Source organism: Citrobacter sp. CK181 (genome assembly GCF_030333595.1).
Classification (GTDB): domain Bacteria; phylum Pseudomonadota; class Gammaproteobacteria; order Enterobacterales; family Enterobacteriaceae; genus Citrobacter_B; species Citrobacter_B koseri.
In genome coordinates, this window is record NZ_JAOWFN010000013.1 from 401,090 (window position 1) to 458,760 (window position 57,671).

The following is a 57,671-nucleotide window of genomic DNA, read 5'->3' on the forward strand; positions in this document are numbered from 1 at the left end:
CGTTGCGCAAAAGCAGCTGCGCGATCTCCGCGACGGTACTTCCGGTAGTGACGACATCATCCACAATGACCATATGGAGTCCCTGTACCGGCAATTCAAGGCGAAACGCATTTTTCAGGTTATGTTTGCGCAATCGGGCGCTGAGATGGTGCTGAGTGGCGGTGGCGCGAAGGCGCGTGACGCTTCGGCTGTCCCAGCCGCAGCCCAGCCAGCGCGCCAGGGGGCGACACAGCAGATCGCTTTGGTTAAATCCCCTGCGCCAGTGACGGCGCTGCCAGAGCGGCACGCTGACTAAGCGATCCGGTAGCGGAAGCGTCGATGCGCGGTGCGCGTGTAAAACTTCCAGCAACAGCAGGCGTGAAAGGGCGGCGGCGACGTCGCTGCGGCGAGAGAATTTTAGCTGGTGGATAAGTAAACTCAGCGGCGGTACGTAGTCGCTGACCGTCACCAGACGCTGCCACGGCGGGGGTTTTTGCAGACAACGCCCGCAGGGAATGGCGGCGTGCGCAGCGGGTAATCCACACTGCGGGCACAGACTGACGCGGCGACGCGCCGCTCTCGTGCAAACCGAACAAATCCCCCAGTGACTCAACGCCAGCGGCATTCGGCATAGCCAGCATAATCCCGGTACTGTTAGCATATGTTCATCCTTGTTAGCCAAAAGAGAACAGTAACTGATGAATGACATCTGGTGGCAGACTGAAGGTCAGGGAAATTGCCATCTTGTGCTGCTGCACGGATGGGGACTGAATGCGGAAGTGTGGAATTGCATTCGTGAGGAACTCAGCGCGCATTTCACGCTGCATCTTGTCGATTTACCCGGATTTGGCCGCAGCCAGGGTTTTGGCGCGATGTCGCTGGAGCAGATGGCGGAGCATGTGCTGAAACAGGCGCCTGATAAAGCCGTCTGGCTTGGCTGGAGTCTGGGAGGGCTGGTGGCGAGCCAGGTGGCGTTAACCCATCCTGAACGCGTTCAGGCGCTGGTGACTGTCGCGTCATCGCCCTATTTCAGCGCTCGCGAAGCGTGGCCGGGTATTAAGCCGGATATCCTGGCGGGATTTCAACAGCAGCTCAGCGAAGATTTCCAGCGTACGGTGGAACGTTTTCTGGCGCTGCAAACGTTAGGCACCGAAACCGCGCGTCAGGATGCCCGCACGCTGAAAAGTGCCGTGCTGGCGTTGCCGATGCCGGAGGTTGCGGTACTGAACGGTGGGCTGGAGATATTGAAAACGGCCGACCTGCGAGAGCCGCTTAAATCGCTGACCATGCCGTTCCTGCGTCTGTATGGTTATCTGGATGGTCTGGTGCCGCGCAAAGTCGTGCCGATGCTGGATGCCGCATGGCCGGAGAGTGAGTCGCAGGTGTTTGCAAAGGCCGCCCATGCGCCGTTTATTTCGCATCCCGGCGAATTTTGTCAGGCGTTGATGGCGTTAAAGCAGAAGATATAATTATTGTCTATGCAGTGCCGGATAGCGGCGTAAACGCCTTATCCGGCCTACAGGTTAGCTACCGTTCGCCATCCGGCAGAACGTTAACGCAACGTCCACCACTCCCGGAGACAGGCTTTTCCTTCCGGGCAGCTTTTGCAGCTACCGGACAGGCAGCCGTCGGGATCTTCCTGAATCCGCACGGCCCTGCCCATATTCTCCAGCTGATTCAGCATCGCGTCGATCATCGGCTGCGGCGTATGCAGCGTGCGGCTAATCTGCATTGCCTCCATACGCCCCTGCAAAGCCAGTAAATCACGAACCTGAATAAGTGACGCCATTGTTCTCAACCTTAGTGACAGTTGCCGGCAGGGCTTGCGCAGCAGGCGCTGGCCGTTTTACGCGTTGCCAGCAGTTCGATATCCACCCGGCTGCGGGCGCGTCGTAACAGCCCCAGCACCACGATGTTAAACAGGATGACCGCCAGAATGCAGACCAGGCTATAGGTCGGATGCTGGCTAAAGCTTGCAACCTGATAGAACAGGGTAGACAGCGAGTAGGCGATATTCAGCCCCCACAGAATCGAGAAGCTCATCCAGCCGCGGCTGGATTCACGCGCGATAGCCCCCATCACCGAGATGCACGGTACATACAGCAGAACGAAAATCAGATAGCTGTATGCGGCAGCGGCGCTGCCAAACTTCGCGTCCATCACGCCCATCGCCCCGGTCGCCATTTCACCGTCGCCTTTGCTGGCTTCGATTGGGTTAGCCAGTACGCTAAGGCTGAAGGTGTCTTTCAGGCTTTGCCAGGTTTCATCGACCGCGCCCAGCAGCTCGTCGCCGAGATGGAAGTCAGCCGGATTAAACTCTTCTTCCTGAATATTTTCAGCGGTATAGAGGGTGTTCAGCGTCCCTACCACCACCTCTTTCGCCATTGCGCCGGTGAACAGGCCAACGGTCGCCTGCCAGTTATCTTCATGAACGCCAATCGGTTTAAAGACAGGCGTAATCACGCGGCTGATGGACGCGAGCGCAGAGTCGTTGATGTTATCGACGATTTTTCCGCTCAGGGAGAAGCTGTTAAACGCGCTGAGGAAAATACTGACGATGATGATGACCTTACCGGCACGCAGCACAAAGCCTTTCAGGCGTTGCCAGGTCTGGATCACCAGGCTTTTGATGTGCGGCACATGGTAGACCGGCAGTTCCATCACGAACGGAGAGGCTTCGCCGCGCATAATCGTGTGTTTAAGCATCAGGCCGGTCAGTACCGCCATCACGATACCCAGCACATACAGCGAGAAAACCGCCAGCGCGCCGTTTTGCCCAAAGAACGCGGCGGCAAACACGGCGAAAATCGCCAGACGTGCGCCGCAGGACATAAACGGCGCCATCATAATGGTCATCAGACGTTCACGCGGCGCGTCCAGGGTACGGGCGCCCATCACGGACGGGACGTTACAGCCAAAGCCGACAATCAGCGGCACGAACGATTTACCCGGCAACCCCAGCGCCTGCATCAGACGGTCCATAACGAACGCCGCGCGCGCCATGTAGCCGGAGTCCTCCAGGAAAGAGAGGAACAGGTACATCATGCCGATCTGCGGCACCAGCGGCAGAACGGTATTGATACCGCCGCCCAGCCCCTGCGCGAGGAAAATGGTGAGCCAGTCCGGGAAGTGCAGCGTGTAGCCGATCCACTGGATGCCGTGAATAAAGAGCGCCACGGAACCCACGTCGAACAGCGGTTGCAGCGCGCCGCCAATGTTAATGGCCAGCAGGAACATCAGGTACATGACGAACAGGAAAATCGGCAACCCGAGGAAACGGTTCAGGATGACCTTATCTACCGCTGCGGTGAAACGGCTGGGTTCCGCCGTCAGGGTGTTGCTGACCACGTCGCAAATCGCGGCGATGCACTGATAACGCGCATCGGCGATGTGCAGCGCCGGGTCATCCATCTCTTTGCTCAGGCGAGTGAGCGACGCCTCAAGGTTTTGCGAGGCATTACCGGCGTAAACGCGGCTGTAGATATCGCCTTCCAGCATCTGCAAGCCTAGCCAGCGGCGCTGTTGCGCCGGCATATCCGCCGCCATGACGTCGGCCAGCGATTCGGCCTCGCGCAGCAACGGCTGAGCATAATGTACCAGCTCAACGTTTTCGTTTTCTTTATAGCGATCGATAGCCAGTTTCAGGGCTTCAATCCCACGGCCGCGTGTGGAAACCAATGGCACAACCGGGCAACCAAGGCGTGCGGACAGCGCGTCGATATCAATGCGAACCTGCTGTTTCTCCGCGATGTCGAGCATGTTGAGCGCCACAATGCAGGGAATGCCCAGCTCAAGCAGTTGCAGCGTCAGGTAGAGGTTGCGCTCAAGGTTAGAGGCATCCACCACGTTGATCAGCAGGTCTGCGTCGCCGCTCAGAATGTAATGGCAGGCGATTTGTTCATCGAGGGAGGTTTGTGACGAAATGGTGGTCAGTGAATAGGTGCCGGGTAAATCGACCAGCGTGACCTGATGGTCGGTTGTTGCGAACTGACCTTCTTTGCGTTCAACGGTAACACCCGCCCAGTTCCCCACACGCTGACGCGCGCCGGTGAGCTGGTTAAATAATGTTGTCTTGCCGGAATTTGGATTACCAATTAAACCAATGGTTAATTTTTTCATTTTTATAGACTCACCGAATTAACAGGAAACCGCTTCCACTTCTAATAACGCCAGATCTTTCTTACGTAATACCAGGCTCACGCGGCGAGTTTCGATATGAATAGGATCGCCTAATGGGGCGACGCGCACTACGTTAAATGAAGAACCTGGCAACATGCCGAGTGAAAGCAGTTTCTGACGATATGCCGGGCTGATTTCATGGGAAAAGCCGGTAATTTTCCACGCCGTGTCTGGAATGAATTGCATAGGGGGCCTACTTGTTTCTCGCTAACTGGACGTATACCTCATGCGCGCTCAGAAGGCGGCATAAGACCAGATGATTAGCCAACGAAAGAAAGATTAAATAATCAACAAGACAATGATAATGAGAATGGTTTTTATCATCAATGATTAAAATGTGACGGAATGTAGAAATGGATAATAAATTGAGTCAGTTTTGACATGGCTCAACATTTATTCGTCTTAAAAAGAACGTGTTGATTTAAACATTATTCAGCGTTGCTAATGTTTAATTAAGGTTTCATCTGTTAATGAATTGATAATTACCAGTACTGGCAACAGGCGGGTAATGAATTAAGCAATTTAATTCGTAAGATTTAATTGTTAATTTCAAATATGACGGCCGGATGGCGGTATAGATACCTCATCCGGCCTACAAGCATAAGGCTTGATTAGCGTTTTTTACCCATTGCGGCCGCCAGCGCGTCCATCATGGCGCTGTTGCCCGCAGGCTGCGCGTCACGACCACGCGGCTTCGCCGCTTTTGCCGCCGGGCGGTTGCCCTGGGCGCGATCGTTGCCGCCGCCGCGACGGGCGTTGGTTTCACCCGGCTGCTCGTCCAGACGCATGGTCAGCGCGATGCGCTTACGTTGCAGGTCAACCTCCAGCACTTTCACCTTCACGATGTCGCCCGCTTTCACCACGGTGTGTGGATCTTCGACGAACTTATTCGACAGGGAAGAGATGTGCACCAGACCGTCCTGATGTACGCCGATATCCACAAACGCGCCAAAGTTGGTGACGTTGGTTACGGCGCCTTCCAGAATCATGCCCGGTTGCAGATCGTTCATGGTTTCTACGCCATCAGCAAACTGCGCGGTTTTGAACTCTGGACGCGGGTCGCGGCCCGGTTTTTCCAGCTCTTTGATGATGTCGGTAACGGTTGGCACGCCGAATTTGTCGTCGGTGAAATCCACCGCTTTCAAATTGCGTAGCTCGCTGCTGTTGCCCATCAGCGCTTTCAGCGCCTGTTGGGTGGCGGCAAGAATACGCTCGACCACCGGGTAGGCTTCCGGGTGAACGGTAGAGGCATCCAGCGGGTTATCGCCGTGGTTGATGCGCAGGAAGCCCGCGCACTGTTCAAAGGCTTTCGGCCCCAGACGGCTCACTTTCAGCAACTGCTGGCGGTTCTGGAACTGACCGTTTTCATCACGCCAGGCGACGATATTCTGCGCCATCATGCGCGTTAAGCCTGCCACGCGGGTCAGCAACGGTACGGACGCGGTATTGAGATCGACGCCGACGGCGTTTACGCAGTCTTCCACAACGGCATCCAGCTTACGGGCAAGCTGGGTCTGGCTGACGTCGTGCTGATACTGGCCGACGCCGATGGATTTCGGATCGATTTTCACCAGCTCCGCCAGCGGGTCTTGCAGACGACGGGCGATAGAGACCGCGCCGCGCAGCGAAACGTCCAGATCCGGGAACTCCAGCGCCGCCAGCTCGGAAGCGGAATACACCGATGCTCCGGCTTCGCTGACGATCACTTTCTGCGCCGTCACTTTCGGGAACTGTTTCTGCACGTCGAGGAAGAAGCGCTCGGTTTCGCGCGATGCCGTGCCGTTACCAATCGCCACCAGCTCAACGTTGTGTTTTTCGCACAGCGCGGCAACCGCCACCGCAGCTTTAGCCGCCTGACCGGTATGTGGATAAATAGTGTCGGTGGCGACCAGTTTACCGGTGCCGTCCACTACGGCGACCTTCACGCCGGTACGCAGACCCGGATCGAGACCCATAGTCGCACGCAGGCCAGCAGGCGCCGCCATCAGCAGATCGTGGAGGTTGCGGGCAAAGACGTTAATGGCTTCATCTTCCGCGCGTTCACGCACGGTGCCCATCAGTTCGGTTTCGAGATGCATCAGGACTTTGATACGCCATGTCCAGCTCACCACGCCTTTGCGCCAGCTATCCGCCGGGGCGTTGTTCAGACGCAGGCCGAGGTGATCCTGGATGATCTGCTCGCAGTGGCTCTCTTTGGGCGGCTCATCGAATTGCGGGTCGGCATTCAGCGACAGTTGCAGCACGCCTTCGTTGCGGCCACGGAACATCGCCAGCGCACGGTGTGAAGGGACGGTGGCGATCGGTTCGTGATGATCGAAATAATCACGGAATTTCGCCCCTTCCTCCTCTTTGCCGCTCACGACGGTCGCGACCAGATGGGCGTTCTTCCACAGATAATCGCGCACTTTCGCCAGCAGCGCCGCGTCTTCGGCAAAACGCTCCATCAGGATATAACGCGCGCCATCAAGGGCTGCTTTGGCATCCGCCACGCCGTTGTCAGCGTCGATGTAGTTTGCCGCTTCCGTTTCCGGGGTGTGGGAGGGATCTGACCACAGCAGGTCAGCCAGCGGTTCAAGTCCGGCTTCGATGGCGATTTGCCCGCGTGTGCGACGCTTGGGTTTGTAGGGCAGGTAGAGGTCTTCGAGTTCGGTCTTACTTAACGTGCCGTTGATGGCGTTAGCCAGCTCATCGGTCAGCTTGCCTTGCTCGGAAATGGACTTGAGAATGGCCTGACGTCTGTCTTCCAGTTCACGCAGATATCCCAGACGGGTCTCCAGATTACGCAACTGCGTGTCATCCAGCCCGCCGGTGATCTCCTTACGATAACGTGCGATAAACGGCACGGTGTTCCCTTCGTCAAGCAGGCGAACGGCAGCGTCTACCTGTTCGGCGCGTGCCTGAATTTCACCCGCGATAATGCGGCAGAAAGAATCATTCATCATGGATTTAGTTTCATCTGAGTAAAAAATCAGGGGATAGTTATACGGATTGACTGGCAAAATTGCCAGTCATCAGCGGGGGCTTCGGATTGTTCCGGCGCTATTTTACGTATTCGATCTCATTAACGTACCAGCTGGCCTCGCCGGCGGGTGTGTGTACTACCGCGAGATCGCCCACTTCTTTTTTCAGCAACGCCCGCGCCATAGGCGAGTCGATGGAGATGTAATCCTTACGACCGAAAATTTCATCGTAGCCGACGATGCGAAAGCGGCGGATATCGCCCTCATCGTTTTCGATCTCCACCCACGCGCCGAAGAACACTTTGCCTTCCTGCTGCGGGGAATAATCGACGATTTTCAGGTTTTCCATGCATTTGGTCAGATAACGAACACGACGGTCGATCTCACGCAGGCGCTTTTTATTATACTGATAGTCGGCATTTTCGCTGCGGTCCCCAAGACTCGCAGCCCAGGTCACTTTTTTGGTGACTTCCGGGCGCTCTTCCCGCCAGAGATAATTCAGCTCGTGTTTGAGTTTTTCGTACCCTTCCCGGGTAATCAGGGGCGTTTTCATCTCGTTGATTTACCTTTGACTATTTGGCGATGCGCACAATACGTATTACGTGATCGCCGCAGCAGAATAAATAATGTGTCGCAAGATTAATTGTATACTTAAGCTGCTGTTAAATATGCTTTGTAACAATTTAGCCTGGAATTTATACCAGAATTCGCTGGTGACGAACGTAAGCTTTTTTAAGAATACACACATTCAATTGTTGCGAACCTTTGGGAGTAAAACAATGCAAGAGAATTATAAGATTCTGGTGGTGGATGACGATATGCGCCTGCGCGCGCTACTGGAACGTTATCTGACCGAGCAGGGCTTCCAGGTTCGAAGCGTGGCAAACGCCGAGCAAATGGATCGTCTGCTGACCCGTGAGTCCTTCCATCTTATGGTACTGGACCTCATGCTGCCTGGCGAAGATGGCCTGTCAATTTGCCGCCGTCTGCGCAGCCAGAGCAACCCTATGCCGATCATCATGGTGACGGCGAAGGGCGAAGAAGTGGACCGCATTGTGGGTCTGGAGATCGGTGCTGACGACTACATTCCGAAGCCGTTCAACCCGCGTGAACTGCTGGCGCGTATTCGCGCTGTGCTGCGCCGTCAGGCGAACGAACTGCCGGGCGCGCCTTCGCAGGAAGAAGCGGTAATCGCTTTCGGTAAGTTCAAGCTGAACCTCGGCACCCGCGAAATGTTCCGCGAAGACGAACCGATGCCGCTCACCAGCGGTGAATTTGCGGTACTGAAAGCGCTGGTCAGCCACCCGCGCGAACCGCTCTCCCGCGATAAGCTGATGAACCTGGCGCGCGGTCGTGAATACTCTGCGATGGAACGCTCCATCGACGTGCAGATCTCCCGTCTACGCCGCATGGTGGAAGAAGATCCGGCGCATCCGCGTTACATTCAGACCGTCTGGGGCCTGGGCTACGTCTTTGTACCGGACGGTTCTAAAGCATGAGGCGAATGCGCTTCTCACCGCGAAGTTCATTTGCCCGCACGCTACTGCTCATCGTCACCTTGCTGTTCGTCAGCCTGGTGACGACTTATCTGGTGGTGCTGAACTTTGCGATTCTGCCGAGCCTCCAGCAGTTTAATAAGGTTCTGGCCTACGAAGTTCGTATGCTGATGACCGATAAGCTGCAACTGGAGGACGGCACGCAACTGGTGGTGCCGCCTGCGTTCCGCCGGGAAATCTATCGTGAGCTGGGGATTTCTCTCTATTCCAACGAGGCTGCCGAAGAGGCCGGGCTGCGTTGGGCGCAACACTATGAATTCTTAAGCCATCAGATGGCGCAGCAGCTGGGCGGCCCGACGGAAGTGCGCGTTGAGGTCAACAAAAGCTCGCCGGTGGTCTGGCTGAAAACCTGGCTGTCGCCCAATATCTGGGTGCGCGTGCCGCTGACGGAAATCCATCAGGGCGATTTCTCCCCGCTGTTCCGCTATACGCTGGCGATTATGCTGCTGGCGATAGGCGGCGCATGGTTGTTTATTCGTATCCAGAACCGACCGCTGGTTGATCTTGAACATGCCGCGTTGCAGGTGGGGAAAGGCATGATTCCACCGCCGCTGCGCGAGTATGGCGCGTCGGAGGTGCGCTCTGTGACCCGCGCCTTCAACCATATGGCGGCGGGTGTAAAGCAACTGGCTGATGACCGTACCTTGCTGATGGCGGGGGTGAGCCACGATTTGCGCACACCGTTGACGCGTATCCGCCTGGCTACCGAAATGATGGGTGAAGAGGACGGCTATCTTGCGGAGTCCATTAATAAGGACATCGAAGAGTGCAACGCCATTATCGAACAATTCATCGATTACCTGCGTACCGGTCAGGAAATGCCGATGGAGATGGCCGATCTGAATGCCGTGTTGGGTGAGGTTATTGCGGCGGAAAGCGGCTACGAGCGGGAAATTGATACCGCGCTGCAACCGGGCAGTATTCAGGTGAAAATGCATCCGTTGTCGATTAAACGCGCGATCGCCAATATGGTGGTCAACGCCGCCCGTTATGGCAATGGCTGGATCAAGGTTAGCAGCGGTACGGAACCGCATCGCGCCTGGTTCCAGGTTGAAGACGATGGGCCGGGCATTAAGCCGGAACAGCGTAAGCACCTGTTCCAGCCGTTTGTGCGCGGCGACAGCGCGCGCAGCACCAGCGGCACCGGGTTGGGTCTGGCGATTGTGCAGCGTATTGTGGATAACCATAACGGTATGCTGGAGATTGGCTCCAGCGAGCGCGGTGGGCTTTCTATTCGCGCCTGGCTGCCGATTCCGGTCGCTCGCGTACCGGGTTCGACGAAAGACGCATAAGAAAAGGGAGGCGAAATGCCTCCCTTTTCGTTTTTCAGCGCCCGGTGGCGCTACGCTTACCGGGCCTACAACAGCGTATGCTCCGTAGGCCGGATAAGGCGCAGCCGCCATCCGGCGTGTTTTTTTACAGCTTCGGCCCGGCGCTGACCAGCGCTTCACCGGCTGGGGTATCGGTGTATTTCTCGAAATTCTCGACAAACAGTTTCGCCAGCGCGGTGGCTTTTTCCTGCCACTGTTCCGGTGACGCGTAGGTGTTACGCGGGTCAAGAATACGTGTCTCTACGCCCGGCAGCTCGGTCGGGATCGCCAGGTCAAACATCGGCAGATTAAAGGTTTCCGCATTATCCAGAGAGCCGTTCAGGATGGCGTCGATAATCGCGCGCGTATCTTTGATGGAGATACGTTTGCCCGTGCCGTTCCAGCCGGTGTTTACCAGATACGCCTGTGCGCCGGATGCCTGCATGCGTTTGACCAGCACTTCAGCGTACTGCGTCGGGTGCAGCGACAGGAACGCCGCGCCGAAGCAGGCAGAGAAGGTTGGCGTCGGTTCGGTAACGCCGCGCTCAGTACCGGCCAGTTTAGCGGTAAAGCCAGACAGGAAGTGGTACTGCGTCTGGTCAGCCGTCAGGCGAGAAACCGGCGGCAGCACGCCGAAAGCGTCGGCAGTCAGGAAGATGACTTTGGTTGCATGACCCGCTTTTGATACCGGCTTAACGATGTTATCGATATGATAAATCGGGTAGGAGACGCGGGTGTTCTCGGTTTTGGAACCATCGTCGAAATCAATGGCGCCATCTTCGCGAACGGTGACGTTTTCCAGCAGCGCATCGCGACGGATAGCGTTGTAGATTTCCGGTTCGGCTTCTTTAGACAGCTTGATGGTTTTCGCGTAGCAGCCGCCTTCAAAGTTAAACACGCCGTCGTCATCCCAGCCGTGTTCGTCATCGCCGATCAGACGGCGTTTCGGGTCGGTGGAGAGGGTGGTTTTCCCGGTGCCGGAAAGCCCGAAGAAGACCGCGACGTCGCCTTTCTCGCCCACGTTGGCGGAGCAGTGCATGGAAGCAATGCCTTTCAGCGGCAGCAGGTAGTTCATGACGGAGAACATCCCTTTTTTCATTTCGCCGCCGTACCAGGTGCCGCCAATTAACTGAATGCGTTCAGTCAGGTTGAAGGCCACGAAGTTTTCAGAGTTCAGCCCCTGTTCCTTCCACTGCGGGTTGGTGCATTTCGCGCCGTTCATCACGATAAAGTCTGGTTTGAAATCCACCAGTTCTTCGTCCGTAGGACGGATGAACATGTTTTTGACAAAATGCGCCTGCCAGGCGACTTCCGTGATGAAGCGAACGGAGAGACGGGTATCCGCGTTAGCGCCGCAGAAGGCGTCAACGATGAACAGGCGTTTGCCGGAGAGTTGCTGAGTTACCAGCCCTTTCAGGTGCTGCCAGGTTTCCTGGGACAGCGGTTTGTTGTCGTTCTTGCCTTTGCCTTTGTCGGACCACCAGAGCGTGTCACGCGTGGTGTCGTCACGGACAATGTATTTATCCTTCGGCGAACGTCCGGTAAAGATACCAGTATCAACGGCAACGGCGCCCAGATTCGTTAATACGCCGCGCTCGTAACCTTCCAGAGTAGGATCGAGTTCCTCCTGGTACAGCAGGTCGTAGCTGGGGTTGTAAACGATATCCTGAACGTCATTGATACCATAAGCCTTGAGATCTTGCGGGGTTAAGCTGTTAACGCGCATGTCACTACTCCTTAGCCAATATGTATTACCTGAAATTGTAGGGTTTTTTAGGGTTTGTTAACCGCGACGAGGCTCATAGATTTACGTATCTGGACAAAATCACGATTGACCGAAAACGCTGTGACTCCTGTCACGAAGCGGCGCTTATTATGGCAGAGAACCCTTTTTTGTTGTGGAAAATGTTCTTAAAACGTTAAAAATGAGTGTATTCTGCGGGAATGTTGTGAGTGTAATCGCATTCATGTAAGAAATTTACGAAACCCTTACATATAAAATATCGATTCACCACGAAGGAAAAAATGAACAAAAAGTGCGGAATTTTGCGGGGCAGGCCGGATGACGACGCGGATGCGTCTTATCCGACCTGTAAATGAGTAAGCCTGATGAGCGATTCGCCATCAGGCTTTTTACTAGTGATTAATGCACCTGCGGGTCGGCAGGGGAGGCGTTGTTGCGGATTTCCGCAATGTCCATCGCGTTGAACAGATAGTGGCTGCCGCAGTAATCGCAGTGCATATCGATCTCGCCTTCTTCCGCCAGGATGCTGTCCACTTCTTCATCCGGCAGCGTTTTCAGCGCGCCCGCACAGCGTTCACGAGAACAGGTACACTTGAACTCAACGTCCTGCGGGTCGTAGAGCGTGACTTCTTCTTCATGGTACAAACGCCACAACACATCGTTAGCCGGAAGGGTCAGCAACTCTTCGGTTTTGATGGTTCCGGTCAGCGTCGCCAGGTGATCGAAGTCGTCCGCCTGCGCGTTCTGCGCGGGCATTACCTGTAGCAGCATTCCGCCCGCCGCCGGTTTGCCTTCCACCTCGCCAGTGCGGATGAACAGGCGTGTCGGCAACTGTTCGGAACGCAGGAAGTAATCTTCCAGGCACGCCGCCAGCGTGTCGCCTTCCAGACCGACCACGCCCTGATAACGCTCGCCTTCTTCCGGCGTAATGGTGATCACCAGATAGCCGTTGCCCACCAGCGTTTTCAGATCCGCGTTTTCCGGCACTTCGCCCTGTACGCGAGCGACGCCGCGCATCTGCTGGTTGTTATTGCCGTTGATCACCGCCAGGCTCAGCGGGCCGTCGCCCTGTAACTGCACGGTAATGTCACCGGCAAATTTCAGCGTGGCGGTCAGCAGGCTGGTGGCGACCAGCAGCTCGGCCAGCACGGTTTTGACCGGCTGCGGATAGGCGTGGTTTTCGAGGATCTGTTGCAGGGTTTCCGATACGGTCACCAGTTCGCCGCGCACGGCAAAGTTTTCAAACAGATAACGATGTAATTGGTCATGTTGCGGCATAATCATCTCTCTTGCGGGTGACAGTCACTCACTGTCGCCGTGTTTAAATCGTAACAGGTCGCGGCGCTCTTTTTTATCCGGTCGCCTGTCCGGGTGCGGCATGGTTAATGCGTTAAGTTTGCGTGCCTGCGCCATTTTTTCGCGTTTTTCCACGCTCTCCGCTGTTTCTTCATACAGCGTAACGGCTTCGCTTGCTGGACGGCGCTGCTCGGTAATGCCTTTAATGATTACCGTCCGCTCGTCGTTGCCCTGGCGCAGGGTCAGCGTCGCATTCAGCTCGACAATCTTGCCCGGCTTGCTGCGCTGCCCGTTATAGTGCACCTTACCGCCTTCAACCATTTCGCGGGCCAATGCACGGGTTTTATAAAAGCGTGCGGCCCACAGCCATTTATCCAGTCGGACCTCAACAGAGGGCTTTTCTTTCATGGCGTCTCCTTCACATCAGTGAGGGGATCAGTCGGCGGTAATCATTCAACGACGGATGGCGTGCATACTGCTTTTCCGCAATGCCGGAGTCGGGATTGGTCACGCCGAGGCAGTAACGAATGCCGAATTGGGCGGCGGCGTCGAGAATCGGTTCGCTGTCGTCGATAAACAGCGTTTTCTCTGCGCTTATTCCCGTTTCTTCAGCCACTGCGTGCCATAACCGCTGATCCTCTTTGGGATAACCAAATGTGTGGGTGGAAAGTAATAAATCAAGGTGTGATGCCAGACCGGTATGTTCCAGCTTCACCGCCAGGTTATGCGGGTGCGCGTTGGTCAGCAGAATGCGGCGTTTACCGCGGGCTTTTAACGCATCCAGAAACGGCACGGTATCTTCGCGCAGCACGGCGCGCGGCCCCTGTGCCGTCGTCATGGCGCAAATGTCCAGACCCAGCCGATCGCTCCAGTAATCAAGACAGTACCAGTTTAGCGTATGCTGCACGGCATGATACTGCTGGCGAATATAGTCCTGGGCTTCCTGTGCAGTGATTCCCTGCTGTGCGCCATAGGTTTCCGGCACCAGTTTCTGCCAGAAATAGTTATCGAATGCCAGATCGAGCAGCGTGCCGTCCATGTCCAGCAAAACGGTATCGACGTCCTGCCAGGCAATATCAATATGCATGGGAATTCTCCAGATGAGATTGCCGCCAAACCCTGGCGGCTTTTGCCGGATATGCGCTACAGGGTAGCATACCGTGAGCTGTCAGATGAGGCTTTCCGGGGAGGCGATCAGCTTTGGATTCAGGCAGTTTTCATAATATTCCTGAATTTCCGCCATACGGGTGCGGTTACGCTGATAACGTCTGAACGCCTGAATGCCGTTGTAAGCGGCGCAGCCCAGCATGGTGAGCATCAGCAACGTCGTGCCAAGGTAGCGCCATAAACCGGAACGATCCGGGATGCGGTGCAGACCGATGTGCTGCGTGCCGTTGGCGTCGGTGTAGACACGGGTGACGATCCCTTCGGCGCTAAACGGCGTTTGCATTAACATCTGCGCCAGGCGCTGGAATGCGCCCCACTGTTCCTGCGCGGGGTAATCGTACAGGGACATCGACGGCCACGGCTGATCAACCAGATCGCTGCCTTCATCGCTGATAATCAGGAAGCCGCCCGGCGCGGGGCTGTTAAGCGCCTGTGCGGCGCGCGCGGTTTCACGGGAGATAAACGGCGCGGTTGAGGTCGTCACCAGGTTATCGAGCGACTCCGCGCTGACAGGGCGCAGCAGAACGTTCACGCCGTCAAGTTTGCCCGCATTCGCGCGTTTGACCAGCGCGGCCCAGTTTTTGCTGTTGCCGAGGTTCACCAGCGCATTTTTCAGGCGCACGCATTCATCTTCGGCGGCGCACAGATCGGCGGTCTTTAATACGATGTCGCCGAAATCATCCAGCAATACCATCCCGGACTTTTGAATCGCCGAACGCAGTGATGCGCTAACGCGGGAGTCATCTTCCGGCTTAGGGTGCAGCTGGCGGTTGATGGCCTGGGTCAGCGCTGTGGCTTTGTTGACGAGATCGGACTCGGGCAGCGGCAGCGTCCGCGCGTCATTCCAGATGATTTGCGAGCAATCAAACGGCATAAAAGGGGAGTTCGGCTGCGCAGTCCAGCTACCAGACTGATGGATATTACACATGCCTTTGCCGCTCAGATGCAGCGTATCTCCCACGCGAACTCCGGCGTCGTGGAGCTGCTTAACGCTGGTGGCCTCAATGGTTTGCGCGCCTTTCATCCACGACAAGGTGAATTTGATCGGCATATCCAGCGGGATCCAAAAGAGCAGCATAAACAGCACCAGCAGCGATCCGCCCGCAATAACGGCGCTACGCAGCCAGTGTTGCAACGGGAAATTTTTCACCTCGTCATGCAGGGAGAGAAAACGCCCTTGCCGCGCGACGTGGCGATCCAGATAGATATCAATATCCGTTTGCTGCCCGAGATCCTGTGCGATATAGGGTTGCCAGTGGGCAGGGTAAATCAGGTCAATAATCCCCAGCGAAATATTGTTGATCTGCTCCTGATCGTTTTCGCCAAACAGCCCCCAGCGACGCGGGGTTCCCCGTAGGCAGTGAATCTCCCGCAGCGAGGTTTTAGATGGCGGTGCGAACAGCCCCCAGAGACCTGCGGCGAGCAGCAGAATTGCGCCACCCGCAATCCACGGCACGAAGACATCCGGCGTAATTAAGCAACAGAAGAACAGCAGGAATGAGGCCACAATCAGCGATGCTTCGCGCAGCCCCGCAGGGCGGCTGAGCGCATACTCTTCGTGAGTTTCCTGACGAATGTTCAGCAGTTCAATTTGCTCGCTCTCTTCGCCACGAATCGACGCCTGGGTGGAGGAGGTATGCTGTAGCGCATAGCCGCGCGTCTCCTGCATGTATTCCTGCAACGTGTGGCCGTTAAGCGAGATGACCAAAGGAAGCGTATCGGTATGGATCAGCTCAACGTTATTTTCGTCATTGATGTACTGTTCCCAGAACGGCGGCAAATGAACCTCAACGGAATCAAGGTAATATCGCCATTTATTGGGATCGTCGGTCGTGATGCCATAACGCGTAATGGAATGGGTCAGAATAATGACGTTATTACTCTGGGCATTCAGCGTTAACGACACGGGAGCGGTACTGGCGCCTGTCGGCCCCGGCACCTGCTGAATCTGACTGAGGTTGTCGAGATAGTTTTCAACCGCACTGCGCTCTTCCGGCGTTAGCTTGCGCGTCGCGGCGTCTGAAAAGGCGCTGATCCAGGGCAGATTCTGCCGCCTGGCTCTTACTCTGAGTAGCCATCCTGCCAGTAGAGAGCAGGCCAGCAAAGCAGCTAAGAAAATCAAAATGGTGCTCATGCTTTCCCCATCTTACTAAGTCTGTCAGGCGTGGTCAGTCGCACCCTGTCGAATAAATGTGATGCTGTGGTTGGCTATCGGCAAGCGTGGAGTTGAACTTGAGCATTTTTACGCGCATCCCAGTGAACGCGGATCATAGCAAACCCACCAAAAGCGGAATATCAGCAAATTCCTGGAGTTATTTCAACCTATTGACTTTTAATTTTAAATGGGAATTAATTTTTACTACGTTACATAAATGTAAATAAACGGCAATTCACATTGCCGAAACCGTGCTGTATATCGCACAATGGCACCAGATTTCACTGCATAGATTCTCACGATGAGCAAATCATTACAAAAACCCACCATTTTGAAAGTTGAAACTGTCGCGAAATCCCGGCTGTTTAACGTCGAAAGTGTGGATCTCGAATTCAGCAACGGCGTGCGCCGCGTCTATGAGCGTATGCGTCCGTCCACTCGTGAAGCGGTAATGATTGTGCCGATCGTAGACGATCACCTGATTCTGATCCGTGAATATGCCGTGGGCACGGAGTCTTATGAGCTGGGGTTCTCCAAAGGGTTGATCGACCCTGGCGAAACCGTTTTTGAAGCGGCGAACCGCGAACTGAAAGAAGAAGTTGGGTTTGGCGCGAACGATCTGACGTTCCTCAAAAAGCTCAGCATGGCGCCGTCCTATTTTTCCAGCAAAATGAACATTGTGATAGCGGAAGACCTCTATCCTGAATCACTGGAAGGCGACGAGCCGGAACCGCTGCCGCAGGTGCGCTGGCCGCTGACGCATTTAATGGATCTGCTGGAAGAACCGGATTTCAGTGAAGCGCGAAACGTCAGCGCGCTGTTCCTGGTCCGTGAGTGGCTGAAGGGGCAGGGGCGGTTGTAATTTATATTGCCGGATGGCGGCTGACGTTTTACCTGGCCTACAACAAAACGTAGGCCGGATAAGACGTCTCAGGCGTCGCCATCCGGCAAAAGATCAAAACAGTTCGTGTGTCTCACCGTTATCGATAATGGTGGTGCCCACCTCATGCACCGCCTGCTGCGTTGGCTGAGTGCCTTCGATAAAGTATTCCGCGCGGCTGTTACCGCCGTTTGCCAGTTGCCCGGTGCTTCTGTCGATATTGATCGTCACAATGCCCGGAGGCGGCGTCAGCGGCTCTTCAGGAACCCCTTCCAGCACGGCTTTCATGTAAGCATCCCATGCGGGTTGCGCACTTTTCGCGCCGCCTTCATAACCAGAAATCTGGTCTTTGATCGCCCCGGACGCGGTAGTGCGCCCCAGATCGCGACGGTGATCGTCAAAGCCGATCCACACGGAAGTCACCACGCCCGGGCCGTAACCGGAGAACCAGGCATCTTTCGAGCTGTTGGTGGTTCCGGTTTTTCCGCCGATATCATGACGTTGCAGGTCGCGACCCGCGCGCCAGCCGGTGCCCATCCATCCGGGTTCGCCGAAGATGTTGCTGTTCAGCGCGCTCTTAATCAGGAAGGCCAGCGGCGTGTTAATCACATGCGGAGCATATTCCTGCATTCCGCTTTGCGCCACTAACGCCTGGTTAGCCTGCTCCAGTTTTGGCATTGGCACGGTGGCGTTTTGCTGCTCCTGAGAGATGGCGACATCTTCAACGTTATTGTTTTCCAGCACGTTGGATTTCTGGGTATCACCGTAAATGACCGGGATATCGCAATCCGGGCAGGCGATTTTCGGCTTCGCTTCGAAGATCACGCCGCCCTGGTCGGTCTCTATCTTGCTGATGAAATACGGGTCTACCAGGAAGCCGCCGTTAGACATTACCGCATAACCGCGCGCCACCTGCATCGGGGTGAAGGACGCGGAGCCCAGCGCCAGCGATTCGGTATGCACGATGTTCTGCGCCGGGAAACCGAAGCGTTGCAGATACTCTGCGGCGTAATCCACGCCCATCGCGCGCATCGCCCGCACCATCACCACGTTTTTCGACTGACCCAGACCCTGACGTAAGCGGATTGGCCCGGCATACTGCGGCGGGGAGTTTTTCGGCCGCCAGTCGGAACCGGCGCCAGCATCCCAGCGGGAAATCGGCACGTCGTTCAGCATACTCGCCAGCGTCAGACCTTTATCCATCGCGGCGGTATAGAGGAACGGTTTGATGTTCGACCCGACCTGACGCAGCGCCTGCGTGGCGCGGTTGAATTTACTCTGGTTAAAGTCAAAACCGCCGACCAGCGCCAGAACCGCGCCGTTTTGCGGGTTGATGGAAACCAGCGCCGAGTTCACATCCGGGACTTGCGCCAGCCACCAGGCATCACCCATCTGGCGAACCCAGATTTGTTGGCCTGTCTGTACGGCGTCGGTCACTTTACGCGGCGTCGGGCCCTGTTGGGTATCCGAACGGTAAGGGCGCGCCCAGCGAACGCCTTCCATCCGCAGCGACACGGAGGTGCCATCAGCGAGCATCGCGGTGGCTTCCTGCGGATTCGCGCCGGTAATGACGGCGGGCAGCAACGGCCCGTAGGTTGGCAGGGCTTTCAGCGTGTCGGTGATTTTTTTGTTGTCCCAGGCGGTTTCGCCTACTTTCCACAGCACGTTCGACGGGCCGCGATAGCCGTGGCGCATGTCGTAGTCCAGCACGTTGTTACGCACGGCTTGCTGCGCCGCCTGCTGTACTTTGCGGGTGATTGTGGTGTAAATGCGATACCCGTCTTCATAGGCGCTTTCGCCATAACGGCTGTACATTTCCTGGCGCACCATTTCCGACAGATACGGCGCTGAGAACGCGATTTCCGGCGCATGGTAATTGGCGTCAATCGCTTCGCCGCGCGCCTGATCGTACTGCGCCTGGGTGATGTAGCCTTCGCTCAACATACGAGACAGCACCACGTTACGACGCGCCGTCGCCCGATCCATCGAGTAGAGCGGGTTAAATGTGGAAGGGGCTTTCGGCAGACCGGCAATCACCGCCATTTCGCTCAGGGTGAGCTGATCGACCGTCTTACCGAAATAGACCTGCGCCGCCGCGCCGACGCCGTAGGCACGGTAGCCGAGGTAGATCTTGTTCAGGTAAAGTTCGAGGATCTCATCTTTGCTCAGCATCTGCTCAATGCGGATTGCCAGGAACGCTTCCTTAATTTTACGCATCAGCGTGCGTTCCGGGCTCAGGAAGAAGTTTCTCGCCAGCTGCTGGGTGATGGTACTTGCCCCCTGTGAGGCATGGCCTGAGAACAGCGCGACGCTGGCCGCACGGAAGATCCCTACCGGATCGACGCCATGATGCTCGTAAAAGCGGCTGTCTTCCGTAGCGATAAAGGCTTTAACCATTTCCGGCGGCATCTGGTCAAGCGTGACCGGGATACGACGTTTTTCGCCATACTGTGCGATCAGCTCGCCATCCGCGCTGTAAACCTGCATCGGAATCTGCAAACGCACGTCTTTTAAGGTCGCGACGTCAGGTAGTTGCGGCTCGATATAGCGGTAGAGGCCATAAATCGAGCCTGCTCCCAGCAGGATGCAACATACTGCAAGGATCAATAAATACTTTACGAACTTCACTGGAGATTTCCCATTTAGTGTCATTTGGGCAGTTTATAAACAAACGCGCGGTAGTATAAAGGCAAGCCAGACGCATTGATATACCCGTAAGAGCGACCATTGATAAGGAGATCATAAGCAATGGCTTTCAGGTTCTGGCAAATTGGCCTTCATATTCAGCAGCATGAGGCGCTGGCTGTCGCCGTGGTTCGCGGCGCGTCAGGCTGGTCTTTACAACGCTGGTGGCGGGTGCCGCTGGCGGAATGTACCTTCGTTGACGGGCATCTTCGCGAGCCTGAACAGCTCGTCAATGCGCTGCTTCCGTGGCGTCGTTCGCTTCCTCACCGGCATCATATTTATCTCTCTTTCCCTGCCAGCCGGACGCTGCAAAAGCATTTTCCGCGCCCGGAAATGGCGCTGCGCGAACGTGAACAAACGGCGTGGCTGACCGGCGCGATGGCGCGTGAGCTGGATATGCCCCCCGACGCCCTGTGCTTTGACTATCGCGAAGATACCCTGACTCCGGCATTTAACGTGACCGCCGCCCAAAGCAAGGAGGTAGCGACCTTATTAACGCTGGCGCAAAAACTGAAAATGCAGGTGACGGCGATTACGCCGGATGCCTGCGCATTACAGCGCCTTATTCCTTATCTGCTGGCGCACCAGCAGTGTCTGGCCTGGCGTGACGAAGAACAGTGGCTGTGGGCGACGCGCTATGCGTGGGGACGAAAACCGCTACAAGAGGCGGCCTGCGCCGACAGTCTTGCCGCGACGTTGTCCATTGCGCCGGAAAGTCTGACGGTGTGCGGCGCGGGCGGCTTCGAACCCTGGTGCGCGGTTGCCATTCGCCAGCCTCCCGTTCCGCCGGAAGGCCATACCTTTGCCATCGCGCTGGGATTAGCAATGGGGGCGCCGCGCTGATGAGTCATCCGGTCAACTTTTTGCCCTGGCGTCAGTCCCGGCGGCGCGAATGTCTGCGATTCTGGAGCGTCATGTTCAGCGGTTCACTGCTGCTGACCATTGCGCTGGCGTGCATCCATGAGGTTACGCTCACGGCGCAAAAGCGGGCGGATGCGCAGTGGCCGATCGCAGAAAAAGAGCGCGCCGCCGCGCTGCTGGCGATCCAACCCCGCTTACAGCAGCGGCAGACCGCGTGGCAGCAAGCGTTGCAGCGGCAAACGGAATATGAGCAGACGCGGCGCTGGCAGAGCGTGCTGGAAGGGATGGCGGCGCTGTTGCCCGAGCAGGCGTGGCTAACCCGGTTATCCTGGCAGCAGGGAACGCTGGAACTTGAGGGATACGCGACGACATTTCTCGCGTTAAACACGCTGGAAACCGCGCTGCGTCGTCATCCTGATTTCCCGTTAGCCGGGAGTGGGGCAACGCAGCAGGATGCGCAGGGACGCTGGCAATTTCATTACCCGTTAAAAAGGAGCCTCGCAGATGGTCGCGCTTTTTGATCTCTGGTGCGGGTTATTGCCGCGAACCCGCCTCTTCTGCTGGTTAGGCTGGAGCCTGGGGCTGGGATTACTGGCGTGTTTATGTGCGTTTTCTTCGGGTGCGCAGCAACAGGAGCGGCAACGAACGGCGCTGGCGCAACAGCGGGCGGCTATCGACCGGCAGTGGCGAAGCCTGCGCCAGATCGCCGCATCAATGGATATGTCTCGTTTAGCGTCGGCCAGCAAGCGCGTGCCTTTTTCCCCTCTGGATTTTCAGCGCTCTCCGGTACGCCTTCTTCACTGGCAGCCTTCCGCGCAGGGCGGCGAGCTGGCGCTGTCATCCACCTGGGAGGCGGTTCCGCAACTGTTCAGTCGGCTGGCGGAGCGCGGCATGCGCATCAACCGCTTTTCGCTTGTTCCGCAGGAGACGGAACTGCTGTTGACGCTACAGCTGGAGCGGCTGACTGATGACTAAGCGCTGGCTGTTGGTCTGTAGCTGCCTGCTGATGCTGACCGGAATGCGCGACCCCTTCAAACCGCCGGAGGACCGATGCCGGATCGCTGAACTGCCGATGTGGCGTTACCAGGGCGTGGTGAGTCAGGGAGAGCGCCTGACTGGCATTCTCAAAGACAGCCAGCAGAAGTGGCGGCGCGTCGAACAATATCAGGTGCTGGAGAACGGCTGGACGATTTCCCGACTGACGGCAGACAGCATAACGCTTGAGACCGGTAAAGGCTGTGAACCGTCACAGTGGCGGTGGCAACGACAAGGAGAAGTGAATGAAGCGATGGATAGCCGCAGCGTTGATCGCCGTGATGCCCGCCGTACAGGCGGGGAAAGCGCAAAACGTGACGCTGGTGGTGGATGATGTTCCTGTTGTTCAGGTATTGCAGGCGCTTGCCGCGCAGGAGAAGAAGAATCTGGTGGTCTCGCCTGACGTCAGCGGTTCGCTGTCGCTGAGTCTGACGGATGTGCCGTGGAAGCAGGCGGTGCAGACGGTCATAAAAAGCGCCGGGCTGGTGCTGCGCCAGGAGGGGAATATTCTGCATGTTCACTCGGTTCACTGGCAAAACGAAAACGCCGCGCGGCAGGAGGCCGAGCAGGCAAGGCTTCGGGCTAACTTACCGCTGGAGGATCGCAGTATTTCTCTGCAATACGCCGATGCCTCCGAACTGGCAAAAGCGGGAGAAAAACTGCTGAGCGCCAAAGGCAGTATGACGGTAGATAAGCGCACCAACCGGTTATTGCTTCGGGATAACAACGCCGCGCTGGCGGCGCTGGAAACGTGGGCGGCGCAAATGGATCTCCCCGTTGAGCAGGTTGAACTGGCGGCGCATATCGTCACCATAAATGAAAAAAGCCTGCGTGAGCTGGGGGTAAAGTGGACGCTGGCGGACGCGCAACAGGCCGGGTCGCCAGGGCAGGTGACGTCGCTTGCCAGCGATCTGTCCGTCGCGGCCGCCACGTCTCGCGTCGGGTTTAACATCGGGCGCATCAACGGTCGTTTGTTGGATCTTGAGCTTTCCGCCCTGGAGCAGAAGCAGCAACTTGATATTATCGCCAGCCCACGACTGCTGGCTTCGCACCTGCAACCTGCCAGTATTAAGCAGGGGAGCGAAATCCCGTATCAGGTCTCCAGCGGCGAGAGCGGGGCGACGTCCGTGGAGTTTAAAGAAGCGGTGCTGGGGATGGAGGTGACGCCCACCGTTTTGCCGAAGGGGCGCATTCGCCTGAAACTTCACATCAGCCAGAACGTTCCCGGTCAGGTGCTACAGCAGGCGGATGGCGAAGTGCTGGCGATCGATAAGCAGGAGATCGACACGCAGGTCGAGGTTAAAAGCGGCGAAACGCTGGCGCTGGGCGGCATCTTCTCGCGCAAGAACAAATCCGCTAAAGATAGCGTCCCGCTGTTAGGCGATATCCCCTGGCTTGGTTCCCTTTTCAGCCATGATGGAAAAGAAAACGAGCGGCGCGAACTGGTGGTGTTCATTACCCCCAGACTGGTTGCGGCAGAATAATTTATGCCTGAAATCGCGCTGTTTTTGCACTGAACACGTTTCAGGGATTTGACGTGGGGGTGTATTTAGCATACAAGGAGTACCGATTTGAGAGTTGGTTCTTCTCGTCGCTATCCGGCGACGCTGCCTCCGGGGTTGTCTACAATATGTCTTGGTAATTTATTCAGTTGCCAAACCCGTTGGAGTATTGAGATAATTTTCAGTCTGACTCTCGCAATATCTTATGAGGTTTCAGTTCATGTCCTGCTGCGCAAGGTGTCTGCGACGCGGGTTTATCATTAACGAATTGTCTTAGTAGTACCGAAAAAATGGCAGAGAAACGCAATATCTTTCTGGTTGGGCCTATGGGTGCCGGAAAAAGCACTATTGGGCGCCAGTTAGCTCAACAACTCAATATGGAATTTTACGATTCTGATCAAGAGATTGAGAAACGAACCGGAGCTGATGTGGGCTGGGTCTTCGATGTAGAAGGTGAAGACGGCTTCCGTGATCGCGAAGAAAAAGTCATCAACGAGTTGACGGAAAAACAGGGTATTGTGCTGGCAACCGGCGGTGGCTCTGTAAAATCACGTGAAACGCGTAACCGTCTCTCCGCGCGTGGCGTCGTGGTGTATCTTGAAACGACAATCGAAAAACAACTTGCGCGTACGCAGCGCGACAAGAAACGCCCGCTGTTGCAGGTAGAAGCTCCGCCTCGTGAAGTTCTGGAAGCGTTGGCCAACGAACGCAATCCTCTGTATGAAGAGATTGCCGACGTGACCATTCGTACCGACGATCAGAGCGCTAAGGTCGTGGCAAACCAGATTATTCATATGCTGGAAAGCAACTGATTCTGGCTTAATACATACTCGGTAAGCGGGTACAAGTAACTAAGGTGGATGTCGCGTCATGGAGAGGATTACAGTTACTCTCGGGGAACGTAGTTACCCTATCACCATCGCGGCTGGTTTGTTTAACGAACCAGCTTCATTCTTACCGCTGAAATCGGGCGATCAGGTTATGTTGGTGACCAACGAAACCTTGGCTCCCCTTTACCTTGATAAGATCCGTAGCGTACTTGAACAGGCGGGGGTTAACGTAGATAGCGTTATCCTGCCCGATGGCGAAAAGTATAAAAGCCTGACGGTACTTGATACGGTTTTCACCGCGTTACTGCAAAAACCGCACGGTCGCGATACCACGCTGGTTGCCCTCGGCGGCGGCGTGATTGGCGACCTTACCGGTTTCGCCGCCGCCAGCTATCAGCGTGGCGTGCGCTTTATCCAGGTCCCGACGACATTGCTGTCGCAGGTCGACTCCTCCGTAGGCGGGAAAACCGCTGTAAACCATCCCCTCGGCAAGAACATGATCGGCGCGTTCTACCAGCCTGCTTCTGTGGTGGTGGATCTCGACTGTCTGAAAACGCTTCCTGCGCGTGAGCTGGCATCGGGTCTGGCGGAAGTGATCAAATACGGCATCATTCTTGACGGTGAATTTTTCACCTGGCTTGAGGACAATCTGGACGCGTTATTACGTCTGGAAGGTCCGGCAATGGCGTACTGTATCCGCCGTTGTTGTGAGCTGAAAGCCGAAGTTGTCGCAGCAGACGAGCGCGAAACGGGCTTACGTGCTTTACTGAATCTGGGACATACCTTTGGTCATGCCATTGAAGCTGAAATGGGTTATGGCAATTGGTTACACGGTGAAGCCGTCGCCGCTGGTATGGTGATGGCGGCGCGCACGTCAGAGCGTCTCGGTCAGTTTAGCGCTGCGGATACGCAACGCATTATTACGCTGCTCCAGCGCGCAGGTCTGCCTGTTCACGGGCCGCGTGAGATGTCTGCTCAGGCGTATTTGCCACACATGCTGCGCGATAAGAAAGTCCTGGCGGGCGAGATGCGCTTAGTGCTCCCGCTGGCGATAGGGAAAAGTGAAGTACGCGGCGGAGTGCCGCACGAAATCGTTCTCAGCGCTATTGCTGACTGTCAGCAGGCGTAACAACAAGAAAGGTCGGACTGATACTGCACGGTATTGGTCATTTAAATTCAGGTTAACTGCAACGTCGTAAGCATTAACCTTTGAGTGGGGTGTTAAATGGATGAATTCAAACCAGAAGACGAGCTGAAACCCGATCCCAGCGATCGTCGTACTGGTCGTACTCGTCAATCTTCTGAACGCGATAATGATCCACAGATCAATTTCGATGACGTCGACCTGGATACGGACGATCGTCGTCCAGGGCGTGCGCGAAAGGCGCGTGAGGAAGAGCAGTACAGCGAAGACGATTATGAATCCGATGATGCAGTGGATGAAGAGCGCGTAGAGCGTCGTCCCCGCAAACGTAAGAAAGCCGCCAGCAAACCCGCTTCCCGTCAGTACATCATGATGGGTGTCGGCGTTCTGGTGTTGCTGCTGTTGATCATCGGTATTGGCTCCGCGCTGAAAGCCCCTTCACCCTCCTCTTCCAGCGATCAAATGGCGTCTGCCGAGAAGAACATCGATCTTTCCGGCAATAACGCGACCGATCAGGCGAGCGCCACGCAGCCTGCGCCAGACGCTGAACAGACCGCCGGAAACACGCAGCAGGATGTTTCTCTGCCGCCGATCGCCTCAACGCCAACGCAGGGTCAGGCGCCTGCCGCGACTGAAGGCCAGCAGCGTGTGGAAGTTCAGGGCGATCTGAACAATGCGCTGACTCAGCCGCAGGGCCAGGAACAGGTTAACAATGTGGTGGCGAACTCCACGCTGCCGACGGAACCTGCCACCGTTGCGCCAATCCGCAACGGCAATGCGCCGCGTCAGACGGCGACGACGCAATCGGGCGAGCGTCAGACCACTACGCGCCCGGAACGTAAGCAGGTTGTGATTGAGCCGAAGAAACCGCAGACCACCGCGAAAGCGACGCCAGCGGAACCGAAGCCGACCACGCAGCCGAAACGTAGCGAACCTGCCGCGCCGGTCGCGACGACGAAAGCGCCAGCAACCTCCGCGCCAGCGGCAACGACCGCGCCGAAAGCCACCGCCAGCACTGCGCCTGCACAAACCGCAGCGCCAGCGCAAACCACAGCGGCAGCCGGCAGTGCGGCTGGTACGAAAAGCACAGGTAACGTGGGTTCGCTGAAGTCTGCGCCTTCCAGCCATTACACCCTGCAACTCAGCAGTTCTTCTAACTACGACAACCTGAACGGTTGGGCGAAGAAAGAAAACCTGAAAAACTATGTGGTGTATCAGACGACGCGTAACGGTCAGCCGTGGTATGTTCTGGTAACGGGTGTGTATGCGTCTAAAGATGATGCCAAACGTGCGGTGTCTACGTTGCCAGCCGATGTGCAGGCGAAAAACCCGTGGGCAAAACCGTTGCATCAGGTGCAGGCCGATCTGAAGTAATAGTCATGTTAAAGCGCAGGATGCTGTCGGAGCTTTCTCCACAGCCGGAGAAGGTGTAATTAGTTAGTCAGCATGAAAAAGAATCGCGCTTTTCTGAAGTGGGCAGGGGGGAAATACCCCCTGCTTGATGACATCAAACGGCATTTACCGAAAGGTGAATGTCTGGTTGAACCCTTTGTGGGGGCCGGGTCGGTGTTTCTTAACACCGACTTTTCTCGTTATATTCTTGCCGATATTAATAGTGACCTTATCAGCCTCTATAACATCGTGAAGTCGCGTACTGAAGAGTATGTGCGGGCTTCCCGCGAGCTGTTTACGCCTGAGACGAATCAGGCCGAGGTTTACTATCAACTCCGTGAAGAGTTCAATACGAGCCGGGAGCCGTTCCGTCGCGCGGTCCTGTTCTTATACCTGAACCGCTATGGTTACAATGGCCTGTGCCGCTATAACTTGCGTGGGGAGTTTAACGTGCCGTTTGGCCGTTACAAAAAGCCCTACTTCCCGGAGACGGAGTTGTACCATTTTGCCAAAAAAGCGCAGAATGCAGAGTTTCATTGCCTTTCGTATGAAGAGTGTATGGATCGTGCTGATAGCAATTCTGTGGTCTATTGCGATCCGCCTTACGCACCGCTTTCTGCGACGGCGAATTTCACCGCTTATCATACCAATAGCTTCAGCCCAAAAGAGCAGGCGCGCCTGGCGGAGATGGCAGAAAAGCTGGTCAGCAAGCGGATCCCGGTGTTAATTTCGAACCATGACACGCCCGATACCCGCGAGTGGTACAAAGCGGCGAAACATTTTCAGGTCAAAGTGCGTCGCAGTATAAGCAGCAATGGCGGCACACGTAAAAAGGTGGACGAACTGCTGGCTCTGTACCAACCAGGAGTCGTAACGCCTGCGAAAAAATAATTCTCAAGGAGAAGCGGATGAAACAGTATTTGATTGCCCCCTCAATTCTGTCGGCTGATTTTGCCCGCCTGGGTGAGGACACCGCGAAAGTGCTGGCTGCTGGTGCGGATGTCGTGCATTTTGACGTCATGGACAACCACTATGTGCCGAACCTGACCATCGGCCCGATGGTGCTGAAATCCCTGCGCAAATACGGTATTACCGCCCCCATCGACGTGCATTTGATGGTGAAGCCGGTTGACCGCATCGTGCCGGATTTCGCCGCAGCGGGCGCCAGCATCATTACGTTTCATCCCGAAGCCTCCGAGCATGTCGATCGTACCTTGCAGCTGATTAAAGAAAACGGCTGTAAAGCGGGTCTGGTGTTTAACCCGGCTACGCCGCTGAGTTATCTGGATTACGTGATGGATAAGCTGGATGTGATCCTGCTGATGTCCGTCAACCCGGGTTTTGGCGGCCAGTCTTTTATTCCGCACACGCTGGAAAAGCTGCGTGAAGTGCGCCGTCGTATTGATGAGTCAGGTTATGACATTCGCCTGGAAGTGGACGGCGGCGTCAAGGTGAACAACATCGGCGAAATCGCCGCGGCGGGCGCAGACATGTTTGTGGCAGGCTCCGCGATTTTCGACCAACCAGACTACAAAAAAGTCATTGATGAAATGCGCAGTGAACTGGCAAAGGTAAGTCATGGATAAATTGCAGGATATTCGGGGTGTCGCCTTTGACCTCGACGGCACGCTGGTTGACAGCGCGCCGGGATTAGCCGCTGCGGTAGATATGGCGTTATACGCGCTGGAACTGCCTACCGCTGGCGAAGATCGCGTAATTACCTGGATTGGTAACGGCGCGGATGTATTGATGGAGCGTGCGCTCGCCTGGGCTCGACAGGAACGCGCTACGTTACGTAAAACAATGGGCAAACCGCCTGTTGATGATGAGATCCCCGCCGAGGAGCAGGTGCGTATTTTGCGTAAGCTGTTCGACCGCTACTATGGCGATGTGGCGGAAGAAGGGACGTTCCTGTTCCCGCACGTAGCCGATACGCTGGGCGCGCTGCATGCCAAAGGGCTGCCGCTTGGACTGGTGACCAATAAGCCGACGCCGTTTGTGGCGCCGCTGCTTGAAGCGCTGGATATCGCCAAATACTTTAGCGTGGTTATTGGCGGCGACGATGTGCAGAACAAAAAGCCGCATCCCGATCCGCTGCTGCTGGTGGCAAAGCGGATGGGCGTCGCGCCTGAACAGATGCTCTTCGTGGGCGATTCGCGTAACGACATTCAGGCTGCAAAAGCGGCTGGCTGCCCGTCGGTCGGCCTCACGTACGGCTACAACTATGGCGAATCAATCGCTCTTAGCCAGCCGGATGTGATTTACGACACTATTAATGACCTTCTGCCCGCTCTCGGGCTTCCGCATAGCGAAAATCAGGAATCGAAAAATGACTAAGCCCATCGTTTTTAGTGGCGCACAGCCCTCAGGTGAATTGACCATTGGCAACTATATGGGTGCGCTGCGTCAGTGGGTGAACATGCAGGATGACTATCATTGCATTTACTGCATCGTTGACCAGCATGCGATCACCGTGCGTCAGGATGCACAGCAGCTGCGTAAGGCGACGCTGGATACGCTGGCGCTCTACCTGGCGTGTGGTATCGATCCTGAGAAAAGCACCATCTTTGTTCAGTCCCATGTGCCGGAGCACGCGCAGCTGGGCTGGGCGCTGAACTGCTACACCTATTTCGGCGAACTGAGCCGGATGACCCAGTTCAAAGACAAATCCGCGCGCTATGCCGAGAACATCAACGCCGGTCTGTTTGATTACCCGGTTCTGATGGCGGCAGACATTTTGCTGTATCAAACGAATCAGGTGCCGGTGGGTGAAGATCAGAAACAGCATCTGGAATTGAGCCGCGACATCGCGCAGCGTTTTAACGCGCTGTATGGCGATATCTTTAACGTTCCTGAGCCGTTTATTCCAAAATCCGGCGCGCGCGTGATGTCACTGCTGGAACCGACCAAAAAGATGTCCAAGTCGGACGATAACCGTAACAACGTCATCGGCCTGCTGGAAGACCCGAAATCGGTGGTGAAAAAAATCAAACGTGCGGTGACGGATTCCGACGAGCCGCCGGTAGTGCGCTACGACATCCAGAATAAAGCGGGGGTGTCTAACCTGCTGGATATCCTCTCCGCCGTAACCGGCCAGAGCATCCCTGAGCTGGAGCAGCATTTCGAAGGCAAGATGTATGGTCATCTGAAAGGTGAAGTGGCTGAAGCCGTTTCCGGTATGCTGACCGAGTTGCAGGAGCGTTATCATCGCTTCCGCAGCGACGAAGCCTTCTTGCAGAAAGTGATGAAAGAAGGGGCGGAAAAAGCCAGCGCCCGTGCTTCCGAAACGCTGAAAGCGGTCTACGAAGCGATCGGCTTTGTCGCCAAGCCGTAATGCGCACCGCGCCGTAGGCCGGATAAGGCGTTTACGCCGCCACCCGGCGTAAACACGGCGAGGCCTACAGTGATGCGACACCACACATTAAAAAACCGGGGATTTCCCGGTTTTTTTGTCTCTCTGCGTACCCGTGACGAAAAACTGTGAGGCGTCTCGCCGTTTACGCACATCGTCATTGCACGATATCTTCATTTTAATGAATATATAAATATTCACTTTACTGAAAATTTATGATGCGTCGAACATTTATCAAAAAAGAGGGGGTCGTGCTGACGACCCTGGCCCGCTACCTGCTTGGTGAGAAATGCGGTAACCGTTTGAAAACGATAGATGAACTGGCTAACGAATGCCACTCATCGGTGGGGTTAACGCAGGCCGCATTAAAAACGCTGGAGTCCTCCGGGGCGATCCGTATTGAGCGTCGTGGGCGCAACGGCAGCTTCCTGGTGGAGATGGATAACAAAACGTTGCTGTCGCATGTGGACATCAGCAACGTTGTTTGCGCGATGCCGCTGCCGTACACCCGTCTGTATGAAGGGCTGGCGAGCGGGCTGAAAGCGCAGTTTGAAGGGATTCCATTTTATTACGCGCACATGCGTGGGGCGGATATCCGGGTTGAATGCCTGCTGAATGGCGTCTACGACATGGCCGTGGTGTCGCGTCTGGCCGCAGAGAGCTACCTGGCGCAAAACGGATTGCGCATCGCGCTGGAACTGGGGCCACACACCTATGTCGGCGAGCACCAGTTGATCTGCCGTAAAGGCGAATCCGACCGGGTGAAGCGAGTGGGGCTGGATAACCGTTCGGCAGATCAGAAAATCATGACTGAAGCCTGTTTCGGCAAAAGTGATGTGGAGCTGATAGACCTCTCTTATCACGAAAGTCTTCAGCGCATTGTGAAAGGCGATGTGGATGCGGTGATCTGGAATGTGGTGGCGGAAGCGGAGCTGGCATTGCTGGGGTTAGAAGCGACGCCGCTCACCCGCGATCCCCGATTCTTGCAGGCTACCGAAGCCGTGGTGCTGACCCGGTCGGATGATTACCCGATGCAGCAACTGCTGCGCGCCGTGGTGGACAAACAGGCGCTGCTCGCCCATCAGCAACGTGTGGTCAGCGGTGAACAGGAACCCAGTTACTAAGTTAATCAAAGGCATTGTAAATGGAAAACAGACTCAGCCTGCTGTGTGACGCAGGGGTTATCGACGAAGATATTTGCCGTGGCATGTTGCAGGTCGTCAGACGACTGGACGAGGAGTGGAAGCTGCCGGTGCATACCGAGCAGGGTACGATGGCGATAACCCACATGGCCAGCGCGTTAATGCGCAGTTGTCGGGGAGAGGTGATTGACGCGCTGGATCGCGAGCTGCTGGCGGAACTGACGCAATCTCCCCACTGGCCCGCGATTTTGTTGGCGCACCAGGCGCTGCTGGCGGAGTTTACGGTTTCGCTTCATGCCAATGAGGAAGGTTATTTGTTGGCAAATCTATATGGGCTGTGGATGGCGGCGCACGAAGCGTCGTGAGGAACACCGTACATCAACGTACCACACCTTAAATATTCAAAAAAATGAATATTTAATTCAGGGATTAGAAACCGAGGCACAAAGATGTTTATACACGCATTGAAACGCCAGAATCCGGCGCTGATTACCGCCGCGATCCGACTCTGGCAGCAGGGAAGGATCGTCCCGGACAGCTGGGTGATTGATGTTGATCAGGTGCTGGAAAACGGGAAGCGCCTGGTTGATACGGCTCATCAATACGGCATCACGCTGTATCTGATGACAAAACAGCTTGGGCGCAATCCCTGGCTGGCGGAAAAGCTGCTGGCGCTGGGATATGCCGGAATTGTCACGGTGGATTACAAAGAAGCCAGGGTCATGCGCCGCGCCGGATTGCCGGTGGCGCATCAGGGGCATTTAGTGCAGATCCCCTCCCGACAGATTGACGAAGCGGTGGAGCAAGGGACGGACATTATTACGCTCTTTTCGCTGGAGAAGGCGCGTGAAGTGTCGGCGGCGGCGGTGAAGGCCGGGCGCGTACAGGCGGTAATGCTGAAGATTTACGGCGAGCAGGATTTTCTTTATCCGGGGCAGGAGAGCGGCTTCCCGCTGGCGCGCCTTGATGACGCTGTGAATGACATTCGCCGTCTGCCGGGGCTCCATGTCACGGGGTTAACGCATTTCCCCTGCCTGCTGTGGGATGACGCATCAGGCGAGACCAGGCCGACGCCCAATCTGCATTCCCTGGTCAAGGCGAGGCAGCAACTGGAAGAACAGGAGATTGCCATTGAGCAGCTTAATGCGCCCTCTGCAACCAGCTGCGCGTCTTTGCCGCTGTTGGCGCGGTATGGCGTCACCCATGCCGAACCGGGCCATGCGCTGACCGGCACCATTCCGTCGAATCAGCAAGGCGATCAGCCTGAACGTATTGCGATGCTCTGGCTGAGTGAAATTTCGCACCATTTTCGTGGCAACAGCTACTGCTATGGCGGCGGCTATTACCGCCGGGGACATGCGCGCAACGCGCTCGTTTTTACGCCGGAAAACGACGTTCCCGCGAAGACGACGCTGGAACCCGTCGATGACAGCAGTATCGACTACTACCTGCCGCTTGCAGGGACGTTTCCGGTGAGCAGCGCCGTGGTGCTCTGTTTTCGTACCCAAATTTTTGTGACGCGCAGTGATGTGGTGCTGGTGTCTGGCATTCAGCGCGGCGCGGCGGAAATCGTCGCCCGTTATGACAGTCTCGGAAACGTACTGGAGGCGTAATGGCTCGTTTTGTGGTGCTGGTGATTGATAGCTTCGGCGTCGGCGCAATGAAGGATGTGGCGGAGGTTCGTCCGCAGGATGTCGGGGCGAATACCTGCGGACATATTCTGCGTCAGCTCCCGCAGCTACATCTGCCGACGCTGGAGAAGCTGGGGCTGATTAACGCGCTGGGCTATGCGCCAGGCGTTATGGCTCCCTCGGCGTCGGCAGTGTGGGGGATCGCGGAATTGCAGCATGAAGGAGGGGATACCTTCATGGGGCATCAGGAGATTTTAGGCACGCGTCCGCAGGCGCCGCTGCGTATGCCGTTTAGCGAGGTGATTGATCGCGTTGAGCTGGCGCTGAAGGCGGCGGGCTGGCAGGTAGAGCGACGTGGCGGCGAACTGGCGTTCCTGTGGGTCAATGAGTCGGTGGCGATAGGCGATAACCTCGAAGCGGATTTAGGGCAGGTTTACAACATTACCGCCAACCTTTCCGCCATCGCCTTTGACGAGGTGCTGAAGATTGGCCGCATTGTGCGTGAACACGCGCAGGTGGGGCGCGTCATTGCATTCGGCGGCACGCTTCACGACAGCCAGCGGATTCTGGACGTCGCAGAAGCGAAAGAGGGGCGTTTTATTGGCATCAATGCGCCGCGATCCGGCGCATATGAGAGCGGTTTTCAGGTTGTTCATATGGGCTATGGCGTGGATGAGCGGGTTCAGGTGCCGCAAAAACTGCATGAGGTTGGCGTGCCGACCGTGCTGATCGGCAAAGTGGCGGATATCGTGGCGAATCCTCACGGACGTAGCTGGCAAAACCTGGTGGACAGCCAGCGCATCATGGATATCACGCGCGATGAATTCAGTGCCGCCCGGCACGCGTTTATCTGCACCAACATCCAGGAAACCGATCTGGCGGGACACGCCCAGGATGTCGCACGTTATGCGGAACGTTTGCAGGTGGTTGACCGTAATCTTGCGCGGCTGACAAGCGAGATGACACCCGATGATTGTCTGCTGGTGATGGCCGACCACGGCAACGATCCGACGATAGGTCACAGTCACCATACCCGTGAAAGAGTGCCGATTCTGGTCTACCGGCAGGGGCTGAAGCCTGTTCAGTTGGGCCTTCGCACCACGCTGTCGGATGTGGGCGCGACGGTCTGTGAGTTCTTTGGCGCGCCCGCGCCACAAAACGGCACCTCTTTCTTTTCGTCATTACAGCTCACAGGAGACGCCGTATGAATTTTGATACGTCAGGCTACACCTGGGCCCATGAGCATCTGCACATCGATCTCTCCGGGTTCAAAAATAACCTCGACTGCCGGTTAGATCAGTACGATCTCATTTGTCAGGAGATGAAAGATCTGCGGGCGTTGGGCGTGCGCAACATCATTGAAATGACTAACCGCTATATGGGGCGCAACCCGCAATTCATGCTCGATTTGATGCGGGATAGCGGGATAAACGTGGTGGCCTGCACGGGTTACTACCAGGACGCATTTTTCCCTGAGCATGTCGCGACCCGCAGCGTGGAACAGCTTGCGCAGGAGATGATCGATGAGATCGTCATCGGTATTGATAACACGACGCTGAAAGCCGGAATTATTGCGGAAATCGGCTCCAGTGAAGGGGTGATTACACCGCTGGAAGAGAAGGTGTTTATCGCCGCTGCGCGCGCCCACAATGAAACCGGACGCCCCATTTCCACCCATACCTCGTTCAGTACGATGGGGCTGGAGCAACTGGCCTTGTTGCAGGCGCAGGGCGTCGATCTCTCCCGCGTGGTGATTGGTCATTGCGATCTGAAAGATAACCTCGACGGCATTTTGCAGATGATCGATCTCGGCGCGTACGTGCAGTTCGACACCATCGGCAAAAACAACTACTACCCGGATGAAAAGCGCATCGACATGCTGAATGCGCTGCGCCAGCGTGGTTTGCTCAACCGCGTGATGCTTTCGATGGATATTACCCGCCGCTCCCATCTAAAAGCCAATGGCGGCAATGGCTACGACTACCTGTTAACCACCTTTATCCCACAGCTGCGCCAGTCAGGATTCAGTCAGGCCGATGTGGACACGATGTTGCGTGATAACCCCTCACAATTTTTCCAATAAGGACAGAAAGATGAAAAAGATTGGTGTTGCTGGCTTACAGCGTGAGCAGATTAAAAAAACCATCGAGACCGTGGCGCCCGGCTGCTTTGACGTGTCCATTCACAACGATATGGAAGCGGCGATGAAAGTGAAGTCCGGGCAACTGGATTATTACATCGGCGCGTGTAATACCGGCGCTGGCGCGGCGTTGTCGATAGCGATTGCGGTGATTGGCTACAACAAAAGCTGCACCATCGCTAAGCCGGGTATTAAAGCGAAAGACGAGCATATCGCAAAGATGGTCGCGGAAGGGAAAGTGGCGTTTGGCCTCTCCGTCGAACATGTTGAGCATGCGATTCCCATGCTGGTTAACCACTTGAAATAAAAGGCATGCTTATGGAGCTGTATATTCAGATTCTGGTGGTGGCTTGCCTGACGGGGATGACGTCGCTACTGGCGCATCGCTCAGCCGCCGTTTTCCATGACGGGATTCGCCCGATCCTACCGCAACTGATCGAAGGCTATATGAACCGCCGGGAGGCGGGGAGTATCGCGTTTGGTTTGAGTATCGGTTTTGTGGCGTCGGTGGGGATCTCATTTACCCTCAAAACGGGGCTGCTTAACGCCTGGCTGCTGTTTTTACCTACCGATATTCTTGGCGTACTGGCGATCAATAGCCTGTTGGCGTTTGGGCTTGGCGCCGCCTGGGGCGTGCTGATTCTGACCTGTCTGCTGCCGGTGAACCATCTGCTTACCGCCTTGCCGGTTGACGTGCTGGGGAGCCTTGGCGAGCTGAGTTCCCCGGTTGTCGCCGGTTTTGCGCTGTTCCCGCTGGTGGCGATTTTTTATCAATTCGGCTGGAAACACAGTCTTATCGCTGCGGTTGTGGTGCTGATGGCGCGTGTCCTGGTAGTGCGCTACTTCCCGCATCTGAACCCGGAATCGATTGAGATTTTTATCGGCATGGTGATGCTGCTGGCGATTGCGATTACGCACGACCTGCGCCACCGTGGCGATGAGGAGATGGATACCAGTGGGTTATCCGTCTTTGAGGAGCGCACCTCCCGTATTATTAAAAACTTACCGTATATCGCGATCGTCGGCGCGTTGATTGCGGCGGTCGCCAGTATGAATATTTTTGCCGGCAGCGAGGTGTCGATCTTTACCCTTGAGAAAGCCTATTCTGCTGGCGTTACGCCTGAAGAGTCGCAGACCTTGCTTCATCAGGCGGCGCTGGCGGAGTTCATGCGTGGGCTTGGCTTTGTGCCGATGATCGCCACAACGGCGCTGGCGACGGGCGTGTATGCGGTGGCCGGTTTTACCTTTGTGTATTCCGTGGGCTATCTGGCGCCGAATCCGTGGATTGCCGCCATCCTGGGGGCGGTCGTGATTTCTGCGGAAGTGCTGCTGTTGCGCTCAATTGGGAAGTGGCTTGGACGCTACCCGTCGGTGCGCAATGCGTCGGACAATATCCGTAACGCGATGAATATGCTGATGGAAACCGCGCTACTGATCGGCTCTATTTTTGCGGCGATCAAGATGGCGGGTTATACCGGCTTCTCAATTGCGATTGCTATCTACTTCCTCAATGAGTCGCTGGGGCGCCCGGTGCAGAAGATGGCCGCGCCGGTCGTGGCCGTGATGATTACCGGTATCTTGTTGAATATTCTCTACTGGTTCGGTCTGTTTATTCCGGCCTGAGGAGGCGTCTAAATGAAAACCTTCCCCCTGCAAAGCCTGACGCTCGCCGAGGCGCAGCAGAAGCAGTTTACGCTGGTGGATACGGTGTGCCGTTATTTTCCGGGCGCGGATTTTTTAAAGGGTGGCGATCTGGGGTTAAGTCCGGGGCTTAACCAGCCGGGAACCACCCGGCAAGTGGAAAAGGTGCTGGCGGAGGCGTTTCATGCTGAGGACGCGGTGCTGGTGCAGGGCGCGGGAACCGGCGCGATTCGGGCCGGGCTGGCCGCACTGCTGAAACCGGGGCAACGCCTTCTGGTGCATGATGCGCCGGTTTATCCCACAACGCAGGGGATCGTCGAGCAGATGGGGATTGCGCTTGTCAGAGCGGATTTCAACGATCTGGCGACGATAACGCAGGTTATCGCAGAACATCGGCCCCATGCGGCGCTGGTGCAACATACGCGTCAGCAACCGCAGGATTGCTATTCTCTGGCCGGGGTGCTGGCGGAGCTTGCGCGATGCGGCGTCCCCACGCTGACCGACGATAATTATGCGGTGATGAAAGTGGCGCGTATTGGTTGTGAATGTGGGGCCACGCTGTCCACGTTTTCCTGTTTTAAACTCTTCGGGCCTGAAGGCACCGGCGCGGTGGTGGGGGAGGCGGAAGCCATCGCCAGAATACGTGCGACGATGTATTCCGGCGGCAGCCAGATTCAGGGCGCGCAGGCGCTGGCGGTGCTTCGTGGCCTGGTTTTCGCGCCAGTGATGCACGCTGTGCAGGCCGGGGTGACGGAACGTTTACTCGCCTTGTTGAACAGCGGAACCGTGCCGGAAGTGAAGCAGGCGGTGATTGCGAATGCGCAATCGAAAGTGTTGATTGTGGAGTTTCACCAGCCCGTTGCCGAAAAGGTGCTGGAGGAGGCGCAAAAGCGCGGGGCGTTGCCTTACCCGGTGGGCGCGGAGTCCAAGTATGAAATCCCGCCATTGTTTTATCGCCTTTCCGGTACGTTTCGTGCGGCCCGTCCGGGTCTGGCGCGTTATGCGATTCGTATTAATCCCAACCGCAGCGGCGAAGAAACGGTGTTACGTATTTTGCGGGAAAGCCTGTGTGCCTGATGGCACAACACCGCGTACGCCGCCATCCGGCATGTATGTGTGCACGAAAGCCTGATGGCGCTACGCTTATCAGGCCTACAGCGTACAGCACCGTAGGCCGGATAAGGCGTTTGCGCCGCCATCCGGCATGTATGTGTGCACGAAAGCCTGATGGTGCTGCGCTTATCAGGCCTACAATGGTTCGGCATTGTGATGGCAAACACACATGAAAAAACCGGGGAATCCCCGGTTTTTTGTATCGTGCGACAACGGTTTCGATTATTGATCCGCGGCCGGGCCGCAACCACCAATAATTTTTGAAATAGAAATTGCCGGGTGAAGTAAATAATCGTAACTGCAATCATTCTTTTTGTTTTCGATATGACCCGTACACGCGGTGAGCGTAGCCAGCATCCCTGCCACAACGGCAATCTTTGCAATTTTAAACATGACAAAATCCTTGTAAATAAAACAATTTTAATTGTATGAGATAAATGGAAAAATCCATTTTGCGGACGTTACCATATCAATTAATAAGGGAGCGAGGTAGTCCAGATAAGGACTTCTTATTCTGCGGATAATATGCTTTGCGTAGATTCAGCATAATAAAAAACGGCCTGGAGATGATGTATATTCTCCAGACCGTGGCGTTTATTTAATTAACGGAATGTTTTCTTAAAGTTCAGCATAAAGCCTTTATCGCTGATGCCATCCTCTTTCCACTGATAAGCGTCGAGATGCAGGCTGCTGTCCTGGGCGCTGTACTTCACGCCCATCGTTGCCAGACCGTTCAGACCGCCGCCTTTCTGGCCGTCGTCAACGCTAAAGCGCTGGTCGCTTGCACCCGCCAGCGTGGCGCTACGCTGGCTTTTCGTGTAGCTCAGGTTCGGGCCGCCTTCCAGCGTGGCGCTTGCGCTCCAGCCGTTTTCCCCGGCGTAGTCCATTTTCAGGCCAAGCACGGAATCTACGGCCGTTTCGCTGCCGCTGTTCATCGACAGGTTGAAGTCTCCGGCGCTGCGCTCTTTGTAACCTTCTTCCAGTGTATGACGCAGCTTAACGCCCGCATACGGCGTGATTTTCAGCGCATCGTCCATCAGGTTAAAGGTTTTTGCCCCTTCGCTGCGGAATTCCATGTACTGCTGACGGGCGTCGGAATCCGCCACTTTATTGACGTCGCCATAGGCGACAGAGCGGCTGCTGTCGAGGTTATGCACGTCATAACGCAGGCTGTTGTTCCAGGCCAGACCCTCATTAAAGGTCATGCTGTGTTTCAGGCCGAAGAACTGGCTGTAGCCGCCGGTCACGCCGTTGTCGCCCGCTTTCTGCGAACCGTCGCCGTCCAGACGCGCAATACCGTATTCCAGCGTCAGGTTCTGGCTGGCGGTCAGATCCAGCGTCTGGCGCAGCGCCAGCATGTCGTACTGGGTGTCGTTACCCAGTTCGGCACGCGGATCGCCTTTCGCCATCACGTTGAACGCCAGACCGTCTTTCACCTGCGGCGCGGCGTCCGCCAGCATCGTAAAGCGATTGCTGAGTACGCGGGCTTCGCGGAAGACGGTGTTCGCCTGGCTGCCGCTGACCTGTTTCAGGGCGTTGTTCAGCTCTGCGGTCGTGCCAACGTTCAGGCTGTTGTACAGCTCATTGTTGGTATACCCGGCGTCCAGCGCCTGTGCGACGTCGCTGACGGAACTCTCCGTCGCCACATCCGCATAGGCGTTTTTGGTCATGGTGATGTCAACGTTGCCGTCGCCGTCGGTGCTGCCCTGGGCGTTCCACACCACGCTGGTGGAGGTGATATTGTCCGCGCCCTGGATATTACTGCCGGTAAAGGCGTTATCGACCACGACGGTGGTCTCTGCCGTACCTGCGGTAAAGCCGGTATTTACCTTCACGTCGTCGCCAATCATCAGGTTATTCGCTTTCAGCGTACCGGAACTGCCGTCGGCATTGGTGCCCACAATGTAGTTGCTTAACATCTGCGGCGCGTTCGGATCGGCCGGAGGCGCTGGAATATCACCCTGCGTCGGCGCGACAATCGCATCCGGGATCACGATATCCGCCGTACCGTTGTGATCGTCCTGCGTACCCGTAGTGCCAGGGGCGTAGATGCCGCAGCCGGTGTCGCACAGCAAATTCACTTCGCCATTATTGATGATGGTTTTGCTCTGGCCGCCAAACGCGTAAGAGTCATTCGCGTACACGTTGATCACGCCATCGGCGGTGTTGTTGATGGTGGTGGCGTTGCCGTTGCCTTTGATGCCGATAAGTCCGGTGCCGTTGGTTCCGTCTATTTGCCCCTGTTCGGTGCCGACGTTGATGGTGCCGCTGTTGACCAGGTCGATGATATAACTGCTGGTGCCGCCGCTGATCGCCACGGCATTGTCGCCCTGGACGTTAATGGTCCCTTCGTTGCCAAAGCTATAGCCACGGCTGAGGTTGATCAGGGGGGCGTCCGGGTTAATACCATTAATCACGCCGGTTTCCGTGTTCCAGATCCACATCGGGGAGTTGCTGGCATTCGCGGTGGTGATGGCGCTGTAACCGTTGGTGGCGGTAATGGTGCCGCTGTTCACCTGAGCGATGGAACTGCTGGTACGCGTCATGTTGATGATGGTGTTTTCGCCGCCTTCTACCGCGCTGCCGCTGTTGGTAAGCGTTGCGCCTTCCTGGTTATAAAACGCAAAGCTGCCGTTGATGAGCGATTTGCCATCTTCCGCCACCGTCATATTGCCGGTATTGACGACTTCCTGGGCGTAAGAGGTTCCTGCAATTGAGCCGGTAAAGCTGCCCTCGTTGAACAGGGTGATATCGCCATTAAGCGTCAGGAGGTCAGTGGTCAGGCTGCCGTCTGCGCGGTTGAACAGGCTGTGATACGTGGTGATCGTATCGGCATGCATCGTCCCGTGGTTTTCCATATTGCCAGCGTTATTAATCGCCATATCGCCGTTGACGGTCAGCGTGGCGCCTGCTTCGTTGTACAGCCAGCCGCTAACATCGAGATCGCCGTTCAGCGTTTCATTGCCGTAATTCGCCAGCGCTCCGGTGGTGAAAAAGCCCGCTTCTGACGTTTGGCTATCGCTGTCGCCGCTGCCGGGCAGCGACCGTATCCAGATTTTGTCGGTTGGCATGGAACCCATATGTGGGTCGTTTTCGTCCATCGGGCTGCCGTTCAGGTTGATGGCGCCGTTATTGATGATGTAGCTGTTGCTGTCGCTAAGGAACGCCTGACCGTAGTCGGCATCAATATTGATGGTGCCGGTGGTGTCGTTCACGACGGTGCCGCCGTTTAATGCGGCCATCCCCACCAGTTGGTTTGCCTCGCCGGTCACACCTTCATCAGCGGTCAGCGTAATAGTACCTTGGTTAACGGCCGTGCCGCCGCTGAGCGCCATCATACCGAACCCGGCGTTGTTGACGGTGATGGTGCCGGTGTTGATGGCCGTGGCGTCACCGTAGCCGATGTCTGAGGAACCGGCAACCATTGCCGAGCTGGTCAAATAGAGATATGTCGGCTGCCAGTAGTCTGTGCTGATGATATTGTTTTCATCGTCCAGCGTCGGGATAAAACCGTCCAGATAAATATCGCCTTCGTTTAACGCCGTCCCTACACTGGCACTGACGCCATATGCTCCCGCGCCCTGTAAATGGACGGTCGCTCCTTTATCATTAACGACGCTGCCGCCCTGGGTCGCCAGCATGGCGTAAAGCGTGTGGGTATACCATCTTTCCGGGTAGATATTGATCCCGTTAATGAACTCTGGCGTTTGGTTAGAAAAGAGGGTGATATCGGCCCCTGCTTTGTTGTGTACGACCGTATCTTCGCCATTTGCACGGGTGATGGCAGAACGATCATCTCCCGTATCGCCACTGCTTCCGTAGATGAGAATATTGCCGCTGTTGCTCGCTTCCGCTCCCTTATTGGCAAGGAGAACGTTGACTGTTCCGTGGGTGGTAATATCGCCCTGATTTTCAATCGTCGAGCCCTGGCCATGAGCTGACAGCAGGGCATTACTTCCGGTGGAGTAATTTAAGTTCAGATAGTCGGCGTTCACTTCAATCGTGGCGTCATCGGTAATGAGCAGGGAGCCGCCATTATTAACGTTTGCCAGCGTGGCCTGGCCACCTGTGATAGTGGTCATATCCACGGTAGATTTACCGCTTAGCGTTAACGTGTTGTCACCATCAATGTTGATACCGATAGCTTCAGAGCCAATAGACGCTTCGTTTTGGGAAAAGTCGATGTTTATACCACCGGCGACATTCACGGCGTTACCGCTGCCGCTGATATTGAGGCCGGTAACGCTCGCATACCCAGAGCTGACATCAGAACTGTCAAGATGGATATTCATCGCGCCATCCAGATTGACCGTATTTTGATTGCCGTTAACGGTAATGCCTTGTAACTGCTCATCGCTTTTAATTTGAGCGTCTTGCGCGTAACCAGCCTCGATGTTCACATTACCCAGAATGGTTGTTGTATTCGTGTCGCCAGAGACGTTAAGACCGGTTGCCCCACGAAATACGCCGCTGCTGTCCTGAGCCGCAGTCACGTTAATATCGCCCGTCAGACTGACCTGCGATTCAGTACCGCTGATCAGCGTTCCCGTACCGTTAAGGCTGGTGTTGATATTACCTTTGTTGTTGAAGGTGTTTTGTGTACCGGCAACAACGAAGCCCACTGAGTCGTCGTTACGCACGGTGGTGGTGCCGCTGTTTATGAGTTCGCTTTCTTCGCCGTTGATGGTCAGGCCCGTCGCGCCATTCATAACCAGCAGGTCGCCATTCTGCGTCATGTCAGCGTTATTGCCCGTAATGGTGGCGATCGTTGAGCCAGCGCCGTCGACGGCCATATTACCGGTATTGAGTACGCGGGCGTTGTCGCCATCGATGCGTACGCCCGTCGCGCCATCGGCGATGAGCTGATTACCTTCATTAATTACCAGCGCATTATCACCCTCAATGTACAACCCCGTAGAGCCGGCACCGCGGGTTGTCGAATGGCCTTTGTTATCGACGATAGCATCGTCACCGGTGATTTTGGCCCCGGTGCCGCCGTCAGAAACGTTTAATTCCCCTTCGTTGATGAGGCGAATGTCATTGCCGTTAATGATGGAACCGGTAGAACCTGCGCCGCTAATGCTGGAAGTCCCCGCATTGTCAATGAGGGTGTTATCACCATCGATAACGATGCCCGTCCCGCCGCCGCTGATGGTGATATCGCCGGAGAGCGAGGTCGAGGTGCCATTGCCGGAAATTAACGCCCCGGTAGCGCCATCTACCGTACTTTTGCCTGAGATAGCGTTAGTGGTGCCGTCGCCGCTAATAACCAGGCCAACTGCGCCATTGGTCACGGTAGAATCCCCGTTCAGCGTATTACGGGTGTTATCGCCCGAGATAATGACGCCGGTACGATTTTTCCCGCCGATATCCAGTTCGCGATCGGTGGTGTGCGTATTGCCGTCTCCGGTGACAACCTGGGTATTGTTATCCGCGAGGATCAGATAGCCCCGGCTGTCGTACTTCCAGTAAAAGCCGTTGGCCTGAGCGCCTTCAATCACGGCCGCGTTGCTGTCGGTAACGTTCCAGCCGGAAATCGCCAGCGTTTTGCCGTCCTGGGTGGTTAACTGCCACTGCGCGTCTTGTTCGGAATAACTGAGCGTGGCTTCGCCGAGGTGTTCGCCGTTATCCAGCTTGATGTCGTCGAAGTGCAGGGTGTCTGTGCCTTTATCCAGCGTCACCTGATTGCTGAAGGTCGTCACGGACGTGTCGTCAGGCGGTACTGGCGTATCACCGCCATCATCGGGCGGTGTGACGTCGCCGCCATCATCGGGAGGCGTTGGGGTGACATCTCCGCCGTCATCCGGCGGCGTTGGGGTAACGTCGCCCCCGTCGTCTGGCGGGACTGGCGTTGTTGAATGGTGGTGAGAATCGCCGTCGCTGTGATTGCCAATGGCGATGCCCGCCGCCAGAGCCGCTACGCCGCTGGCGACCCATGCCCAATGGTTATCCTGCCCGGCTTCTGCCGTCAGACATTTCGCCGGTAACTTATTGCGCTCCGCCTGAGATAACGACGAAATATTTACCGGACATTCTTTCTCATCTTCTGTATTCTCTGCCGCAATTGCCGGGCAGTAATATGTTTGCAGTGCAATCGCAATACCCACTGCAAGGAGTTTTTTCCTTTGCATAAACATAGTTGCCATCCTGTAAATAAAATAAGAAATATAAGGCGGCCCTGACAGACAACCTTTATTTGCAAAATTAATGAATGGCGCTATTTTGCCACTGACTACCCAGGGGGCGTCAATCCAGCCTTTATTCTGCCGATATTTGTGCGGTGAATTTATTTAGCGAATAAAAAAGAGATAATGGCTGTTTTGTGCGGTATTTTATGGCGTTATTCTTTTTTATATTTATGTAATGAATGGATTTAGCTTATTTAAAGTGTAATGTAAGAATGAATGATCGTTAAAGTGTTAAAAAAAAGATGCCCTGATATAGGGCATCTATATTTATTAATGGTTTGAGAACCAGTTTAGCTTATCGCGTAACGCGACCACCCGACCGACAATAATCAGCGCCGGGCTTTCGACCTGTTTCGCCAGCTCGCCTAATTGCGCAAGAACGCCGCTGACCACGCGCTGCTTGACGGCCGTACCGTTTTCAACCAGCGCCACAGGCATATCGGCCTGCATACCAAATGCGATCAGCTTCTCCTGAATGGTTGCCGCCTGATTCAACCCCATATAGAACACCAGCGTTTGTTTCTCCGCCGCCAGGTTTTCCCAGTCCAGCTCGCCGCCCGTTTTCAGGTGCCCGGTGACCAGACGCACGCTTTGCGCGTAGTCGCGGTGAGTCAGCGGAACGCCGGAATAAGCCGAGCACCCGGAGGCCGCGGTAATACCGGGAACAACCGAGAACGGAATACCGGCGTGGCACAGCGTTTCCAACTCTTCGCCGCCGCGACCGAAGATAAACGGATCGCCGCCTTTCAGACGCACCACGCGTCTGCCTTTCTGCGCTTCTCGCAGCAGGATCTGGTTAATCTCTTCCTGGGGAACGCAGTGATAGCCCGCGCGTTTGCCAACGAACACGCGGTCAGCGTCGCGGCGTACCAGATTCATAATATCGTCGGAGACCAGACGGTCATACACCACCACATCCGCCTGTTGGATCTGTTGTAACCCTTTCAGCGTCAGCAGCCCGGCGTCGCCAGGGCCCGCGCCCACCAGCACCACTTCACCACGGTGATCCAGCGGTTCGCTAAGCATCTGCTCGGTGATCTCCGACACCGCTTTCGCATCGGCATTCGCCAGCGACTGCGCGAGCCTGTCGTTGATGAACAGTTTTTCCCAGAAGCGACGGCGCTCGCCCATTGTGGCGAACTGCTTTTTCACCCGCGCGCGGAGCTGGCCGGCGTAATGCGCGACCTGGCCGAGGTGCTGGGGCAGCAAGGACTCCAGTTTCTCGCGCAGCAAGCGTGCGAGAACGGGCGAGGTGCCGCCGGAGGAGACCGCCACCATCAGCGGCGAGCGGTCGATAATGGAGGGCATGATGAAACTGGCGGCTTTTGGCGCATCGACCACGTTGCAGAAAATGCGGCGTGATTCAGCGGCTTCGCTCACCTGCTGGTTCACGGCGTCATCATCGGTCGCGGCGATCGCCAGCCAGCATCCGTCGAGCAGGGATTCTTCGAATGCCCCTTCAACTAACGTCAACATGCCTTCATTTGCCCACACGGTGAACTGCGGAATAAACGCCAGCGCGTTGACCGTTAATCGAGCGCCTGCTTCCAGCAGTAACCGCGCTTTGCGTTCTGCGACATCGCCACCGCCGACGAGCAGACAGTCACGATTGCGTAATTGACAAAATATAGGCAAATGGTCCACGACATTACCTCTTAATTATTGGCAGTAGCTTCAGTTTGATTGATTTTTGCCGGAGCCGGACGCTCCGCTTTTGGCGTAGCATACCAATAACCTAATCCCATGAATACGACACCGGACAAAGTATTGCCGAGAGTCACCCACAGCAGGTTATGACCAATTCCCGCCAGCGTGTAGGCGTCGCCGTGATGGCCGAACCAGGAGAGGGCGAACAGCGTCATGTTGGCGACGGAGTGCTCGTAGCCGGACGCGATGAACGCCAGCAGACACCACCAGATAGCGAGGAATTTCGCCGCGCCTTCGGTACGAATCGCCATCCAGATCGCCAGGCAAACCAGCCAGTTGCACAGCGCGCCTTTAAAGAACAGTACCGTAGCGGGCGCGGTGGTTTTCGCCAGCGCAACCGTGTGAACGATGCTGGTATCGACCGGCAGCAGACTGCCGCCGCCCCAGCTATACAGCAGCGCGACGAACACGGAGCCCACCAGGTTGCCCAGCCAGGTTTGCGGCAGAATCGCCCACATCTGACCGTGGCTGATGGTGCCCGCTTTTACGCCGAGCGTCAGGAACATGGTATGACCGGTAAAGAGTTCAGAACCGGCGATGATCACCAGCGTTAAGGCGATGCCGAAGGTAGCGCCCATCACCAGCGGGCGAACGGAAGGGTCAAGCAGGTTGCCGAGAGTGAAAATAAGAATGATGCCGAGACCGACGTAGGCGCCGGCCATTGCGGAACTCACCCAGAAACCGAGCGGATTATTTGCCGACAGGCGTGCAATGCGCGCAGCGTTAGCCGCACACTTGTTAATAGTGTCTGTAAACATTTGATTATCCTTGAAGTAAAAACAATAAAATTAAAAAAGAAATCGTAAAACCGTAGGCCGGATAAGGCATTTATGCCGCCATCCGGCGGTGTGTTTTGCCTGATGGCGCTACGCTTATCAGGCCTACAAAATCGGGCCTGTAACCATTTGATTGTCCTTGAAGTAAAAACAATAAAAACCGTAGGCCGGATAAGGCATTTATGCCGCCATCCGGCGGTATGTAGGCCTGATGGCGCTGCGCTTATCAGGCCTACAAATCAGGCCTACAAAGACGTCAAAAAGGGAGGCGTTGCGCCTCCCCAAATTCATCAACCGCGCAGTTGCACCACGCCGTCTTTCACGCGAGCTTCGTAGTGCGCGACGGAATGGCTTTCATCTTCCATGCACAGACCGTCGCTCAGACGGAACCGCTGTTTTTTCAGCGGGCTGGCAACCCACAGTTCGCCCTGATGCTCGGCAATCAATCCGCGCGACAGCACGCTGGATTCAAAAAACGGGTCGATGTTGCTGATCGCGAACACCTGGTCGCTGTGATATGGACGGAAAATGGCGACCTGCTTTTCGCCTAACAGTGCGCAGACGCCGGTTTCCGGCAGAATGTCATCGATTTTGCAGATGTTTTTCCACTGGCTCATGCGTTTTCCTCCACCAGAGTTACCGGAATGCGTTCGTACGGCGTCGCCGGACGATGCTGTTCACGCTCAGGAACCACCTGAACATTCGGGTCGCGCTTATCGCTGTTGATAAAGTGTCTGAAACGAACCTGCGCAGACGGTGTATTCACGGTCTCCGTCCACTCGCACACCACCGCTGCACGCAGGCGGGTCATCTCTTCTTCCAGATGCGCGTTCAGGCCCAGTTTGTCGTCGATGATGACCGACTTCAGGTAGTCGATGCCGCCTTCCAGGTTATCTAACCACGGTGCGGTACGGGTCAGTTTGTCGGCGGTACGGATGTAGAACATCATGAAGCGGTCGAGGTATTTAACCAGCGTTTCGCGGTCGATATCCGCCGCCAGCAGGTCCGCATGACGCGGTTTCATCCCGCCGTTGCCGCAGACGTACAGGTTCCAGCCTTTTTCCGTGGCGATAATCCCCACGTCTTTACCCTGGGCTTCCGCACATTCACGGGTACAGCCGGAGACGCCAAATTTCATTTTGTGCGGGGTACGGATGCCTTTGTAGCGGTTTTCCAGCTCGACGCCGAAGCCGACGCTATCGCCCACGCCGTAGCGGCACCAGGTGCTGCCCACGCAGGTTTTCGCCATACGCAGCGCTTTGGCATACGCGTGACCAGTTTCGAAGCCCGCTTCAATCAACTGACGCCAGATTTCTGGCAGATCGTCTTTCTGCGCGCCGAACAGACCGATACGCTGAGAACCGGTAATTTTGGTGTACAGGTTAAACTCACGCGCGATGCGACCTACGGCCACCAGACCTTCCGGCGTGATTTCGCCGCCCGCAGAACGCGGGATCACGGAGTAGGTGCCGTCTTTCTGGATGTTCGCCAGGAAGTTGTCGTTGGTATCCTGTAGCGGGGTGTGCTGCGGCTTCAGAATGTATTCGTTCCAGCAGGAGGCCAGCAGAGAACCGACGGTTGGTTTACACACTTCGCAGCCGTAGCCTTTACCGTGTTTCGCCAGCAGTTCTTCAAAGGTTTTAATGCCTTCCACGCGGATGAGGTGGAACAGTTCCTGACGCGAGTACGCAAAGTGCTCACACAGGTTGTTGTTCACTTCAATACCCTGTTTCGCCAGTTCGGCGTTCAGAACCTGAGTAACCAGCGGAATACAGCCGCCGCAGCCAGTACCGGCTTTGGTTTCCGCTTTCAGCGCCGCAACGGTGTGGCAGCCTTTGTTGATGGCGGCGACCAGCATCCCTTTGGTGACGTCAAAGCAGGAACAGATTTGCGCGCTGTCCGGCAGTTTATCAACGCCAATGGAAGGCTTACCGCTGCCAGAATGTGCCGGCAGGATCAGCGAGTCCGGGTTTTCCGGCAGTTCAATCGCGTTCAGCACCAGTTGCAGCAGGTTGCCGTAATCGCTGGTATCGCCCACCAGCACCGCGCCGAGCAGGGTTTTGTTGTCTTCGCTGACGATGAGGCGTTTGTAGACCTCTTTGCTTTCGTCGAGGTAAACGTAACTACGCGCTCCTGGCGTGCGGCCATGCGCATCGCCAATGCCGCCGACGTCCACGCCCAGCAGCTTCAGCTTGGCGCTGAGGTCTGCGCCTTCAAACACGTTTTCGGTTTCGAGGATGTGGTCAACGGCAACCTGCGCCATTTTGTAGCCTGGCGCAACCAGACCGTACACGCGGTTGTTCCAGCTGGCGCATTCGCCAATCGCGTAGATATCCGGGTCAGACGTCTGGCAGGCGTCGTTAATCACGATACCGCCGCGCTGAGCGACGTCCAGGCCGCACTGGGTGGCCAGTTTGTCACGCGGGCGGATACCGGTAGAGAAAACGATGAAATCGACTTCCAGCTCGCTACCGTCGGCAAAACGCATGGTTTTACGCGCTTCGGTGCCTTCCTGAACGATCTCTTTGGTATTTTTGCTGGTGTGTACGCGCACGCCCATGCTTTCGATTTTACGGCGTAGCTGCTCGCCGCCCATCTGATCCAGCTGTTCTGCCATCAGCATGGGGGCAAATTCGATAACGTGGGTTTCGACGCCTAAGTTTTTCAGCGCGCCAGCGGCTTCCAGACCCAGCAGGCCGCCGCCGACCACCGCGCCGCGTTTGCTGCGACGGGCGCAGGCTTCAATGGCGTTGAGATCTTCAATGGTACGGTAAACAAAGCAGTCCTGGGTTTCGGAACCTTTAATTGGCGGGATCCACGGGTAGGAACCGGTCGCCATGATCAGTTTATCGTAATAAACCGTACGACCCGCGCTGGAGTGGATGACCTTCTCCTGACGGTTGATCGTAATAGCGCGTTCGCCGACCAGAACGTTAACGCCGTGCTTCTCATAAAAGCCTTCACGCACCAGAGACAGCTCTTCAGCGGTGTGGTGGGAGAAGTAGGAAGACAGGTGGACACGGTCGTATGCTTTGCGGGGTTCTTCACAGAACACGGTAATGTCAAAATTGGCAGCGTCGGATTTATCAAGAAGGTCCTCAATAAAGCGATGGCCGACCATACCATTACCGATAATAGCGAGTCTGACTTTGCTCATTTTTGCCTCGATTTCTTTTCTATTACTGCCTACCTTAACGATTCAGCAACCCCGCTTATTGATGTAAATCAAATTCGGCCTTATATACTCCTTAAGAGGTATATTGCTGATTTGTCAGCATTTTTATAAGTCACGGAATTGTCAGACATTTCGTTGTTGTGCAAATAACGTACAAAATGAGGGGTTATTAGCGTAAGAAGGTCTACCTCTAAAGAATGCGAGGTCTACGCCGTCAGGAGGAGGGGGAAATTGCGCGAAAAAGCAGGATTAAAAAGCCGGATGGCGACGCTATGCGTCTTATCCGGCCTACAAGTTACATGTAGGCCCGGTAAGCTTGCGCCACCGGGCAAATCATCATCAGTGCGCTGCTGGCACGTTATGCTGGCGATGACGGGTAACAAACCCGAGGATAAAGCACATCACAAACACCACGGCATACAGACCGTTTGCGGTGAGCAACGCGGCCTGCGGGCCGCTGTGCGCCACGATTGGGCCTGTCACCACGAAGGTCAGCATGGTGCCAATGGTGCCGCAGGTCAGCACAAAGTTAACCAGCTTCGGCGACGGCACTTTGGTTTGCTGCGAACCCAGCGTAATGATTGAGGTGTAAATGGCGCTGGAGAAGAAGCCGAGCGTCAGAATAAACCATGCCATATGCTCCGGCTGGGCCTTAATGAACAGGTACATCAGCACCGCCGCCAGACCCGCCAGTACCGTCAGGATACGTTGCAGATCAAAGAAGCGCAGAATGAAGCTGAAGGCCCACATGCCGAACATGTACGACATCCAGAAATCGCTGACCAGCGTACCGGCGTCGTTCAGGCTCATGCCCAGACCTTTGGCGTATTCCGGCACCCAGGAGATGAAACCCAACTGACCGAGGATGTAGCACAGCGCGGCGATAGACAGGAACAGAACGCCAATGCCCCATTTCTCTTTTACCACCGGCGTTTCCGTTTTCGGCGCGTGTTTACCCAGCGCCGGAAATTCGCAGCCGAAGGTCAGGATGAAAATCGCCACGTAGACCAGACCGATGCAGGCGTATACCCAGTACCACTCAATGCTGCGCGCCAGCAGGTAAGCGGCGACCATCGGGAAGATCATCCCGGCCATACTGAAGAAGGAGTCGGTGAACAGCAGGCGAGAACCACGCTGACGGCCTTCATACATCTGGGTGATCAGGAAAGTACCGATCGACATGGTGATACCGCTCACCAGGCCCAGTACAAACATTGCCGCAGAGAAAAGCGCCAGGCTATGGCTGAGCATCAGCCCGGCCACGGCCAGCACCATCAACACAAAGCCAAAACGCAGCTGCGTTTTCAGCGGGATAATTTCCATCAGCCAGGCATTCAGGAAAATAGAGATCAGGATACCGGCGTTAAGAAAGGTGAATGTGTTACTCATACTGGAAACGGGCAGGTTGAAATACTCTGCAATGTTTCCCATCACCATCCCGGTGACAATTACCAACGCGCCTGTCAGGGCGTAGGAGAGAAAGCTAATCCATGTGAGCTTGATGCGATTGCTGTTAGTCATGACTGGCCTGTGTATAGAGGTGTAAAGCGCGTTGACAGCGCCGTGAGCGGGCAGATTTTAGGCGTTTTAGTGATGTATTTAAATATTTATTAGCAATTACTGTAAGCGTTACATTTTTTAACGTGATATTGATCACATTAATATACCGAAAAGCACAACAAAATCGTAAGGTTACATTTGTTTCAGATACGTAAAATTAGGTAAAGGGCTGGCCTGCTCCTTGAAGGCTCTTTAGAATCAATCTACTTGCTTTTGTTACTGCTCTCGTTAAGGAAATCTCATGCTCAAATCGACTCTGGCGGCTGTTGCAGCTGTTCTCGCTCTTTCTGCTCTCTCTCCTGTAGCGTTGGCAGCGAAAGGTGACCCACATGTTCTGCTGACGACCTCCGCCGGAAATATTGAACTGGAACTGAATAGCCAGAAAGCGCCAGTTTCAGTGCAAAACTTTGTCGATTATGTCAACAGCGGTTTCTATAACAACACCACGTTCCACCGTGTGATCCCCGGCTTTATGGTGCAGGGCGGCGGTTTTAACGAGCAGATGCAGCAAAAGAAACCTAACCCGCCGATCAAGAACGAAGCGGACAACGGACTGCGCAACACCCGTGGCACCATTGCGATGGCGCGTACCGCAGATAAAGACAGCGCAACCAGCCAGTTCTTTATCAACGTTGCCGACAACGCCTTCCTGGATCACGGCCAGCGCGATTTTGGCTACGCCGTATTTGGTAAAGTTGTGAAAGGGATGGATGTCGCTGACAAAATCTCTCAGGTGCAGACGCACGATGTCGGCCCTTACCAAAATGTTCCTTCAAAACCGATAGTTATCCTTTCCGCCAAAGTCCTGCCGTAATGGCATTCTGCGCGGGCCAGCAATGCCCGCGCGATTCCTGACCTCTGCGTAACCTGAATTTGCTGCTTATACTTGTGGCAAGTGCAGGCACATTCAGGGAGGTCTCGTGAAAAAACTCACCGATAAACAAAAGTCTCGCCTCTGGGAACAACGACGAAATATCAATTTCCAGGAGAGTCGACGTCTGGAAGGGGTGGACATCCCGTTAGTTACCCTGACCGCCGAAGAAGCACTGGTGCGCCTGGCAGAATTAAGGAGGCACTATGAGCGATAAGTTTGGTGATGGACGCGACCCCTATCTGTATCCCGGCCTGAATATCATGCGTAACCGCTTAGGCATCCGGCAGGTTCAGCGTCTGGAGCAGGCGGCGTATGAACTGACCGCACTGCGTGCCGCGACGATTGAACCTGGCCCTCTGGTGCGCGGACTGCCTCACCTGCGCGCCATTCATCGTCAGCTGTATCAGGATGTTTTTGACTGGGCCGGACAACTGCGCGAGGTCGATATATATCAGGGAGATACCCGTTTTTGCCATTTTGCCTACATCGAAAAAGAGGGCAACGCCCTGATGCAGGATCTGGAAGAAGAGGGGTATCTGGTCGGGCTGACGAAAGAGAAATTCGCCGATCGTCTGGCGCACTACTACTGTGAAATTAACGTGCTGCATCCTTTTCGTATCGGCAGCGGACTGGCGCAGCGCATCTTCTTTGAGCAACTGGCGCTCCACGCCGGTTATATCCTGAGCTGGAGCGGCATTCAGGTGGCCGAATGGAGCCAGGCGAACCAGAGCGGCGCGATGGGCGACCTGTCGGGATTACAGGCAATATTTCGTAAAGGGGTAAGCGAAGCCCAGGAAACTGAGTAGAATAGCGCGGTTCTTACGTACCGGAGCCGCCATGATTCTGCTGATCGACAACTATGATTCGTTTACCTGGAACCTTTATCAGTATTTCTGCGAACTGGGCGCTGATGTCCTGGTCAGGCGAAATGACGCGTTGACGCTGGCGCAAATTGACGCGCTGAATCCGCAAAAAATCGTGATCTCGCCGGGGCCCTGTACGCCGGATGACGCGGGCATCTCCCTGGCAGTAATCCGCCATTATGCCGGACGCCTTCCCATGCTCGGCGTCTGTCTTGGACACCAGGCGATGGCGCAGGCCTTTGGTGCGACGATCGTGCGGGCGGCTAAAGTGATGCACGGTAAAACCTCTCCCGTCACCCATAGCGGCCAGGGCGTTTTTCAGGGGCTATCGAACCCGCTCACCGTCACGCGCTATCACTCGCTGGTGATCGATCCTGAAACGCTTCCCGCCTGCTTTGACGTTACGGCCTGGAGCGACACGCAGGAAATTATGGGGATTCGCCACCGGGAGTGGGATCTGGAAGGGGTGCAGTTCCACCCGGAAAGTATTCTGAGCGAGCAGGGACATCAACTGCTGGCTAATTTCCTGTCGCGCTGATTTGTGGTTGCTATCCAGTGATTTTTTATGCATATTTTATGACTGAAATTTCATTTGGCTGGATGGGCATAAGATGGCAACTGAACAAACTGCAATTACGCGCGCGACTTTCGATGAAGTTATCCTGCCGATTTATGCACCGGCAGAGTTTATTCCGGTAAAAGGCAAAGGCAGCCGGGTCTGGGATCAGCAGGGTAAAGAGTACGTTGATTTCGCGGGTGGGATTGCAGTTACCGCCTTAGGGCATTGCCATCCGGCGCTGGTGGACGTGCTGAAAACGCAGGGTGAAACGCTGTGGCACACCAGCAACGTTTTTACTAACGAACCTGCGCTGCGTCTGGGGCGTAAACTTATCGACGCGACCTTTGCCGAGCGCGTGCTGTTTATGAACTCCGGCACCGAAGCCAACGAAACCGCCTTCAAACTGGCGCGCCACTATGCCTGCGTGCGTCATAGCCCGTTTAAAACCAAAATCATCGCCTTCCATAACGCTTTTCATGGCCGCTCGCTGTTTACCGTTTCCGTTGGTGGTCAGCCGAAGTATTCCGACGGATTTGGCCCTAAACCGGCGGATATCATCCATGTTCCTTTCAACGATCTGCACGCAGTGAAAGCGGTGATGGATGACCATACCTGCGCGGTGGTGGTGGAGCCGATCCAGGGAGAAGGCGGCGTCACCGCCGCAACGCCAGCGTTTCTGCAAGGCCTGCGCGAGCTGTGCGATCGGCATCAGGCGCTGCTGGTGTTTGATGAAGTTCAGTGCGGTATGGGGCGCACCGGCGATCTGTTCGCCTATATGCACTACGGCGTGACGCCGGATATTCTTACCAGTGCGAAAGCGCTGGGCGGCGGCTTCCCGGTCAGCGCTATGCTGACCACGCAGGAGATTGCGTCCGCGTTCCACGTTGGGTCGCACGGTTCCACCTACGGCGGCAACCCGTTGGCCTGCGCCGTTGCCGGGGCCGCGTTCGATATCATCAATACGTCTGACGTGCTGAGCGGCGTTCAGACTAAACGCGAGCGGTTTGTTCAGCATTTGCAGAAGATTGACGAGCAGTATGACATTTTCAGCGATATTCGCGGCATGGGGCTGTTGATTGGCGCGGAACTGAAGCCGCAGTACAAAGGTCGGGCGCGGGATTTCCTTTACGCTGGCGCGCATGAAGGCGTTATGGTGCTGAATGCCGGGCCGGATGTCATGCGCTTTGCCCCGTCGCTGGTGGTGGAAGAGGCGGATATTGACGAAGGGATGCAGCGTTTTGCGCAGGCGGTGGCGAAAGTGGCTGGCTGATTGCCGGATGGCGCTACGCTTATCCGGCCTACAAATCGCGTTTTCCCTGTAGGCCGGATAAGGCGCTTGCGCCGCCATCCGGCAAACAACAAACAACAAACAGCAAACAACGTCAACCCTTCATATCCCGTAACCGGCGACTAAGCCAGATGCCATGATGCGGGCGCTGGCGCCATGCCACTGACGAAATGGTGTGCATGGTATTCAGGTGCCCCAGCACGCGTTGCAGATGCTGTTCCAGCGTGCTGAGCGGCCCGTGGGAGAGCATCTCCGATGACTCCAGAATATTCACATCCCCGGAACCGCCCGGTGCGTCATACTCCAGCCGCTGCTGACAGCGCTGGAGCGCAATTTCGCAGGATTCCAGATAGCGCTGCGCCAGATCCGGCGTCAGCATCGTATGCTCGCGCGCCAGCGTGGTCATGGCGTTGACGTGCTCAACGATAAACTGGCTGTGCGTTACCCACAGTTTCATATCTTCCAGATAGTGCGTGTTAAACCCCGGTTCTTGCATCGCCTGATTCAGCGAGTTAAACAGCGTATTGTGCGCCTGGTTCACCCGCATTCGCTGATACGCCAGCGGCGTTGGCTGCGGGTCGTTGCTGAGGATCAGCCGGATGGCCTCCTGGTCCGCTTCCAGCGCATCGTGGGCATTCTTACGCAAAAGGCCGCTTTGCCACTGCGGCCAGAGCCAGACCATTCCGCCAAAAGCAATCAGGCAGCCAATGACCGTATCAATAAATCGCGGCACGATGAACTGTTCGCCGTTGAGCGTCAGCAGTTGCAGGGTATAGACCGCCGTCACCGTAAAACCAACCGTCGCCCAGCCGTAGTTTTTGCGAATGGTCAGATAGCTCACCAGCGTAATGATCAGCATTAATGCCAGCGTGTAGCCTTCAGGAATGCGAAAGTGCAACGTGACGCCCGCCACCACCAGACCGGCCAGCGTACCCGCCGAACGGTGCAGAATGCGCACGCGCGTCGCGCCGTAGCCGTTTTGCGTGACGAACAGGATGGTCATCAAAATCCAGTACGGCTTGGGCAGATGTAAGGCGCTGCCCATCAGGCTGGCGATACTTAACATAACGCTGATTCGCCCGGCGTTGCGCAGCGCGGGCGATTTAAACGATAAATAGCTTTTCAGCGCGGGCAGCAGCGGCAGGCGACGCTGTTTATCAGCCATCAGGTCGCGTGCGTACAGCGGACGCTGAGTGCGTAATACGCGGGCAATACGGCTAAAGTGCCAGTAGCAAAACTGCCCGACAGGGTTTTCCGGGTGCTGATTGGCGATTTTTTCCAGCGCGCCAGTCTGCTTCTCCATCGAAAAACGGCTGGGCAGACGGTGATACAGAATATCATCCGCGATGATGCGCAGGCGGGCGGCGACGGTTTGCGCATTCCAGCGAATAACCTGTTCCGCGTGACTGCGCTCCACCAGCTTCTGAACCTCCTCCGGCTGATGCAAACTGACGGAGATATGCTCCTGTAAGTCCAGCGCTTCCTGGAAGGCGCGCAGCAGGCGCTTGTAGTCATTATTGTGCTGGGCCGACAGCATGTGCATCTGCTGGTAACACTGGGTAATGAGATCCACCGCTTTTTGCTGGCGCACCAGCAGAGGCGGCAGCGCTTTTTCTGGATCGATATGCTGCGTGAGCAGGCTGTATTTGGCCTCGCAGTAGTCGGCCAGCTCGCGATACAGCAGGCTGAGCGACTCGCGCAGCGGCTGTTCGCGCCACAGCCAGAACCAGAACCAGTTAAACAGCCCGTACCATAGCGTGCCGAGCGCGTAGATGAGCAGCGGCTCCCAGACCGGCATGTTCCCCGCCAGGCTTAGCGTGAAAATGGCGGCAATCAGTGAAGCGGGCAGCAGTCTTGCATGCAGTGGGCTGATTTCCGCCGTGACGCCGAGCAGCAGCGTCAGTCCGGTGAGGATCAGCGGCAGGGGGATGTCGCGCGCCAGCAGTAGTTGTGTAATCAGGCTGCATCCGGCAAACAGCGATCCGCCGATGATTAAGCGTTTGAAAAAGCGTTTATGCGGGGTATCAAGACCGGCAATGTTGCAGCAGGCGGGAACGAGCGAGAACAGCAGTCCCAGGTGCAACTGGCCGATGATCAGGCCGATAGCCACAGGCAGGCACAGCACCAGCGTTTGCCGTAGTGCGTAGTTGATCTCAGGATGGTAAATCAGTCTTCGCCACATCGGTGCAAACAAAAATGGCGCATTACCCGGTAATGCGCCATTCCGACGGGATTAACGTGTGCCGTAGACGACGATGGTCTTACCGTGAGCGGAGATCAGATTCTGATCTTCGAGCATTTTCAGAATACGCCCCACGGTTTCACGGGAGCAGCCAACGATCTGGCCGATCTCCTGACGGGTGATTTTGATCTGCATGCCATCCGGGTGAGTCATCGCGTCAGGTTGTTTCGCCAGGTTCAGCAGGGTCTGAGCGATACGGCCCGTTACGTCGAGGAAGGCGAGGTTACCGACTTTCTCAGATGTCACTTGCAGACGGCGAGCCATCTGGGAAGACAGGCGCATCAGAATATCCGGGTTTACCTGGATCAACTGACGGAATTTCTTGTAAGAAATTTCAGCGACTTCACAGGCCGTTTTGGCACGTACCCAGGCACTGCGTTCCTGACCCTCTTCAAACAGGCCCAGTTCGCCAATAAAATCGCCCTGATTCAGATAAGAAAGGATCATTTCTTTCCCTTCTTCATCTTTGATCAACACTGCCACTGAGCCTTTAACGATGTAGTACAACGTTTCCGCTTTTTCACCCTGGTGAATCAGCGTGCTCTTCGATGGGTACTTATGAATGTGGCAATGAGACAAGAACCATTCGAGAGTCGGGTCTGTTTGCGGTTTGCCAAGCACCATGCGCGGTTATCCTCTGTTATAAGCTGTCTCCAGAGCCAGAACACGACACTGCCTCTGGGTTTGCAAAAATAGGTTTCCCGAATTCCTGGGAAGGGGGCTGTCGAAAATGTACTGCAGCCTG

Annotated in this window: 50 protein-coding genes (1 of these 50 cut by a window edge); 29 read left to right on the plus strand and 21 right to left on the minus strand. The window is 55.8% G+C overall.

All coding sequences use genetic code 11. From position 1 onward, the window contains the following. A protein-coding gene (gene gntX, locus OGW17_RS13205; RefSeq protein ID WP_024131016.1) for a DNA utilization protein GntX crosses the window boundary here: on the minus strand, positions 1-640 show its 5' portion. It extends 44 nt beyond the left edge of the window; 640 of the gene's 684 nt are visible here — the first part of the coding sequence; the start codon lies at positions 638-640; its stop codon lies off the left edge, out of view. Between the two features lie 37 nt (positions 641-677). Here gntX and bioH point away from each other — a divergent pair, with 37 nt between their 5' ends. Beyond that, entirely contained in the window at positions 678-1,448 is a 771-nt protein-coding gene (bioH, locus tag OGW17_RS13210; protein WP_071259353.1) for a pimeloyl-ACP methyl ester esterase BioH, read from the plus strand. A gap of 83 nt (positions 1,449-1,531) precedes the next feature. Here bioH and feoC read toward each other — a convergent pair whose 3' ends face one another. The 5 genes from feoC to greB form a co-directional block, all read right to left on the minus strand. Beyond that, the gene (feoC, locus tag OGW17_RS13215) at positions 1,532-1,768 is read right to left on the minus strand and encodes a [Fe-S]-dependent transcriptional repressor FeoC (RefSeq protein ID WP_012135518.1); all 237 of its coding nucleotides are present in this window, start codon (positions 1,766-1,768) and stop codon (positions 1,532-1,534) included. Positions 1,769-1,779: 11 nt separating this feature from the next. Continuing rightward, positions 1,780-4,098: a Fe(2+) transporter permease subunit FeoB gene (gene feoB / locus OGW17_RS13220; protein WP_071259356.1), complete on the minus strand. Its 2,319-nt coding sequence runs from the start codon at positions 4,096-4,098 to the stop codon at positions 1,780-1,782. A gap of 18 nt (positions 4,099-4,116) precedes the next feature. Further along, on the minus strand, positions 4,117-4,344 hold the full coding sequence (gene feoA, locus OGW17_RS13225) for a ferrous iron transporter A (protein WP_012135516.1): 228 nt from the start codon (positions 4,342-4,344) through the stop codon (positions 4,117-4,119). A 425-nt stretch (positions 4,345-4,769) separates the two neighbouring features. Then, the gene (locus OGW17_RS13230) at positions 4,770-7,100 is read right to left on the minus strand and encodes a Tex family protein (RefSeq protein ID WP_071259358.1); all 2,331 of its coding nucleotides are present in this window, start codon (positions 7,098-7,100) and stop codon (positions 4,770-4,772) included. Positions 7,101-7,197: 97 nt separating this feature from the next. Beyond that, positions 7,198-7,671, minus strand: a complete 474-nt coding sequence (gene greB / locus OGW17_RS13235; protein WP_012135514.1) for a transcription elongation factor GreB — start codon at positions 7,669-7,671, stop codon at positions 7,198-7,200. 226 nt (positions 7,672-7,897) lie between these two features. Between greB and ompR the strand changes: the two genes are divergently transcribed. Then, positions 7,898-8,617, plus strand: a complete 720-nt coding sequence (gene ompR / locus OGW17_RS13240) for an osmolarity response regulator transcription factor OmpR (protein ID WP_001157751.1) — start codon at positions 7,898-7,900, stop codon at positions 8,615-8,617. Further along, on the plus strand, positions 8,614-9,966 hold the full coding sequence (envZ, locus tag OGW17_RS13245) for a two-component system sensor histidine kinase EnvZ (protein WP_012135512.1): 1,353 nt from the start codon (positions 8,614-8,616) through the stop codon (positions 9,964-9,966). Before ompR ends, envZ begins: the two co-directional genes overlap by 4 nt. Before the next feature lie 124 nt (positions 9,967-10,090). On the opposite strand, the gene pckA is transcribed toward envZ, so the two are convergent. The 5 genes from pckA to igaA form a co-directional block, all read right to left on the minus strand. Then, positions 10,091-11,710 (minus strand): phosphoenolpyruvate carboxykinase (ATP), encoded by a 1,620-nt coding sequence (gene pckA / locus OGW17_RS13250; protein ID WP_071259361.1) that lies wholly within the window; start codon positions 11,708-11,710, stop codon positions 10,091-10,093. Positions 11,711-12,127: 417 nt separating this feature from the next. Beyond that, a complete protein-coding gene (hslO, locus tag OGW17_RS13255; RefSeq protein ID WP_024131015.1) occupies positions 12,128-13,006 on the minus strand; it encodes an Hsp33 family molecular chaperone HslO in 879 nt (292 codons plus the stop codon). Positions 13,007-13,030: 24 nt separating this feature from the next. Beyond that, positions 13,031-13,432 (minus strand): ribosome-associated heat shock protein Hsp15, encoded by a 402-nt coding sequence (gene hslR / locus OGW17_RS13260; RefSeq protein WP_049012025.1) that lies wholly within the window; start codon positions 13,430-13,432, stop codon positions 13,031-13,033. 10 nt (positions 13,433-13,442) lie between these two features. Then, positions 13,443-14,111, minus strand: a complete 669-nt coding sequence (gene yrfG, locus OGW17_RS13265) for a GMP/IMP nucleotidase (RefSeq protein ID WP_071259363.1) — start codon at positions 14,109-14,111, stop codon at positions 13,443-13,445. 81 nt (positions 14,112-14,192) lie between these two features. Beyond that, entirely contained in the window at positions 14,193-16,325 is a 2,133-nt protein-coding gene (gene igaA, locus OGW17_RS13270; RefSeq protein ID WP_049012024.1) for an intracellular growth attenuator protein IgaA, read from the minus strand. Between the two features lie 322 nt (positions 16,326-16,647). Between igaA and nudE the strand changes: the two genes are divergently transcribed. After that, positions 16,648-17,208, plus strand: a complete 561-nt coding sequence (gene nudE, locus OGW17_RS13275; RefSeq protein ID WP_012135506.1) for an ADP compounds hydrolase NudE — start codon at positions 16,648-16,650, stop codon at positions 17,206-17,208. A gap of 93 nt (positions 17,209-17,301) precedes the next feature. Here the strand turns inward: nudE and mrcA are convergent, their stop codons facing one another. Then, positions 17,302-19,854 (minus strand): peptidoglycan glycosyltransferase/peptidoglycan DD-transpeptidase MrcA, encoded by a 2,553-nt coding sequence (mrcA, locus tag OGW17_RS13280; protein ID WP_047460696.1) that lies wholly within the window; start codon positions 19,852-19,854, stop codon positions 17,302-17,304. A 120-nt stretch (positions 19,855-19,974) separates the two neighbouring features. Between mrcA and OGW17_RS13285 the strand changes: the two genes are divergently transcribed. From OGW17_RS13285 to OGW17_RS13380, 20 genes are all read left to right on the plus strand, one after another. Continuing rightward, positions 19,975-20,754 carry a type IV pilus biogenesis protein PilM gene (locus tag OGW17_RS13285; RefSeq protein ID WP_071259365.1) on the plus strand — a complete coding sequence of 260 codons (780 nt, stop codon included), beginning with the start codon at positions 19,975-19,977 and terminating at the stop codon, positions 20,752-20,754. Continuing rightward, the gene (locus OGW17_RS13290; protein WP_071259367.1) at positions 20,754-21,293 is read left to right on the plus strand and encodes a PilN domain-containing protein; all 540 of its coding nucleotides are present in this window, start codon (positions 20,754-20,756) and stop codon (positions 21,291-21,293) included. Before OGW17_RS13285 ends, OGW17_RS13290 begins: the two co-directional genes overlap by 1 nt. Then, on the plus strand, positions 21,277-21,747 hold the full coding sequence (locus OGW17_RS13295; RefSeq protein ID WP_071259369.1) for a HofO family protein: 471 nt from the start codon (positions 21,277-21,279) through the stop codon (positions 21,745-21,747). The genes OGW17_RS13290 and OGW17_RS13295 overlap by 17 nt, the downstream gene beginning before the upstream one ends. After that, positions 21,740-22,141 (plus strand): DUF2531 family protein, encoded by a 402-nt coding sequence (locus OGW17_RS13300; RefSeq protein ID WP_012135501.1) that lies wholly within the window; start codon positions 21,740-21,742, stop codon positions 22,139-22,141. The genes OGW17_RS13295 and OGW17_RS13300 overlap by 8 nt, the downstream gene beginning before the upstream one ends. Further along, positions 22,053-23,291, plus strand: coding sequence for a DNA uptake porin HofQ (hofQ, locus tag OGW17_RS13305; RefSeq protein ID WP_047460714.1), 1,239 nt, complete (start codon positions 22,053-22,055; stop codon positions 23,289-23,291). Before OGW17_RS13300 ends, hofQ begins: the two co-directional genes overlap by 89 nt. A 308-nt stretch (positions 23,292-23,599) precedes the next feature. Next, entirely contained in the window at positions 23,600-24,121 is a 522-nt protein-coding gene (gene aroK / locus OGW17_RS13310; RefSeq protein WP_012135498.1) for a shikimate kinase AroK, read from the plus strand. 58 nt (positions 24,122-24,179) lie between these two features. Next, positions 24,180-25,268: a 3-dehydroquinate synthase gene (gene aroB / locus OGW17_RS13315; protein ID WP_047460717.1), complete on the plus strand. Its 1,089-nt coding sequence runs from the start codon at positions 24,180-24,182 to the stop codon at positions 25,266-25,268. Positions 25,269-25,364: 96 nt separating this feature from the next. Beyond that, the gene (damX, locus tag OGW17_RS13320) at positions 25,365-26,657 is read left to right on the plus strand and encodes a cell division protein DamX (RefSeq protein WP_071259371.1); all 1,293 of its coding nucleotides are present in this window, start codon (positions 25,365-25,367) and stop codon (positions 26,655-26,657) included. 72 nt (positions 26,658-26,729) lie between these two features. After that, complete coding sequence (gene dam, locus OGW17_RS13325; protein WP_012135494.1) at positions 26,730-27,566, plus strand: adenine-specific DNA-methyltransferase; 837 nt, start codon at positions 26,730-26,732, stop codon at positions 27,564-27,566. 17 nt (positions 27,567-27,583) lie between these two features. Then, positions 27,584-28,261 (plus strand): ribulose-phosphate 3-epimerase, encoded by a 678-nt coding sequence (rpe, locus tag OGW17_RS13330; protein ID WP_012135493.1) that lies wholly within the window; start codon positions 27,584-27,586, stop codon positions 28,259-28,261. Next, positions 28,254-29,012: a phosphoglycolate phosphatase gene (gph, locus tag OGW17_RS13335; RefSeq protein ID WP_012135492.1), complete on the plus strand. Its 759-nt coding sequence runs from the start codon at positions 28,254-28,256 to the stop codon at positions 29,010-29,012. The genes rpe and gph overlap by 8 nt, the downstream gene beginning before the upstream one ends. Beyond that, complete coding sequence (gene trpS, locus OGW17_RS13340) at positions 29,005-30,009, plus strand: tryptophan--tRNA ligase (protein ID WP_012135491.1); 1,005 nt, start codon at positions 29,005-29,007, stop codon at positions 30,007-30,009. Before gph ends, trpS begins: the two co-directional genes overlap by 8 nt. A gap of 236 nt (positions 30,010-30,245) precedes the next feature. Then, positions 30,246-31,151: a GntR family transcriptional regulator YhfZ gene (gene yhfZ, locus OGW17_RS13345; protein WP_024131011.1), complete on the plus strand. Its 906-nt coding sequence runs from the start codon at positions 30,246-30,248 to the stop codon at positions 31,149-31,151. Between the two features lie 20 nt (positions 31,152-31,171). Further along, complete coding sequence (locus OGW17_RS13350) at positions 31,172-31,534, plus strand: PRD domain-containing protein (RefSeq protein ID WP_071259373.1); 363 nt, start codon at positions 31,172-31,174, stop codon at positions 31,532-31,534. An 84-nt stretch (positions 31,535-31,618) separates the two neighbouring features. Beyond that, a complete protein-coding gene (locus OGW17_RS13355; protein WP_071259375.1) occupies positions 31,619-32,782 on the plus strand; it encodes a YhfX family PLP-dependent enzyme in 1,164 nt (387 codons plus the stop codon). Continuing rightward, positions 32,782-34,008 (plus strand): phosphopentomutase, encoded by a 1,227-nt coding sequence (locus tag OGW17_RS13360; RefSeq protein ID WP_071259378.1) that lies wholly within the window; start codon positions 32,782-32,784, stop codon positions 34,006-34,008. Before OGW17_RS13355 ends, OGW17_RS13360 begins: the two co-directional genes overlap by 1 nt. Then, complete coding sequence (locus OGW17_RS13365) at positions 34,005-34,883, plus strand: phosphotriesterase-related protein (RefSeq protein WP_012135485.1); 879 nt, start codon at positions 34,005-34,007, stop codon at positions 34,881-34,883. Before OGW17_RS13360 ends, OGW17_RS13365 begins: the two co-directional genes overlap by 4 nt. A gap of 10 nt (positions 34,884-34,893) precedes the next feature. Next, positions 34,894-35,247 (plus strand): DUF2620 domain-containing protein, encoded by a 354-nt coding sequence (locus OGW17_RS13370; RefSeq protein ID WP_012135484.1) that lies wholly within the window; start codon positions 34,894-34,896, stop codon positions 35,245-35,247. Positions 35,248-35,258: 11 nt separating this feature from the next. Beyond that, positions 35,259-36,563: a YhfT family protein gene (locus OGW17_RS13375; protein ID WP_024131010.1), complete on the plus strand. Its 1,305-nt coding sequence runs from the start codon at positions 35,259-35,261 to the stop codon at positions 36,561-36,563. Between the two features lie 12 nt (positions 36,564-36,575). Then, a complete protein-coding gene (locus OGW17_RS13380; protein ID WP_071259380.1) occupies positions 36,576-37,658 on the plus strand; it encodes an aminotransferase class I/II-fold pyridoxal phosphate-dependent enzyme in 1,083 nt (360 codons plus the stop codon). A 258-nt stretch (positions 37,659-37,916) separates the two neighbouring features. On the opposite strand, the gene OGW17_RS13385 is transcribed toward OGW17_RS13380, so the two are convergent. The 7 genes from OGW17_RS13385 to tsgA all read right to left on the minus strand — a co-directional run bounded on the left by OGW17_RS13385 (position 37,917) and on the right by tsgA (position 51,061). Continuing rightward, positions 37,917-38,087, minus strand: coding sequence for a YhfL family protein (locus OGW17_RS13385; RefSeq protein WP_012135480.1), 171 nt, complete (start codon positions 38,085-38,087; stop codon positions 37,917-37,919). Between the two features lie 209 nt (positions 38,088-38,296). After that, a complete protein-coding gene (locus OGW17_RS13390; RefSeq protein WP_071259419.1) occupies positions 38,297-43,825 on the minus strand; it encodes a pectate lyase-fold domain-containing protein in 5,529 nt (1,842 codons plus the stop codon). A 327-nt stretch (positions 43,826-44,152) separates the two neighbouring features. Next, positions 44,153-45,526 (minus strand): siroheme synthase CysG, encoded by a 1,374-nt coding sequence (gene cysG, locus OGW17_RS13395; RefSeq protein WP_047460747.1) that lies wholly within the window; start codon positions 45,524-45,526, stop codon positions 44,153-44,155. An 11-nt stretch (positions 45,527-45,537) separates the two neighbouring features. Next, positions 45,538-46,347, minus strand: a complete 810-nt coding sequence (gene nirC / locus OGW17_RS13400; RefSeq protein WP_012135477.1) for a nitrite transporter NirC — start codon at positions 46,345-46,347, stop codon at positions 45,538-45,540. Positions 46,348-46,655: 308 nt separating this feature from the next. After that, positions 46,656-46,982: a nitrite reductase small subunit NirD gene (gene nirD, locus OGW17_RS13405; protein ID WP_012135476.1), complete on the minus strand. Its 327-nt coding sequence runs from the start codon at positions 46,980-46,982 to the stop codon at positions 46,656-46,658. Further along, a complete protein-coding gene (gene nirB / locus OGW17_RS13410) occupies positions 46,979-49,522 on the minus strand; it encodes an NADPH-nitrite reductase large subunit (protein ID WP_012135475.1) in 2,544 nt (847 codons plus the stop codon). The genes nirD and nirB overlap by 4 nt, the downstream gene beginning before the upstream one ends. A 357-nt stretch (positions 49,523-49,879) precedes the next feature. Then, entirely contained in the window at positions 49,880-51,061 is a 1,182-nt protein-coding gene (tsgA, locus tag OGW17_RS13415) for an MFS transporter TsgA (RefSeq protein ID WP_012135472.1), read from the minus strand. Between the two features lie 280 nt (positions 51,062-51,341). Here tsgA and ppiA point away from each other — a divergent pair, with 280 nt between their 5' ends. The 5 genes from ppiA (at position 51,342) to argD (ending at position 54,666) form a co-directional block, all read left to right on the plus strand. Beyond that, positions 51,342-51,914, plus strand: coding sequence for a peptidylprolyl isomerase A (gene ppiA, locus OGW17_RS13420; protein ID WP_012135471.1), 573 nt, complete (start codon positions 51,342-51,344; stop codon positions 51,912-51,914). A 106-nt stretch (positions 51,915-52,020) separates the two neighbouring features. Then, the gene (gene ficA, locus OGW17_RS13425) at positions 52,021-52,188 is read left to right on the plus strand and encodes a FicA/YhfG family antitoxin (protein WP_012135470.1); all 168 of its coding nucleotides are present in this window, start codon (positions 52,021-52,023) and stop codon (positions 52,186-52,188) included. Continuing rightward, entirely contained in the window at positions 52,178-52,780 is a 603-nt protein-coding gene (locus OGW17_RS13430) for a putative adenosine monophosphate-protein transferase Fic (protein WP_012135469.1), read from the plus strand. Before ficA ends, OGW17_RS13430 begins: the two co-directional genes overlap by 11 nt. A 31-nt stretch (positions 52,781-52,811) precedes the next feature. Further along, positions 52,812-53,375, plus strand: coding sequence for an aminodeoxychorismate synthase component 2 (gene pabA, locus OGW17_RS13435; protein WP_071259383.1), 564 nt, complete (start codon positions 52,812-52,814; stop codon positions 53,373-53,375). A 73-nt stretch (positions 53,376-53,448) separates the two neighbouring features. Continuing rightward, complete coding sequence (gene argD / locus OGW17_RS13440) at positions 53,449-54,666, plus strand: bifunctional acetylornithine/succinyldiaminopimelate transaminase (RefSeq protein ID WP_071259387.1); 1,218 nt, start codon at positions 53,449-53,451, stop codon at positions 54,664-54,666. Between the two features lie 112 nt (positions 54,667-54,778). On the opposite strand, the gene OGW17_RS13445 is transcribed toward argD, so the two are convergent. Continuing rightward, entirely contained in the window at positions 54,779-56,866 is a 2,088-nt protein-coding gene (locus OGW17_RS13445; RefSeq protein ID WP_012135464.1) for a YccS/YhfK family putative transporter, read from the minus strand. 51 nt (positions 56,867-56,917) lie between these two features. Next, positions 56,918-57,550, minus strand: coding sequence for a cAMP-activated global transcriptional regulator CRP (gene crp / locus OGW17_RS13450; RefSeq protein ID WP_000242758.1), 633 nt, complete (start codon positions 57,548-57,550; stop codon positions 56,918-56,920). Between the last annotated feature and the right edge of the window lie 121 nt (positions 57,551-57,671).

Excerpts from the sequence above, each read along its gene's own strand:
- bioH (WP_071259353.1), top strand. The coding sequence starts at position 678 with ATGAATGACATCTGGTGGCAGACTGAAGGTCAGGGAAATTGCCATCTT.
- feoC (WP_012135518.1), bottom strand. The coding sequence starts at position 1,768 with ATGGCGTCACTTATTCAGGTTCGTGATTTACTGGCTTTGCAGGGGCGT.
- feoB (WP_071259356.1), bottom strand. The coding sequence starts at position 4,098 with ATGAAAAAATTAACCATTGGTTTAATTGGTAATCCAAATTCCGGCAAG.
- feoA (WP_012135516.1), bottom strand. The coding sequence starts at position 4,344 with ATGCAATTCATTCCAGACACGGCGTGGAAAATTACCGGCTTTTCCCAT.
- OGW17_RS13230 (WP_071259358.1), bottom strand. The coding sequence starts at position 7,100 with ATGATGAATGATTCTTTCTGCCGCATTATCGCGGGTGAAATTCAGGCA.
- greB (WP_012135514.1), bottom strand. The coding sequence starts at position 7,671 with ATGAAAACGCCCCTGATTACCCGGGAAGGGTACGAAAAACTCAAACAC.
- ompR (WP_001157751.1), top strand. The coding sequence starts at position 7,898 with ATGCAAGAGAATTATAAGATTCTGGTGGTGGATGACGATATGCGCCTG.
- envZ (WP_012135512.1), top strand. The coding sequence starts at position 8,614 with ATGAGGCGAATGCGCTTCTCACCGCGAAGTTCATTTGCCCGCACGCTA.
- pckA (WP_071259361.1), bottom strand. The coding sequence starts at position 11,710 with ATGCGCGTTAACAGCTTAACCCCGCAAGATCTCAAGGCTTATGGTATC.
- hslO (WP_024131015.1), bottom strand. The coding sequence starts at position 13,006 with ATGCCGCAACATGACCAATTACATCGTTATCTGTTTGAAAACTTTGCC.
- hslR (WP_049012025.1), bottom strand. The coding sequence starts at position 13,432 with ATGAAAGAAAAGCCCTCTGTTGAGGTCCGACTGGATAAATGGCTGTGG.
- yrfG (WP_071259363.1), bottom strand. The coding sequence starts at position 14,111 with ATGCATATTGATATTGCCTGGCAGGACGTCGATACCGTTTTGCTGGAC.
- igaA (WP_049012024.1), bottom strand. The coding sequence starts at position 16,325 with ATGAGCACCATTTTGATTTTCTTAGCTGCTTTGCTGGCCTGCTCTCTA.
- nudE (WP_012135506.1), top strand. The coding sequence starts at position 16,648 with ATGAGCAAATCATTACAAAAACCCACCATTTTGAAAGTTGAAACTGTC.
- OGW17_RS13285 (WP_071259365.1), top strand. The coding sequence starts at position 19,975 with ATGGCTTTCAGGTTCTGGCAAATTGGCCTTCATATTCAGCAGCATGAG.
- OGW17_RS13290 (WP_071259367.1), top strand. The coding sequence starts at position 20,754 with ATGAGTCATCCGGTCAACTTTTTGCCCTGGCGTCAGTCCCGGCGGCGC.
- OGW17_RS13295 (WP_071259369.1), top strand. The coding sequence starts at position 21,277 with ATGGTCGCGCTTTTTGATCTCTGGTGCGGGTTATTGCCGCGAACCCGC.
- OGW17_RS13300 (WP_012135501.1), top strand. The coding sequence starts at position 21,740 with ATGACTAAGCGCTGGCTGTTGGTCTGTAGCTGCCTGCTGATGCTGACC.
- hofQ (WP_047460714.1), top strand. The coding sequence starts at position 22,053 with ATGAAGCGATGGATAGCCGCAGCGTTGATCGCCGTGATGCCCGCCGTA.
- aroK (WP_012135498.1), top strand. The coding sequence starts at position 23,600 with ATGGCAGAGAAACGCAATATCTTTCTGGTTGGGCCTATGGGTGCCGGA.
- aroB (WP_047460717.1), top strand. The coding sequence starts at position 24,180 with ATGGAGAGGATTACAGTTACTCTCGGGGAACGTAGTTACCCTATCACC.
- damX (WP_071259371.1), top strand. The coding sequence starts at position 25,365 with ATGGATGAATTCAAACCAGAAGACGAGCTGAAACCCGATCCCAGCGAT.
- dam (WP_012135494.1), top strand. The coding sequence starts at position 26,730 with ATGAAAAAGAATCGCGCTTTTCTGAAGTGGGCAGGGGGGAAATACCCC.
- rpe (WP_012135493.1), top strand. The coding sequence starts at position 27,584 with ATGAAACAGTATTTGATTGCCCCCTCAATTCTGTCGGCTGATTTTGCC.
- gph (WP_012135492.1), top strand. The coding sequence starts at position 28,254 with ATGGATAAATTGCAGGATATTCGGGGTGTCGCCTTTGACCTCGACGGC.
- trpS (WP_012135491.1), top strand. The coding sequence starts at position 29,005 with ATGACTAAGCCCATCGTTTTTAGTGGCGCACAGCCCTCAGGTGAATTG.
- yhfZ (WP_024131011.1), top strand. The coding sequence starts at position 30,246 with ATGCGTCGAACATTTATCAAAAAAGAGGGGGTCGTGCTGACGACCCTG.
- OGW17_RS13350 (WP_071259373.1), top strand. The coding sequence starts at position 31,172 with ATGGAAAACAGACTCAGCCTGCTGTGTGACGCAGGGGTTATCGACGAA.
- OGW17_RS13355 (WP_071259375.1), top strand. The coding sequence starts at position 31,619 with ATGTTTATACACGCATTGAAACGCCAGAATCCGGCGCTGATTACCGCC.
- OGW17_RS13360 (WP_071259378.1), top strand. The coding sequence starts at position 32,782 with ATGGCTCGTTTTGTGGTGCTGGTGATTGATAGCTTCGGCGTCGGCGCA.
- OGW17_RS13365 (WP_012135485.1), top strand. The coding sequence starts at position 34,005 with ATGAATTTTGATACGTCAGGCTACACCTGGGCCCATGAGCATCTGCAC.
- OGW17_RS13370 (WP_012135484.1), top strand. The coding sequence starts at position 34,894 with ATGAAAAAGATTGGTGTTGCTGGCTTACAGCGTGAGCAGATTAAAAAA.
- OGW17_RS13375 (WP_024131010.1), top strand. The coding sequence starts at position 35,259 with ATGGAGCTGTATATTCAGATTCTGGTGGTGGCTTGCCTGACGGGGATG.
- OGW17_RS13380 (WP_071259380.1), top strand. The coding sequence starts at position 36,576 with ATGAAAACCTTCCCCCTGCAAAGCCTGACGCTCGCCGAGGCGCAGCAG.
- OGW17_RS13385 (WP_012135480.1), bottom strand. The coding sequence starts at position 38,087 with ATGTTTAAAATTGCAAAGATTGCCGTTGTGGCAGGGATGCTGGCTACG.
- OGW17_RS13390 (WP_071259419.1), bottom strand. The coding sequence starts at position 43,825 with ATGCAAAGGAAAAAACTCCTTGCAGTGGGTATTGCGATTGCACTGCAA.
- nirC (WP_012135477.1), bottom strand. The coding sequence starts at position 46,347 with ATGTTTACAGACACTATTAACAAGTGTGCGGCTAACGCTGCGCGCATT.
- nirD (WP_012135476.1), bottom strand. The coding sequence starts at position 46,982 with ATGAGCCAGTGGAAAAACATCTGCAAAATCGATGACATTCTGCCGGAA.
- nirB (WP_012135475.1), bottom strand. The coding sequence starts at position 49,522 with ATGAGCAAAGTCAGACTCGCTATTATCGGTAATGGTATGGTCGGCCAT.
- tsgA (WP_012135472.1), bottom strand. The coding sequence starts at position 51,061 with ATGACTAACAGCAATCGCATCAAGCTCACATGGATTAGCTTTCTCTCC.
- ppiA (WP_012135471.1), top strand. The coding sequence starts at position 51,342 with ATGCTCAAATCGACTCTGGCGGCTGTTGCAGCTGTTCTCGCTCTTTCT.
- OGW17_RS13430 (WP_012135469.1), top strand. The coding sequence starts at position 52,178 with ATGAGCGATAAGTTTGGTGATGGACGCGACCCCTATCTGTATCCCGGC.
- pabA (WP_071259383.1), top strand. The coding sequence starts at position 52,812 with ATGATTCTGCTGATCGACAACTATGATTCGTTTACCTGGAACCTTTAT.
- argD (WP_071259387.1), top strand. The coding sequence starts at position 53,449 with ATGGCAACTGAACAAACTGCAATTACGCGCGCGACTTTCGATGAAGTT.
- OGW17_RS13445 (WP_012135464.1), bottom strand. The coding sequence starts at position 56,866 with ATGTGGCGAAGACTGATTTACCATCCTGAGATCAACTACGCACTACGG.
- crp (WP_000242758.1), bottom strand. The coding sequence starts at position 57,550 with ATGGTGCTTGGCAAACCGCAAACAGACCCGACTCTCGAATGGTTCTTG.